Origin of the sequence: Flavobacterium azooxidireducens (assembly GCF_023195775.1) — a bacterium.
Taxonomy (GTDB): domain Bacteria; phylum Bacteroidota; class Bacteroidia; order Flavobacteriales; family Flavobacteriaceae; genus Flavobacterium; species Flavobacterium azooxidireducens.
In genome coordinates this window covers 3764042-3821712 of record NZ_CP096205.1, presented here as the reverse complement: position 1 = coordinate 3821712, position 57671 = coordinate 3764042, and the positions used below count along the sequence as shown (strand labels likewise).

At 32.8% G+C, this 57671-nt stretch carries 58 protein-coding genes and 1 tRNA gene (2 of these 59 running past the window's edge); 22 read left to right on the top strand and 37 right to left on the bottom strand.

Translation table 11 applies throughout. The annotated features are described in order from the left end of the window. The 3 genes in view from M0M57_RS16685 to ribD are tightly spaced (each overlapping or abutting the next) and all read right to left on the bottom strand, a layout consistent with a single transcriptional unit that may run on beyond the window. Positions 1–595: the 5' portion of a DMT family transporter gene (locus M0M57_RS16685; protein ID WP_248434229.1), read on the bottom strand. 266 nt of this gene lie to the left of the window's left edge; 595 of the gene's 861 nt are visible here — the first part of the coding sequence; the start codon lies at positions 593–595; the stop codon falls past the left edge of the window. Further along, on the bottom strand, positions 592–1200 hold the full coding sequence (locus M0M57_RS16680) for an HAD family hydrolase (RefSeq protein WP_248434228.1): 609 nt from the start codon (positions 1198–1200) through the stop codon (positions 592–594). The genes M0M57_RS16685 and M0M57_RS16680 overlap by 4 nt, the downstream gene beginning before the upstream one ends. Next, positions 1193–2233 carry a bifunctional diaminohydroxyphosphoribosylaminopyrimidine deaminase/5-amino-6-(5-phosphoribosylamino)uracil reductase RibD gene (gene ribD, locus M0M57_RS16675; RefSeq protein WP_407647447.1) on the bottom strand — a complete coding sequence of 347 codons (1041 nt, stop codon included), beginning with the start codon at positions 2231–2233 and terminating at the stop codon, positions 1193–1195. Before ribD ends, M0M57_RS16680 begins: the two co-directional genes overlap by 8 nt. 79 nt (positions 2234–2312) lie before the next feature. On the opposite strand from ribD, the gene M0M57_RS16670 reads away from it, so the two are divergent. Together M0M57_RS16670 and prmC are read left to right on the top strand one after the other, a co-directional pair. Beyond that, complete coding sequence (locus M0M57_RS16670) at positions 2313–2792, top strand: GNAT family N-acetyltransferase (protein ID WP_248434227.1); 480 nt, start codon at positions 2313–2315, stop codon at positions 2790–2792. A gap of 6 nt (positions 2793–2798) precedes the next feature. Beyond that, positions 2799–3713, top strand: coding sequence for a peptide chain release factor N(5)-glutamine methyltransferase (gene prmC / locus M0M57_RS16665; RefSeq protein WP_248434226.1), 915 nt, complete (start codon positions 2799–2801; stop codon positions 3711–3713). Between the two features lie 519 nt (positions 3714–4232). Here the strand turns inward: prmC and M0M57_RS16660 are convergent. Beyond that, on the bottom strand, positions 4233–5480 hold the full coding sequence (locus tag M0M57_RS16660) for an ABC transporter permease (RefSeq protein ID WP_248436773.1): 1248 nt from the start codon (positions 5478–5480) through the stop codon (positions 4233–4235). A gap of 254 nt (positions 5481–5734) precedes the next feature. Here M0M57_RS16660 and hisS point away from each other — a divergent pair, with 254 nt between their 5' ends. After that, positions 5735–7465: a histidine--tRNA ligase gene (hisS, locus tag M0M57_RS16655; RefSeq protein WP_248434225.1), complete on the top strand. Its 1731-nt coding sequence runs from the start codon at positions 5735–5737 to the stop codon at positions 7463–7465. A gap of 60 nt (positions 7466–7525) precedes the next feature. Here hisS and hisC read toward each other — a convergent pair whose 3' ends face one another. From hisC to M0M57_RS16630, 5 genes are all read right to left on the bottom strand, one after another. Further along, positions 7526–8626, bottom strand: a complete 1101-nt coding sequence (hisC, locus tag M0M57_RS16650) for a histidinol-phosphate transaminase (RefSeq protein WP_248434224.1) — start codon at positions 8624–8626, stop codon at positions 7526–7528. Between the two features lie 212 nt (positions 8627–8838). Next, a complete protein-coding gene (locus M0M57_RS16645; RefSeq protein WP_248434223.1) occupies positions 8839–10203 on the bottom strand; it encodes a T9SS type A sorting domain-containing protein in 1365 nt (454 codons plus the stop codon). A gap of 217 nt (positions 10204–10420) precedes the next feature. Continuing rightward, entirely contained in the window at positions 10421–14728 is a 4308-nt protein-coding gene (locus M0M57_RS16640; protein WP_248434222.1) for a LamG-like jellyroll fold domain-containing protein, read from the bottom strand. Positions 14729–15262: 534 nt separating this feature from the next. Continuing rightward, positions 15263–15520, bottom strand: a complete 258-nt coding sequence (locus M0M57_RS16635) for a GIY-YIG nuclease family protein (protein ID WP_248434221.1) — start codon at positions 15518–15520, stop codon at positions 15263–15265. Positions 15521–15563: 43 nt separating this feature from the next. Next, a tRNA-Met gene (locus M0M57_RS16630) sits at positions 15564–15637 on the bottom strand. 225 nt (positions 15638–15862) lie between these two features. Between M0M57_RS16630 and M0M57_RS16625 the strand changes: the two genes are divergently transcribed. Beyond that, complete coding sequence (locus M0M57_RS16625) at positions 15863–16255, top strand: START-like domain-containing protein (RefSeq protein WP_248434220.1); 393 nt, start codon at positions 15863–15865, stop codon at positions 16253–16255. 48 nt (positions 16256–16303) lie between these two features. Continuing rightward, positions 16304–17140 (top strand): aminotransferase class IV, encoded by an 837-nt coding sequence (locus M0M57_RS16620; RefSeq protein WP_248434219.1) that lies wholly within the window; start codon positions 16304–16306, stop codon positions 17138–17140. Here M0M57_RS16620 and M0M57_RS16615 read toward each other — a convergent pair. The 5 genes from M0M57_RS16615 to M0M57_RS16595 all read right to left on the bottom strand — a co-directional run bounded on the left by M0M57_RS16615 (position 17137) and on the right by M0M57_RS16595 (position 21655). After that, positions 17137–17697, bottom strand: coding sequence for a YqgE/AlgH family protein (locus tag M0M57_RS16615; RefSeq protein WP_248434218.1), 561 nt, complete (start codon positions 17695–17697; stop codon positions 17137–17139). The genes M0M57_RS16620 and M0M57_RS16615 overlap by 4 nt on opposite strands. A 121-nt stretch (positions 17698–17818) precedes the next feature. Continuing rightward, positions 17819–18091: an HU family DNA-binding protein gene (locus tag M0M57_RS16610; protein ID WP_112084759.1), complete on the bottom strand. Its 273-nt coding sequence runs from the start codon at positions 18089–18091 to the stop codon at positions 17819–17821. A 179-nt stretch (positions 18092–18270) separates the two neighbouring features. Next, positions 18271–19218, bottom strand: a complete 948-nt coding sequence (fmt, locus tag M0M57_RS16605; RefSeq protein ID WP_248434217.1) for a methionyl-tRNA formyltransferase — start codon at positions 19216–19218, stop codon at positions 18271–18273. Position 19219: 1 nt separating this feature from the next. Continuing rightward, complete coding sequence (locus M0M57_RS16600) at positions 19220–21112, bottom strand: RecQ family ATP-dependent DNA helicase (RefSeq protein WP_248434216.1); 1893 nt, start codon at positions 21110–21112, stop codon at positions 19220–19222. Between the two features lie 3 nt (positions 21113–21115). After that, positions 21116–21655 carry an AAA family ATPase gene (locus M0M57_RS16595; RefSeq protein ID WP_248434215.1) on the bottom strand — a complete coding sequence of 180 codons (540 nt, stop codon included), beginning with the start codon at positions 21653–21655 and terminating at the stop codon, positions 21116–21118. A 222-nt stretch (positions 21656–21877) separates the two neighbouring features. On the opposite strand from M0M57_RS16595, the gene M0M57_RS16590 reads away from it, so the two are divergent. Genes M0M57_RS16590 through murA form a run of 3 tightly spaced genes read left to right on the top strand, consistent with a single transcriptional unit; the run spans position 21878 to position 24207 of the window. Beyond that, positions 21878–22162 carry a DUF493 family protein gene (locus M0M57_RS16590; RefSeq protein WP_248434214.1) on the top strand — a complete coding sequence of 95 codons (285 nt, stop codon included), beginning with the start codon at positions 21878–21880 and terminating at the stop codon, positions 22160–22162. An 11-nt stretch (positions 22163–22173) separates the two neighbouring features. Then, complete coding sequence (locus M0M57_RS16585; RefSeq protein WP_248434213.1) at positions 22174–22881, top strand: DUF4290 domain-containing protein; 708 nt, start codon at positions 22174–22176, stop codon at positions 22879–22881. Positions 22882–22896: 15 nt separating this feature from the next. Then, positions 22897–24207: a UDP-N-acetylglucosamine 1-carboxyvinyltransferase gene (murA, locus tag M0M57_RS16580; RefSeq protein WP_248434212.1), complete on the top strand. Its 1311-nt coding sequence runs from the start codon at positions 22897–22899 to the stop codon at positions 24205–24207. A 72-nt stretch (positions 24208–24279) separates the two neighbouring features. Here murA and bla read toward each other — a convergent pair whose 3' ends face one another. Together bla and M0M57_RS16570 are read right to left on the bottom strand one after the other, a co-directional pair. Then, positions 24280–25200, bottom strand: a complete 921-nt coding sequence (bla, locus tag M0M57_RS16575) for a class A beta-lactamase (protein WP_248434211.1) — start codon at positions 25198–25200, stop codon at positions 24280–24282. A gap of 11 nt (positions 25201–25211) precedes the next feature. Continuing rightward, positions 25212–25877, bottom strand: coding sequence for an alpha/beta hydrolase (locus M0M57_RS16570; RefSeq protein ID WP_248434210.1), 666 nt, complete (start codon positions 25875–25877; stop codon positions 25212–25214). Positions 25878–26187: 310 nt separating this feature from the next. On the opposite strand from M0M57_RS16570, the gene M0M57_RS16565 reads away from it, so the two are divergent. Beyond that, a complete protein-coding gene (locus tag M0M57_RS16565; protein ID WP_248434209.1) occupies positions 26188–26610 on the top strand; it encodes a lipocalin family protein in 423 nt (140 codons plus the stop codon). Between the two features lie 87 nt (positions 26611–26697). On the opposite strand, the gene M0M57_RS16560 is transcribed toward M0M57_RS16565, so the two are convergent. The 7 genes from M0M57_RS16560 to M0M57_RS16530 all read right to left on the bottom strand — a co-directional run bounded on the left by M0M57_RS16560 (position 26698) and on the right by M0M57_RS16530 (position 31368). Beyond that, entirely contained in the window at positions 26698–26976 is a 279-nt protein-coding gene (locus tag M0M57_RS16560) for a hypothetical protein (protein WP_248434208.1), read from the bottom strand. Positions 26977–27072: 96 nt separating this feature from the next. Next, positions 27073–27666, bottom strand: coding sequence for a carboxypeptidase-like regulatory domain-containing protein (locus tag M0M57_RS16555; RefSeq protein ID WP_248434207.1), 594 nt, complete (start codon positions 27664–27666; stop codon positions 27073–27075). 239 nt (positions 27667–27905) lie between these two features. Next, positions 27906–29249, bottom strand: coding sequence for a cell envelope integrity protein CreD (gene creD / locus M0M57_RS16550; protein ID WP_248434206.1), 1344 nt, complete (start codon positions 29247–29249; stop codon positions 27906–27908). A 52-nt stretch (positions 29250–29301) separates the two neighbouring features. Then, positions 29302–29625 (bottom strand): hypothetical protein, encoded by a 324-nt coding sequence (locus tag M0M57_RS16545; RefSeq protein ID WP_248434205.1) that lies wholly within the window; start codon positions 29623–29625, stop codon positions 29302–29304. Continuing rightward, entirely contained in the window at positions 29618–30283 is a 666-nt protein-coding gene (locus M0M57_RS16540; RefSeq protein WP_248434204.1) for a DUF1361 domain-containing protein, read from the bottom strand. Before M0M57_RS16540 ends, M0M57_RS16545 begins: the two co-directional genes overlap by 8 nt. A 45-nt stretch (positions 30284–30328) precedes the next feature. Further along, complete coding sequence (locus tag M0M57_RS16535) at positions 30329–30625, bottom strand: winged helix-turn-helix domain-containing protein (protein ID WP_248434203.1); 297 nt, start codon at positions 30623–30625, stop codon at positions 30329–30331. A 119-nt stretch (positions 30626–30744) separates the two neighbouring features. Beyond that, positions 30745–31368, bottom strand: a complete 624-nt coding sequence (locus tag M0M57_RS16530) for a hypothetical protein (protein WP_248434202.1) — start codon at positions 31366–31368, stop codon at positions 30745–30747. 83 nt (positions 31369–31451) lie between these two features. Here M0M57_RS16530 and M0M57_RS16525 point away from each other — a divergent pair, with 83 nt between their 5' ends. Then, entirely contained in the window at positions 31452–31727 is a 276-nt protein-coding gene (locus tag M0M57_RS16525) for a hypothetical protein (protein ID WP_248434201.1), read from the top strand. A gap of 5 nt (positions 31728–31732) precedes the next feature. Then, positions 31733–32095: a DUF1801 domain-containing protein gene (locus M0M57_RS16520; RefSeq protein ID WP_248434200.1), complete on the top strand. Its 363-nt coding sequence runs from the start codon at positions 31733–31735 to the stop codon at positions 32093–32095. Between the two features lie 50 nt (positions 32096–32145). Here the strand turns inward: M0M57_RS16520 and M0M57_RS16515 are convergent, their stop codons facing one another. The 8 genes from M0M57_RS16515 to M0M57_RS16480 form a co-directional block, all read right to left on the bottom strand. After that, complete coding sequence (locus tag M0M57_RS16515) at positions 32146–32715, bottom strand: hypothetical protein (protein ID WP_248434199.1); 570 nt, start codon at positions 32713–32715, stop codon at positions 32146–32148. A gap of 300 nt (positions 32716–33015) precedes the next feature. Beyond that, positions 33016–33996 carry a hypothetical protein gene (locus M0M57_RS16510; RefSeq protein ID WP_248434198.1) on the bottom strand — a complete coding sequence of 327 codons (981 nt, stop codon included), beginning with the start codon at positions 33994–33996 and terminating at the stop codon, positions 33016–33018. A 169-nt stretch (positions 33997–34165) separates the two neighbouring features. Beyond that, entirely contained in the window at positions 34166–34771 is a 606-nt protein-coding gene (locus M0M57_RS16505) for a response regulator transcription factor (RefSeq protein WP_248434197.1), read from the bottom strand. After that, a complete protein-coding gene (locus tag M0M57_RS16500) occupies positions 34768–36495 on the bottom strand; it encodes a tetratricopeptide repeat-containing sensor histidine kinase (RefSeq protein WP_248434196.1) in 1728 nt (575 codons plus the stop codon). Before M0M57_RS16500 ends, M0M57_RS16505 begins: the two co-directional genes overlap by 4 nt. A gap of 63 nt (positions 36496–36558) precedes the next feature. Further along, positions 36559–38064: a hypothetical protein gene (locus M0M57_RS16495; RefSeq protein ID WP_248434195.1), complete on the bottom strand. Its 1506-nt coding sequence runs from the start codon at positions 38062–38064 to the stop codon at positions 36559–36561. Positions 38065–38245: 181 nt separating this feature from the next. Next, the gene (locus tag M0M57_RS16490; protein WP_248434194.1) at positions 38246–39067 is read right to left on the bottom strand and encodes a hypothetical protein; all 822 of its coding nucleotides are present in this window, start codon (positions 39065–39067) and stop codon (positions 38246–38248) included. A 45-nt stretch (positions 39068–39112) separates the two neighbouring features. Then, positions 39113–39931: a 3-deoxy-8-phosphooctulonate synthase gene (gene kdsA / locus M0M57_RS16485; protein ID WP_248434193.1), complete on the bottom strand. Its 819-nt coding sequence runs from the start codon at positions 39929–39931 to the stop codon at positions 39113–39115. Positions 39932–39981: 50 nt separating this feature from the next. Next, positions 39982–40449 (bottom strand): 2-dehydro-3-deoxyphosphooctonate aldolase, encoded by a 468-nt coding sequence (locus tag M0M57_RS16480; protein WP_248434192.1) that lies wholly within the window; start codon positions 40447–40449, stop codon positions 39982–39984. A gap of 106 nt (positions 40450–40555) precedes the next feature. Here M0M57_RS16480 and M0M57_RS16475 point away from each other — a divergent pair, with 106 nt between their 5' ends. Together M0M57_RS16475 and M0M57_RS16470 are read left to right on the top strand one after the other, a co-directional pair. Next, complete coding sequence (locus M0M57_RS16475) at positions 40556–41104, top strand: YeeE/YedE family protein (RefSeq protein ID WP_248434191.1); 549 nt, start codon at positions 40556–40558, stop codon at positions 41102–41104. 2 nt (positions 41105–41106) lie between these two features. After that, positions 41107–41520: a DUF6691 family protein gene (locus M0M57_RS16470; protein WP_248434190.1), complete on the top strand. Its 414-nt coding sequence runs from the start codon at positions 41107–41109 to the stop codon at positions 41518–41520. A gap of 53 nt (positions 41521–41573) precedes the next feature. Here the strand turns inward: M0M57_RS16470 and M0M57_RS16465 are convergent, their stop codons facing one another. Next, positions 41574–44381: a helix-turn-helix and ligand-binding sensor domain-containing protein gene (locus tag M0M57_RS16465; protein WP_248434189.1), complete on the bottom strand. Its 2808-nt coding sequence runs from the start codon at positions 44379–44381 to the stop codon at positions 41574–41576. A gap of 178 nt (positions 44382–44559) precedes the next feature. Between M0M57_RS16465 and M0M57_RS16460 the strand changes: the two genes are divergently transcribed. Further along, positions 44560–44826, top strand: a complete 267-nt coding sequence (locus M0M57_RS16460) for a heavy-metal-associated domain-containing protein (protein WP_248434188.1) — start codon at positions 44560–44562, stop codon at positions 44824–44826. Here the strand turns inward: M0M57_RS16460 and M0M57_RS16455 are convergent. The 4 genes from M0M57_RS16455 to prmA all read right to left on the bottom strand — a co-directional run bounded on the left by M0M57_RS16455 (position 44823) and on the right by prmA (position 47974). Continuing rightward, entirely contained in the window at positions 44823–45482 is a 660-nt protein-coding gene (locus tag M0M57_RS16455) for a lysoplasmalogenase (RefSeq protein WP_248434187.1), read from the bottom strand. The two genes, M0M57_RS16460 and M0M57_RS16455, sit on opposite strands and share 4 nt — an antisense overlap. Next, a complete protein-coding gene (locus M0M57_RS16450) occupies positions 45482–46759 on the bottom strand; it encodes a sterol desaturase family protein (protein ID WP_248434186.1) in 1278 nt (425 codons plus the stop codon). The genes M0M57_RS16455 and M0M57_RS16450 overlap by 1 nt, the downstream gene beginning before the upstream one ends. A gap of 3 nt (positions 46760–46762) precedes the next feature. Then, entirely contained in the window at positions 46763–47038 is a 276-nt protein-coding gene (locus M0M57_RS16445; RefSeq protein ID WP_112085378.1) for an ATP-dependent Clp protease adaptor ClpS, read from the bottom strand. A 99-nt stretch (positions 47039–47137) separates the two neighbouring features. Next, the gene (prmA, locus tag M0M57_RS16440; RefSeq protein WP_248434185.1) at positions 47138–47974 is read right to left on the bottom strand and encodes a 50S ribosomal protein L11 methyltransferase; all 837 of its coding nucleotides are present in this window, start codon (positions 47972–47974) and stop codon (positions 47138–47140) included. Positions 47975–48066: 92 nt separating this feature from the next. On the opposite strand from prmA, the gene M0M57_RS16435 reads away from it, so the two are divergent. The 7 genes from M0M57_RS16435 to fsa all read left to right on the top strand — a co-directional run bounded on the left by M0M57_RS16435 (position 48067) and on the right by fsa (position 55768). Beyond that, positions 48067–49284, top strand: coding sequence for a porin (locus M0M57_RS16435; RefSeq protein WP_248434184.1), 1218 nt, complete (start codon positions 48067–48069; stop codon positions 49282–49284). Between the two features lie 98 nt (positions 49285–49382). Continuing rightward, positions 49383–50912 carry a glutamine-hydrolyzing GMP synthase gene (gene guaA / locus M0M57_RS16430; protein WP_248434183.1) on the top strand — a complete coding sequence of 510 codons (1530 nt, stop codon included), beginning with the start codon at positions 49383–49385 and terminating at the stop codon, positions 50910–50912. Positions 50913–50930: 18 nt separating this feature from the next. Next, positions 50931–51686, top strand: a complete 756-nt coding sequence (locus M0M57_RS16425) for a LysM peptidoglycan-binding domain-containing protein (RefSeq protein WP_248434182.1) — start codon at positions 50931–50933, stop codon at positions 51684–51686. 29 nt (positions 51687–51715) lie between these two features. Beyond that, positions 51716–53617 (top strand): amino acid ABC transporter substrate-binding protein, encoded by a 1902-nt coding sequence (locus M0M57_RS16420; protein ID WP_248434181.1) that lies wholly within the window; start codon positions 51716–51718, stop codon positions 53615–53617. After that, positions 53617–54018 carry an OsmC family protein gene (locus M0M57_RS16415; protein ID WP_248434180.1) on the top strand — a complete coding sequence of 134 codons (402 nt, stop codon included), beginning with the start codon at positions 53617–53619 and terminating at the stop codon, positions 54016–54018. Before M0M57_RS16420 ends, M0M57_RS16415 begins: the two co-directional genes overlap by 1 nt. 114 nt (positions 54019–54132) lie before the next feature. Continuing rightward, positions 54133–54951: an SDR family oxidoreductase gene (locus tag M0M57_RS16410; protein ID WP_248434179.1), complete on the top strand. Its 819-nt coding sequence runs from the start codon at positions 54133–54135 to the stop codon at positions 54949–54951. Positions 54952–55111: 160 nt separating this feature from the next. Then, complete coding sequence (gene fsa, locus M0M57_RS16405; protein WP_112084545.1) at positions 55112–55768, top strand: fructose-6-phosphate aldolase; 657 nt, start codon at positions 55112–55114, stop codon at positions 55766–55768. Positions 55769–55835: 67 nt separating this feature from the next. On the opposite strand, the gene M0M57_RS16400 is transcribed toward fsa, so the two are convergent. Next, complete coding sequence (locus tag M0M57_RS16400) at positions 55836–57242, bottom strand: thioredoxin-like domain-containing protein (protein WP_248434178.1); 1407 nt, start codon at positions 57240–57242, stop codon at positions 55836–55838. Positions 57243–57398: 156 nt separating this feature from the next. On the opposite strand from M0M57_RS16400, the gene M0M57_RS16395 reads away from it, so the two are divergent. Beyond that, positions 57399–57671, top strand: the start of a protein-coding gene (locus M0M57_RS16395; protein ID WP_248434177.1) for an ABC-F family ATP-binding cassette domain-containing protein. Its footprint extends 1344 nt past the window's final position; only the first 273 of its 1617 coding nucleotides appear in the window; the start codon lies at positions 57399–57401; its stop codon lies off the right edge, out of view.

The following is a 57671-nucleotide window of genomic DNA, read 5'->3' as shown; positions in this document are numbered from 1 at the left end:
TAGTTATACCTATTACTATACTACCAACCAAAAAAGCTATTAAAAAGGTATGTGATGAAAATAATGAAATTTCATTTTCCGGTAAGTAATCATTTTGTAAAATTTTCAAACTCGTGTCAATTGCACCGGCACCAAAGAACACTAAAATTGGATAAAGTAGATTTTTTGAATCAGCAACAGCACCTTTTTCTTTTTTGGAAGTAAAATAAACCGCTACCAAAGCCATTACAATTCCGATGATTTTGGCAATTCCCAATTTTTCATTAAATAATAAAACGCCAAAACAGATTGGAATAATAACCGACATTTTTGAAGCAACCGAGGCTACTGAAAGTCCGTTTCGTTGCGAGGTTATTGCTGTGGCATAAAAAACGCTAATGAACAAAAAACCAAGTAGTAAACTACCGGGATACCATTGTTTTTCAATAATTTTTGAATAATCAAAAGCACTTTCCGTAAATAGTAAACCCATTACAAAAGCGATAAAATAGTTTACCACCAATGCTTGTAAAGTGTTGATATTGAATCGAGAAAAGAGTTTTAAAATGATAAAAAGAACAGCGTTAAAAAGAACACTTAAAACAATGTATATCACAGGGTAATTATTTTTTTGGCGAATAATTCTGTAACATCCTCTTTTCCAACCTGTAAATTCCAGACTTCAATTCCTAATGAAGCGGCAGCATCTGTATTTTCTTTTTTATCATCAACAAATAATGTTCTTTTGGGAGAAAGGTCATGTTTGTTTAACAGAAGTTTAAAAATTTCAACATTTGGTTTTCGCATACCAACTTCATACGAAAAATAAACTTTTTCAAAACAATTATAAAAATCTCTTGAAAAAGACATGCCTTCTTTGTGCTCAAAATGTTCGATGTGGATTTTATCGGTATTAGAAAGAAGAAACAAACGGTATTTTCCTTTTAAACTTTGAAGAAAATCTAATCTACGTTCCGGAAAATCGCCCAAAACAGCATTCCAGGCTTTTCTAATTTCATCAATACTAGCATTGGGAAGATGCTTTTGAAAGCCTTCAATAAATTCTAACTCGGTTGCTTTGCCAATTTCAAAACGTTTATTTATTTCATCTAAATCGGCATGCCATTCTTTTAAACCTAAATTACGAAATGCTTTTTCTACACCCGGTTTGTCCAGATTTATGAAAATATCCCCAAAATCGAAAATAATTGTATTAATCATACCGTTTAAGAATTAAAAGTTCATCGTTTAAAATAGTTGTTCGTTTCACGGTTTCGCCAAAAAGGGTTGGGGCTTTTGTTCCTTGTTGTAAAAGCAAACTTCCTTTAAAAATTCGAGCTTCATCCCACAAATTGGCATCAATAAAGGTTTGTAGTGTTTGAAGTCCACCTTCAATAATAACCGATTGAATGCTTTTTTGAAAAAGTAAATTACAAATTTTTTCAGCAAGTTGATTATCAAAGATAATAGTTTCGTGATTAAAATTTTCATCAGAAACAAAATTTTCCTTTTCTGTTATAAAAATAGTTTGTTGCTTTCCATTTTTTACTTCGTAATCGTTGGAAATTTTTCCTGAACGATCTAAAACAATTCGTAGCGGATTATTTCCAAGCCAATCTCTGCTGTTCAATTTCGGATTGTCTGCCAAAACAGTAGTTGTTCCAACCAAAATCGCTTGTTCTTCTGTTCGCCATTTGTGAACCAATTGTCTGGAATACGAATTAGTAATCCAAACCGGTTTTTGTTCATTTTTTGATTGAGGAGAAAGAAAACCATCGGCACTTTCTGCCCATTTCAAAATAATGAAAGGTCTTTTTTGGTTGTGAAATGTAAAAAACCGTCGATTAAGTTCAAGACATTTTTTTTCTAAAATACCAACGGTAACAGTTGCTCCCGATTGACGAAGTTTTTCAATTCCTTTTCCGGCAACTTTTTCATTTGGATCAACTGTTCCAACCACCACATTCGGAATTTTATGATGAATAATTAAATCACTGCACGGCGGTGTTTTTCCAAAATGACTACAGGGTTCTAAACTGACATAAATGGTTGATTTTGAAAGTAATGATTTGTCTTTTACGGAATTTATTGCATTTACTTCCGCATGTGGTTCGCCTGCTTTTTGATGCCAACCTTCGCCGATAATTTGGTTTTCAAACACAATTACGCTGCCCACCATCGGGTTAGGGTAGGTGGTTCCCAAACCGTTTTTGGCCAATTCAAGACAACGTTGCATGTATTTTTTGTGTTTCATCAGAACACAAAATTACGCTTTTTGCCCAAAAAAGTAGAAATAGTTTTACTTTTACAACTAATTAAATGAATTGATTTTTATGATTACCATCCGACCTATTCAAGAAGTTGATAATGAAATGATTGCTTCCGTAATCCGTTCTGTTTTAATTGAACACGATGTGCCAAAAGTTGGAACTGCTTATGCGGATGTTTCGTTGGATCGGATGTTTGAAACCTATTCCGCACCAAGAAGTCGTTATTTTGTGGTTGAAAATGATGGCAAAATTATTGGTGGAGCCGGCATTAGTCAGTTAGAAAATGAAGCGGAAACCATTTGCGAATTGCAAAAAATGTATTTTTTATCAGAAGCCAGAGGATTAGGACTAGGTTCTGAAATGATGGAGAAATGTTTGACATTTGCACAATCGTTTGGGTTTGAAAAATGTTATTTAGAAACCATGCCGTATATGCATGCTGCTCAAAAATTATATTTAAAATTTGGATTTCACTATATTGATGCACCGATGGGATGCACAGGTCACACTTCTTGTCCGGTTTGGATGTTGAAAGAATTATAATTGATTATGACTTTTAAAGAAATAAAATCTTCCTTTCGCAGCGAATTGTCTTCTTTTTTTGATGAGCAAGAAATCGATAGTTTCTTTTATTTGGTTTTGGAAAAATACCATCAACTGAAACGTGTCGATTTGGCATTGCAACCCAATTTGAAAGTTTCCGAATCAGAATTGGAACAATGGAAATTCGTATTGGAACAATTAAAAACCCAAAAGCCCATTCAATATATTTTGGGAGAAACTTTTTTTTGCGATATAGTTTTTAAAGTGAATGAACATACATTGATTCCAAGACCTGAAACGGAAGAATTGGTGTATTGGATTTTAGATGAATTAAAATACAAAGATCAAAATAGTACAATTGTTGATATTGGAACAGGAACCGGATGTATTCCCATTTCCTTAAAGAAGAATTTACCGGAATCGACGGTTTTTGGCATTGACGTTTCGGCAGAAGCGTTAAAAGTAGCCAACGAAAATGCTAAAACGAATGAGGTTGACGTTCATTTTATGCAAAAAAATATTTTAGAAACTTCTGATTTACAGAATCAATTTGATGTCATTGTTTCCAATCCGCCGTATGTGCGAAATCTTGAAAAAGCAGAAATTAATACGAATGTATTGGCTTTTGAACCGCATTTAGCATTGTTTGTTTCGGATGAAGATCCGTTACTTTTTTATCGAAAGATTGCTGAATTAGCTCTAAAAAATCTCAAGCCGAATGGTTTGTTGTTTTTTGAAATTAATCAGTATTTAGGAAAAGAAACTGTTTTTTTATTGACTGATTTAGGATTTAAAAACATTGAATTAAGGAAGGATATTTATGGGAATGATAGGATGGTGAAGGCTATCCTCACCCCCGACCCCTCTCCATCCGCCTTCGGACGAGACAAGAAGGAGAGGGGAGACGAGACGTTGAAATGAGTGCTAATTTATTGGCGATGAATCCTTTTTAATCTATTTTAAGTGAAACGAATCTAACTTTAGAATCAGTGAAAATCTGTTACATCTGTTGCATCCGTGTTCTATTAAGAAGGTAATTGGTAAACGGTTATGGGGAATTGGTTAGTTTTAATTGAATGTCTTTTTGAAAACGTTTACTTTAAAATGGTTTCCTTTTTAGCCCCGATTGAGACGGTAGCCCCGCCTTGGCGGGCTAAAGGCGAAAGCGGGAACATGGTTTACTGAAAAAGCCCGAGCCATTCGCTTCAAAAAATTAACGATTTATGATTAACGATTGTTGAAAAATCCTCACCCCCAACCCCTCTCCATCCGCCAAGGCGAGACAGGAAGGAGAGGGGAGACGAGACGTAGAAATGACTGCTAATTTGTTAGAAATGAATCTGTTTTAATTCATTTTAAGCGAAGCGAATGCAATTATAATCAGTGAAAATCCTTTTAATCTGTGGCATCCGTGTGCCATTTACAAGTGTTTGTTTAGAATTACTCGTATCTCAACGCCTCCACCGGATCCAATTTAGAAGCTTTAATTGCAGGATATAACCCTGAAACCAATGCCACCACAAAACTCGTAATGACTGCCGCAATGATTGCCATCCAAGGGATAACGAACGTGAATTCTAATAAAGATGCGGCGATTGAACCAAAGGTTACGCCTAATATAATTCCTACTAATCCACCTAATTGGCCAATGACAATTGTTTCTGTAAAAAACTGAAAAGCGATTGTTTTTCGTTTGGCACCCAGGGCTTTTCGCACACCAATTTCACGGGTTCTTTCGGTTACGGAGACGAGCATGATGTTCATCAAAGCAATGGAAGAACCAAAAATAGTGATGATTCCAATTACCCAAGCCGAGGCACTTAATACTGAGGTTAGTGAGAGAATTTGATTGATTAATTCGTCACTTCGAATGATTCCGAAGTTGTTTTCTTCCACCGGATTTTGTTTCCGCACTTGTCGCATTGTAATCATGGCCTGATCGATAGCGGCTTCAAGGAGTTCTTTTTTTTCGACCATCACACTCAGATTATAATTGATGTTGGGCTGTGTGAACAACGAGCGAGCGACTTGAATCGGAATCATTACCCGCAAATCCTGACTGTTTCCGAAGGTAGAACCTTCCTCTTTTAAAATACCAATTACTTTAAATTTTGCTCCGCGAATGGAAATGACTTTATCAATTGGGTTGACATCTTTTAATAATCCTTTTTCAAAATCGGAACCTACTACACAAACATAGTTGTTGTTTTCGATATCAAAACCGGTAAAATTTCTTCCGGCAGCTAATTCTAAACCTGAATTCGGTGCAAAATATTCATCTACACCCACAACGGTAATTTCCGGATCGGTTTTTTTATTTTCATATTTTACTTCGGCGGCAGAAGTTGCTACGAAGGAAAGTGATGAATTAGTAAACGGATAGTTGTATTTTTCCTGAAAATCTTTCGCTTCGGGATAGGAAATAATTGGGTTTATTTTTTCGCGTTCGCCTCTTCGGCCATTGCCAATGCGAACTTGTAATTCATATTGTCTGATAGTAAACGTATTGGCTCCCATCGAAGCAAAATTTGATGACAACGTGTTTTCCAAAGCAGAAACCACGGTTAGAATACTCACTAATGCCGTGATTCCAATCGCAATAATGATGATTGTTAATATCGTACGCAAGAGTTGAGTTTTAATTGAACCCAACGCGATTTTTATATTTTCTTTTACTAAACTGGCCATATCTTCATTTGACACGAATTTACATTTTTTGTTACAGGTTTTCTTTAAAATTCTTTTAAAAGTAAGATATTTGCATAGCTTTTCATTTTTGTCATTCTGCAAGATGACGAAGTCGAAATAAGAATCTCCCGCCGAGGCGGGCAAAAATGCAGAGTTTTTCATTTTTGTCATTCTGCAAGATGACGAAGTCGAAATAAGAATCTCCCGCCGAGGCGGGCAAAAATGCAACTTACAACATTAGAATTAATATAACAATGGCTCAAAAACCAAGCATACCCAAAGGAACCAGAGATTTTTCACCGGCAGAGGTGGCGAAACGCAATTACATCAGCTCGATTATGAAACATCATTTTGAGGTTTTTGGATTTCAGCCGATTGAAACGCCTTCGTTTGAAAATTCGGAAACGTTGATGGGAAAATATGGGGAAGAAGGTGATCGATTGATTTTTAAGATATTGGAATCTGGTGAATATTATGAAAAAGCAATTGAAACTATTTCGAATATTGATGAAAAATCAGTTATGTATATTGATTCTTTTTTCACAAGGTTTTTTGAATGTTTTAGAAATGATTGTAGAGATTATGCAAAAGATAATGATATATCTTCTTGGAAAACAGTTCGATTTTTTTTCGAAGAGTTAAGTGTAAAAAATACTTTCCACAGTTCTCGTGAATATCATTATTTACATGAATATGAAAATTTGTTAGTTGAATTTCTTAATGATAATAAAGAATATATTTTGTCACGGGTATTTGATATGGATTATTTTTTTGAAAGTGTAGAAGTATTCCAAAACTTTAATAATAATCAGAAAATAGAAATACAAAGCAGGTTTATTGATTTTATAAAGTTTAGTAAATTATCAAAAATCAAATCAAATAAATTAACCCCTTTAATCTCCGAAAAAGCCCTTCGTTACGACTTAACCGTTCCGTTTGCTCGTTACGTGGTTCAACACCAAAATGAAATTGAGTTTCCGTTTAAGCGATACCAAATTCAACCGGTTTGGAGAGCCGATCGTCCACAAAAAGGGAGATTCAGAGAGTTTTATCAATGTGACGCTGATGTGGTGGGTTCGACTTCATTGTGGCAAGAAGTGGAGTTGGTTCAATTGTATGATGCGGTTTTTACGCAATTAGGGTTAGGCGGAACAACCATCAAAATAAATAACCGAAAAATTTTGTCAGGAATTGCGGAAGTAATTGGTGCGAAAGATAAATTAATTGATTTTACGGTTGCTTTAGACAAATTAGACAAAATAGGCGAGGAAGGTGTGAAAAAAGAAATGCTTGAAAAAGGAATTTCGGAATCCGCCATCGAAAAAGTGCAACCGTTGTTTCAGTTTATCGGAACAGTTTTTGAGAAAATTGAAAAGTTGAATGATTTATTATCCACATCCGAAGAAGGAAAAAAAGGCGTAGAGGAATTAAAATTCATTTGCGAAACCATAGAAAAATTAGGATTACAATCAGCAAAAATTGATTTGGATGTTACGTTAGCCAGAGGATTAAATTACTACACCGGAGCCATTTTTGAAGTTACCGCTCCGCAAGTAGCAATGGGTTCCATTGGTGGTGGTGGTCGTTATGATGATTTGACCGGAATTTTCGGTTTAAAGAATATGAGTGGTGTCGGTATTTCGTTTGGCTTAGACCGCATTTATTTGGTGTTGGAAGAATTAGGTTTATTCCCGGACACGGTGACTGCCACCAGCAAAGCACTTTTTATCAATTACGGAAATGCAGAAAGTTTCTATGCGATGGAAGCCATTTCCAAATTACGCCGTAGCGGAATAAAAGTCGAACTATATCCCGATGCTGCCAAAATCGCTAAACAATTTCAACATGCAGACAAACGCGGAATTCCTTTTGCCGTGATTGCCGGAGAATCGGAAATGAAGGAGAATAGTTTTGGATTGAAAAATTTACAAACCGGAGAACAAGTAAAATTAGATTTTGAAGAGTTGAAGAAGGCGTTGATGTAGATTTTCAAAATTCATATAAAAAACAAACCTCGTTAGAAGTATCTGACGAGGTTTTTATATTTACCCTAACGCTTTAATAAACTCTTTCATTTCTTCCATTGTACCAATTGTAATTCTTGACCATTTTCCTTTTTCTTCATAAATCTTTGTCCCAAGAATATTGTTCTTTTTTAACTGCTCAAAAAAGTCTTTTTCATAATTTTCTAATGAAAAATAAACAAAGTTTGTATGCGACGGAATACAACGTATTTTTAACTTCTCCAATTGTTCAATCGTGTATTTTCTTGCTTCTGCATTAAGCAAAATTGTTTCGGCTACAAATTTATTGTCCTTTAACGATGCTAAAGCTGCTGAAGCAGAAAGTATGCTTACACTTCCACTTGCAGAAAAGTGTAATTGGTTCATTTCCGTTATGGTTTCCGGATGTGCTATTGCATAGCCAATGCGTGCACCTGCTAAACCATATATTTTTGAAAAGGTTCTGACAATAATTAGGTTTTTATTCTCTGTTACAAGATTGGCAAGTGAGGGTTGGTCTGTAAAATCCAGGTAAGCCTCATCAACTAACACTTTTGTTCTTTTTGTGGCTTCATTTATAAAATTTAAAAGAGCTTCACTTGCACAAAGTGTTCCCGTTGGATTATTAGGATTACAGATATAAACCAATCTCGTATCAGCGTCAATGGCATTTAACATTGCTGATAGATCGTGCTTTTTATCAGCGGTTAAAGGAATCGATATTTTTTTAAGACCTGCATTTTCAGCTGTTGCTGTCCAATAATCAAAAGTAGTTTCCGCAATAATTAAATTCCCTGTTTTTTTTGAGCAATACAAAGCAACTAAATTTAAAATTTCCGAAGAACCCGCACCCAATAATATGCTTTGATCAGTTAAAGTATGTTTTTGGGCAATTTTTCCAATTAGTTCGTCCAACAATTCCCAATTATAGCGATTGCTGACAGTGATACTATCACGCATTGCATTTCTCGCCAATACTGATGGACCATAAGGATTTTCGTTTGACCTTAACCGAATTAGGCCTACATTTTTTTCTTCAATGATGTCTTCTTTTGTTGGAATTGCAAAACCCTCAAACGGAATAATACCCAAACCAACAATACCTATACTTGTTTGCTTTAACCAATTTCTTCTATTACTCATTGTGCCATTTTAAAATTTTAATAGTACACAATAGGTAGGCTATTTTTAAATTTGTTACAGTTTTTTGTTTGGATTACAAGTAAGATTGAATTTTGAGGGGTTGAGGGAGGCGTTGCTTAGAATTCAAATGATAAAAATAAACCTCGTTAGAAGTATCTGATGATTTTTTTTGACAAGGCATTGCCTCGATTAGTATTTTTTAGCATCTTTTTTTAAATTTTGATAAATTTAGAACTGTAATATCCTTCATACACTTCTATTTTTATAAAATAAATCCCTGCTTTTAGATTCCCGACATTAATTATTTTATTAGTGTCGGTTTGTTCCAAAATAATCTTGCTTGTCACGTCACTTATAATGATCTTATTTATGGGTAAATTGAATTTACTTTGGATATTCAATATTTCATTAGTAGGATTGGGGTAAATTTTGAAGTTATCATTAAAATTTATTTCGATTATACTCAAAGGAGTGCAGGATATTTGATGCGGAAAATAATTTTGTTGAGTTGTTCCATCACCTAATTCTCCATAATTGTTAGATCCCCATGAAAACAAAAGATCGTTGTCTTTTATAGCATTAGAAAAGTTACCTCCACCTTTACCCCACATCCAATCATTATCAGATCCTATGAGAAGTGGTGTACTTTTATTAATTGTTGTGCCATCACCTAATTGACCAAAATTATTCAAACCCCATGACCAGAGCTGACCATTTGATTTAGTTGCTAAAATATGTCCTCCATTTGCAGTAGCATTTTCCCAATTATTATCTGATCCTACTTGAGCTGGATAATTCGTATGAGTTGTAGTGCCATTACCTAACTGTCCAAAATAGTTGCTTCCCCAAGTCCATAAAGTACCATCCTCTTTGATGGCTACTGTAAACCGGGTGTTACTAAGAGATACTGTTTTCCAATTGGATCCAGTACCAATTTGCGTTGGATATGGCACATTATTAAATGTCCCATTACCAATTTCACCATAATTATTTGAACCCCAACCCCACAAAGTATTATCAGTTTTAATACATATTGTTCCCCCTAATCCTGCTGAAGCTATTTTCCAATTTGTCTGGTTTCCAACCATATTAGGAGTAGAACTGTCTAAATTAGTAGCATATCCCAAAAGTCCACTAAGGTTTTGTCCCCAAGCCCAAAGGCTTCCATCTATTTTGATAGCATTCATTTGAGTAAGCCCCACACTTATTAACCTCCAGTCAGTATCATTTCCGATTTGTATTGGAACATTTTTATCTATTGTTGTTCCATCCCCTAACTGACCATAAAAGTTCCATCCCCAAGTCCATAATGTCCCATCTGATTTTATACCTGCAGATTGATATTCTGAAGCAGAAACAGATTGCCAATTGGTATCTAACCCAATTTGGACAGGAATTGTTCTGTTAGTATTTGTTCCATCACCCAATTGTCCTTTATGGTTAACCCCCCATGCCCAAAGTGTGCCATCACTTTTTATTCCAATAGTATGTCTCCATCCCGAAGCAGTTGAAGTCCAACATTGGGCACTAATCTGAAATGATACAAGAAGAATTAAAATTGTAATTTTTTTATTCATATTTATAGTTTTTATAATTTGATTATTTTTAAAGAAATTTTTTTAGTTATAATTTTTTCTAAAAAGAATTAAAAGCTAAGTTTTACTTTCATTCTTCCAAATATACTAGTTTTTTCATCAAAAATTAATATACACAAATTATTTTCAAAACCCTATAAAAATGAAAAGCCCCTCACGTCGAGGGGCCTTTCGGTGTCAAAAATCAATTATCAAAACCCTATTTAATAATGATTTTTTTGCTAATTGTTCCGGCATTTGTTTGCACACGAACAATGTAGGTGCCAGTACTCACGTTGCTCACCGGTAGCGAAATGTTGGTTTGGGTTTGGTTTTCAACATTCCAAGTGGCAAGGGTCTGACCCAGGATCGTAAAGATGCTCACTGTTTCCACAGTTACATCGGTTAAGTTATTTTTTATCGTTAGTAGATTTTGGGCATTGGTAAAGGCAACCGCAATTTCACTATCCAAGTTATGTTCACCTGTAGATAAGGTTCCGTTGTTGAACGTTAATTCAAAGCGGTCGTGAATTTCTCCTTGCGGTAATTCAATAGTAAAATGTTCGTTTTTAATCGAATGATATAATCCGGTTGTTTTGTCATGAATAAAAATATCTGTTGCTTCATCCACATTTTCGGTTCCATCCAATGTAAACTGAACATTTCCGGCAGCATACGTTTTTATTCCCAACGGATAAACTTTATTAACATCAAAATACGAAGCACCTTGAATAATCAGTTTTACACCATTATTTAAAAAGTACATGTCATTTTGTTGGTTGTCAATGTGAATAGCATCATATCCTAAATCAATATCTTCGGTTGCCAATTCATCCATAAAACCAATCAACAATTGTCTGTGGAAATTATTATACGAATTAAAACCAATTCTGATTTTGATGAATTCATCTTCAGTATATTCGTCTTCTTGGTTGTTATCTGCTCCATATTCAATATCATCATCACTAGTTGTTTGATTTTCACTTGATCTGAAAAGAACACTTGAATTGGTATTGCTTTCTTTGATGAACAAACGTTGACTGTTGTTGAAAACAAAGCTTCCACCTGTTGTATTTCCTCTCACAAAGAAACCTTGCCCAACCGGAATAAATCTTCCGGGGATTCTTGTGCTGGAACCTAATCCGCTAATTCCGGAAGGAGAAACGGGAGCTGTTCCGCCCACTAAATTACGTGTAGCATAACCACCTTGATAACCGGACAAAGTGTGTGTATTGTTGGTTGAAAAATGTTCCCAGATATACAATGTTCCGTTGATTGAACCTAAATTTTGACTAATAAATTCATTTGCATCTAAAGCCGATGGGTATGGATTTCCGGATAAATTTAAATTGTTGGCAGAAACATAACTTGTGATTTCTCCATTGTTTGGTTTACCGATAAAAGTGAAATTTTGTGTAGCAGAAGCAGCACCACTTCCTTTTAAGGTAAAGCCTTGACCCGCTAATAAAGCTCCGTTTTGACCAACAGTTGCCCAATTGGCATAGATTGGCGTTAGGTTTTGGAATTTATAAATCCAATAGCTACTCAACGTAATCGGGTTACTCGTTAACGGATTATTTGTACTGCTCATCCAAGCGATATTTGTTGGATTGTCAGGGTTTGTTCCGTCTTTCATAACTCCGGCAACAGTGTAACCATGGTTTATGGTTGAATTATTGATAGAACTCACCGGAGACGACCAATAGTTATAATTGAATTTATTGCTTTGACCTTGCTGATCGCGTTCCACATTACCAGTACTTGTAGGGGCTAATTCACTATTTACCGTTTGGATAAGTTGTGAACGGTCTTCTAAATCAATTTTCCCATCTAATTTCAGATACCAATCATTTTGAAGTTTAGTATCATTGTTCATGGTAATTTTTACGTTCGGATCAACAATTAATCCAACAGTAGTAATATTCGATGTTTCAGTAATATCGTGTTTTACTTGAATAATGGAATAGTTAGAGTCCATCATATCTAAACCTCGCACTTCATTATCAGGATGATTAACAGCAGCATTAAAATTACCTGCTTGTCTTGTTACAAATGGCATTGGAGCTTGTTGATTCACAATGTTTTTATGATTGTAAATTTTCATTCCGTTTTCGGTATCAAAGCCAGGCGTACTTAAATCATCAATGATATCATCCTTATAAACATCCATTCTGTAATATCGAAGCAAGTTGGCAAACGGTAAATCTTCTATGTTTTTAGGAACAATTGCTCCTCTCACTTGACCATTATTATTTTCAATTTCCTGATACACCATTCTTTGCACTTGTTGAGCTGTTAGATTGGTGTTGAAAATCCTCACTTCATCAATTTTTCCTTTGAAGAAGTTGGTATTTGAATTAGGGTTTTTACCTAGCGTTAATGGCGTAGTGTCTGCATTAATTGAACTATCTGTAGCATGAGTGATGACTTTATTTCCATTAACATATATTTTTAAGTAACCATCACCAAGCGTTGCTGCCACATGATACCATCTGGAGGCAACCAATGCTGTATTGTATGAAATAGTACTTCCGTTTAACACCACTTGCAGTCTTCGGCTACTATTTACTCGAATATAAAATTTGTTTTGACCCACTACTATTCCGGTTGAATTGTAAGGAGCAGTTAGGTTTATCCATGCCATAATAGACGCTTGTGATAATCCACCCAGAACAGCTGAACCTTGAGCATAATCGTTTCTGCCATCAAAATCTAAAAACAATTTTCTGTTTAAGTCTCTTGGAGAACCGAAATTTGAAGTATTAGTATCGAAACTATCAATAATTCCATCTTTATCTAAATCGGCAGAACCATCAATTTTTCCATCATTATTTGTATCTAAATGAGCATACAATCCCGATTGAATATCAAAAACACCATCAGAATTTGAGTCTAATTGAAGATAATCACTCACTCCGTTTGAATCGTTATCTTGAGCATAAGCTCTTCCAACAGTTCCGAACGAAGTTGAATTATCATATAGGTCTAAAATTCCATCGCCATCACTGTCTGCACCGTCTCCGGTTCCATCACCATTAATGTCGCCATCACCGTTAAGTAAACCTGCTTCGTCAACATCAAAAAGCGAATCGTTATCACTGTCTAAATCAAGATAATCGGAAACAGAATCGCCGTCTGTGTCCGGAATGGAATAGTTTCCACCTGAGATTAATGTTTCAATATAATCGTTTAAACCATTTTTGTTATCATCTTTCCATAGTGAAGAATTGGTTAAATCGAAAGTAGATTTTTGATTACTCATGTATTTAAAACCAGCTTCTTCAATATCCGGAATTCCGTCATTATCTGAATCTAAATCTAAATAATCAGGTATGCCGTCTTTATCTGTGTCAACACAGGCTTGGTTGATTGTTATTCTAACATCATCAATAAAATTTCCAATCGATTGACTTCCTGATGCTGTATATCCTGCTTGAAAAGTAAGAATAATTTGTGTTTGTCCTTCCGGGATAGTATATACACCTGAATATGTTCCCCATGCAGTATTTCCGTCTACCATTGTTGCAATAGGAGCTGAAGCTAATGCGGCAGATAATGTGGGGCCAAATTTCACAAAAGCTTGATCTACTCCCGATCTTCCACGGTGTTTAATAGACCAATTGATTGTTCCTCCGGCACCATTTAAACAGAAAGATTGATATAAAATTCCGGGAACATTCGCATTCAATTCGGCAAATTGATTTCCCGAAGCAGCTGTCACACCATTGAAACCGGAACTCCAAATTTCAATAAAGTTTTCGGCACTGGTTTGCCATCCGGGAACACTGTTAGTTGGCAGAATAGAGTAGCTTGAAGCGGCAATAGCAGGGTTTTCAAAATCACCGTTAGTAAAAAAGTCGGTAAAGCAGGATTCACATTCGATGGAATCTAAAATTCCGTCGTTGTCTGAATCCAAATCCGCATTATCTTCGATACCATCACCATCGGTATCTACCATTGCGGTAATTGTTATATTATCGATATAAAAAAATTCACTAGAATCAAGATTTGTAGCTCTAACTCTAATTCTAACGCTCGAATTATTATTTGGGATATTAAAAAAGTAAGGATTATTAGGTTGACCCGGAGCGGAATCGCCTGTTCCAAAAACTAAATTTTGACCGCTTCCACCGTTATTACCATCAATAAGTTGAATGGTGGTTGTATAAGTAGAGCCATTATTATATGAAAAATCAATAAATAAATCTTCATCATCATCCACACCTGTCGCAGCAAATGCAATGGAAACTTGGGCATTGGTGTAATTTGATAATGAAACATTTTCAAAAACAACGTTGCTAGAATTGTTTGAAGAGCCCGAAAATCGTAATGATCTTGTTCCGCTCATTGCAGTTGTAGTTGATACGGTAACATATGAAGAGGATGAAACAGAATAACTGAGATTATCAGAAGTACTTCCTTCAAATCCTTGGTTTTTGAGTAAAACCTGTGAAAAACTTAACATTGTAGAAAACAGGAGGACAAATAGGCATCCTTTTTTTACATTATTAAATTGAGTAGTTTTCATAATTACTAAATTTAGCTATTACTTTTTTTAATTGAATTTTTGACGAACCAAAAGTAATAATGTAATTTTAATTAATCGATGAAATGCATAAATTAATCGATGAAATGCATTAAATGTAAATTAATATATGTAAAAAACTTACAATTTGTTTTTAAATTAATATATGTTATAGAATTGTTTATACCTAATTAATATTGATTATTTTAAAACATAATCTATTGGGTATAATTTATTTTTTAATAAAGTGATTTTAAATAAAGACAAGCGAGTAAGAAATTATCATAGAGGTTTAAAAATAGAAATTTTTAAAAGGTATGAATTGTAAAAACAGATATAATAAATATTAAAAGCATTTAGATGAACTATCTGTAATAGTAATAAAATTGAAGACATAAAAAAACGGATTAAGGTTCTTAATCCGTTTAATTTCAAAGTAATAATCTTGTAGCGAGACCGAGATTTGAACTAGTGTCCGCCTGGGCGGATATGAATCCAACGCTCTAACCAACTGAGCTATCTCGCCATATTTTTAAATTAAAAGAAGTTGTTGGATTTTAAATTTTTAATAAAAATTCTTCCGTTTCCAGTTTTGAACCATTTTTCTCGATTCATAGCCTCAGTTTTAGAATTGTAGACTTCCAAATAGACTACTTTCCACGGTCTAAATTTTATTGTAAATCCTTTAGTAGCTAATTCATTATGGCTTTTAAATCTTTCAATTAATGATGAAGTAAAGCCAACATAGGTTTTATCAAATTTTTCAGAATATAATATGTAAACAATAAATTCCATATAGTAAATATAAAAAAAGTCCCTGAATTTTCAGGGACTTTTGTAGCGAGACCGAGATTTGAACTCGGGACCTTTGGGTTATGAATCCAACGCTCTAACCAACTGAGCTATCTCGCCATTTATATTTTTTTGTTGAACTCGGGTCCGCCTGGGCGGATATGAATCCAACGCTCTAACCAACTGAGCTATCTCGCCAAATTTATATATTACCACTGCGGTAATGCGGGTGCAAATATATAAATAATACTAAACCTTCCAAACATAAAATGATAAAATATTTTTATTTTAAAAAACGCTTTTTTTTTGAAGTAATATTCAATATATTGCCACAAAATACTAAGAATGGATACAAAAGTACGATACGAAATAGAGTTTCCTTTAAACTCATCACCACAGTTGCTTTATCAATATATCTCAACCCCATCAGGTTTGTCTGAGTGGTTTGCTGATAATGTGAATTCTAGAGGTGAATTTTTTACTTTCATTTGGGATGATACGATGGAAAAAGCTCGATTAGCTTCCAAAAAAACAAATGAAAGAATAAAATTTAAATGGTTGGATGATCAAGATAAAGACACCGATTATTTTTTTGAATTGAGAATAATGGAAGATGAAATCACAAAAGACGTTTCTTTAGTGGTGGTTGATTTTGCCCTTGAAGATGAATTAAGCGAATCTAAATTATTATGGGAAAATCAAATATCTGATTTAAAGCACGTTATTGGTTCGGTGTAATTTAATGGAATAAACGTATATTTGCCCTGTAAAATCAGGGCTTTTTTTATGGTTAATCTCAACGGAAATTTAGTAGAACAGGAGTCAGTATTAAGTCAGAACAGAGCTTTTCTCTACGGTGATGCTGTATTTGAAACACTTAAAGTAGTAAACGGAAAAGTTTTGTTTATGGAAGATCATTACTTTCGATTAATGGCTTCTATGCGAATTATTCGAATGCAAATTCCAATGAACTTTACGTTAGAAAATTTAGAACAACTGATTTTGGAATTGGCATCCAAAAATTCGTGTTCAGATTCTTGTCGTGTTCGTTTCACCGTTTTTAGAAATAACGGAGGGTTTTATTTACCAACTGATAGAAATGTATCTTTTTTAATCACATCATCAAGACTGGACAATAAAGCTTATACATTAAAGGAAGAATCGTATGAAGTTGAATTGTATAAAGATTTCTACATTACAAAACAATTACTTTCAACAATCAAATCTACCAATAGATTAATCAACACAGTAGGAAGTATTTTTGCTGATGAAAATGGTTATCAAAATTGTCTTTTACTCAATGAAGAAAAAAATGTAGTAGAAGCTTTGAATGGTAATTTTTTTATGATTGCCGGAAACCGATTGATTACTCCACCACTTTCTGAAGGATGCTTGAACGGAATCATGCGAAAACAAGTTTTAGCTTTAGCAAAAAAAGTAGAAGGATTAGAAGTTTCAGAAGAACAAATTTCTCCTTTTGATTTGCAAAAAGCAGACGAGCTTTTTATTACCAATATGATTCAAGGAATTCAACCCATCACAAAATACCGCAAAAAAGAATTTGCAATAAACTGGTCCAAAATTTTATTGGAAAAAGTAAATCAGTTAGCAGAAATCAATTAATTCAACATCGGATTTTCCGGTGCGTTTGACCAAATTAGGTATTCTCCACCTAATTCCATGATTTTTTCTTTCCAAAAATTGGAAGATGACTTTTGAAGAATGTTTTGTTTGTAACTGTTTTCAATTAAAATCCATGAATTAGAATTCATTTCAGTTTCCAATTGATTGGCATCCCAACCGGTGTATCCTAAGAAAAAGCGAATATTATCTTTGTTGATTTCTCCACTATTAATCAAATCACGGGTTTTTTCAAAATCACCGCCCCAATAAATTCCGTTCGAAATTTCAATGCTATCTGGAATTAAATCAGGAATGCTATGAATAAAATATAAATTATCTTGTTCAACCGGACCTCCGTTGTATATTGTAAAAGACGATTCAATTTCAGGAACCAAATCCATTAAAGTGTATTCTAACGGTTTGTTAAGAATAAATCCAACCGAACCTTCATCGTTGTGATCAGCCAATAAAATAACAGACCTATTAAATGATAAATCACCTAAAATAGATGGTTCTGCAATGAGTAAATGACCTTTTTTGAGTTTTTCTGAAATCATATCCTTGCAATTTTTAGTTAAATTTAACAAATTTATTTTTAATTATCCAAATATTTCAAGAAAAACTATAAAAAAAAGTCTCCCAAAATGGAAGACTTTTCTTTATATCAAATCAATTAGACTAGTTTACAGTACCTTCTAATTCAGCACCAGCTTTGAATTTAACAACATTCTTAGCAGCAATTTTGATAGTTTTTCCTGTTTGTGGGTTTCTACCATCTCTTGCAGCTCTTTTAGAAACTGACCATGATCCGAAACCTACTAAAGAAACTCTTCCACCTTTTTTCAAAGTAGCACCTACGTTTCCTAAAAATGATTCTAAAGCTAATTTAGCAGCTGCTTTAGTGATACCTGCGTCTGCAGCAATAGCATCGATTAATTCTGATTTGTTCATAATAATAGTTATTAATTGTTGGTTAAACATAAAGTTAATTAAAACAAATTTAATAGGATTTCCTTACTATACAAGTGTTTTCGTGAGTTTTCGTCGCATTTGTTGATAACTTGGGCTGTATTGTTGATAAAGCTATGTTATTCGTCGGTATTTTACCCTTTTTTGAGTGTTTTCAGTACCTAAAGAGCCATTGCAGTGGAAGAAAATTTCATTCCATTAAGCAATTCCTGAACAGTCATTTTCTTTTTTCCGGGGAATTGAATAGATAAAATGTGAATAAAACCATCCGATACAGCGATTTTCATTTCTTTTTTGGTAGAAACAATAGTTCCTATTGCAAGAGAATGATTTTCTTTTTCAAAAGAAGCTTCATAGATTTTTACGTTCCATTCTTGTTCTCCGTCTTGTATTAAGTTCCAAGCTACCGGATACGGACTCAAACCTCGAATTAGATTAAAAATTTCTTCTCCGGATTTTGTCCAGTCAATTTTACAATTGTCTCGGTTGAGTTTATAAGCTGTTTTTATTTCGGGTGAATCGGTTTGTAAAGTTGTTTGCACCGTTCCGTTTTCAATAGCTTTCAATGTTTCAATAACAGTTGTACTACCTAAAATCATTAATCTATCGTGTAATTGACCCACATTTTCAGTTGGTTCAATTGGCGTTTCGGCTGAATGGATAATGGCTCCGGTATCAATTTTATCATCAATAAAAAAAGTGGTTACTCCGGTTTTGGTTTCACCATTAATAATTGCCCAATTAATAGGAGCAGCTCCTCTGTAATTTGGTAGGAGGGAAGCATGTAAATTGAAAGTTCCAAATTTTGGCATTTTCCAAACTACTTCCGGCAACATTCTAAAAGCAACAACCACTTGACAATTGGCATCAAGACTTTTTAATTCGCTTAAAAAAGCTTCGTCTTTTAAATTGGTTGGTTGTAGAATTTTTACTCCTTTTTCCAAAGCATAGTCTTTTACGGCAGAAGTGTTTATTTTCTGACCTCTTCCGGCGGGTTTATCGGGAGCAGTGATTACGCCAACAACATTATAATTGTTAGATAAGATTGTGTCTAAAATTCCAACCGCAAAATCGGGTGTTCCCATAAAAACGATGCGTAATTTTTCCATGCTATGCTTTTGTGTATTTATTATTGGGAAGAATAATTATTTTTTCTTCATCCAACAGTTCTTGTAATGCAAAGATAAGTTCCTGCTCTTTACAATCAATTAATTTTTCCAGTTCACGAGAAGAATATGGTTTTTCGGAAATCTTATTCAGAATCAATTGACTAAGCTGATTTGAATTTTTGTTTTTTTCTTTTTTGGAAATGCAATAGGAGCAAATTCCGCAATTGGTTGTATTTTTTTCGCCAAAATATTCTAATATAAAACGACTTTTGCAAATTTCATTATTAGTAATGTAATGAAAAACCTCTTCGATTTGTTCCTTTTTTAAATCGTTTTGCTTTTCTAAATATTTTGAAACTCGATTAATTGTGCGTTCGTCTTCTCTAACTTCATTAAAAGTAATTATCGCATCATTATTTTTGGCAATATAATCAACAATACCTTTTTCTTTTAGACGATTTAAAACTTGCTCAACCTGATCTTCGGAACTATTGCTTTTTCGTGCAATAAGTGAAAGATTTACAGCTGTTTGGTATTCATAAATGCCTGGATACGTTCGTAAAAAAGCTAAAATGATTTCCTCTTCAGAAGGATTTAAGCTGATGTATCGAATCACTTCTTTGCTTTCAATAATGAATTGTAAATTAATTTTTTCTGAATATTCCTGCGTAAAACTGATGATTCCTTGTCGGTCTAAAAATTGCAAACCCGAATACGTTTTTATGATGGGAAAATTATATTGTGAACAAAAATGATTCAAATTAAACGGAAATTCTTCATTAATTCCTTCACCATAAGCAATTTGAAAATAATTACACAATTTAATATAAACTGTTTTCAGAAATTCTTTATCGGGCAAACCAGAAATGAATTGTCCTCTTGCTGAAATTACATCGCCAGGGCCAACCAATAACACTGCATACGATTTTTGTCCATTTCTACCGGCACGACCGGCTTCTTGATAATAGTTTTCAATGTTTTCCGGCAGTTGAATATGAATGACAGTTCGAACATTGGCTTTGTCAATTCCCATTCCAAACGCATTGGTTGCTACCATGACTTGCACTTTTTCAGACATCCACAAATCCATGTTTTTTGTCTTTTCTTTCATCGGCAAACCACCGTGATAAAAAGCGGCTTTAAAACCCATTTGCTGCAATTGATTCGATACATCAAAACAAGATTTTCGGTTTCGCACATATATAATGGATGATTCCGGATTTTTGTTCAGAATTTGTTCAATCTTATATAATTTATCTTCCGTTTCAATAACCATGTAGGCAATATTCTCTCGTGCAAATGATTTTTGAAAAACAGCCGGATTTTCTAATTTTAATTGCTCAATGATGTCTTTTTTTACTCTTTCGGTAGCCGAAGCCGTTGAAGCCAAAAAAGGAACTGCCGGAAAGAAACTTTTTAATTGTCCGATTTTTAAGTAAGACGGACGAAAATCGTGACCCCATTGCGAAACACAATGAGCTTCATCAATAGCTATTAAATTTAGTGGAAGGTTTTTTATTTTTTCTAAAACCCAATCTTGTTCTAATCGTTCGGGTGAGAGGTATAAAAATTTGTAGTTTCCGTATAAACAATTATCTAACAATGTGATAGTTTCGTCGGTAGAAATTCCTCCCGTTAAGGCCAGTGCTTTTATATCTCTTTTGGAAAGGTTTTCTACTTGATCTTTCATCAATGCAATCAAGGGAGAAATTACCAGACATATTCCGTCTTTCATTAAAGCCGGAACTTGAAAACAGATTGATTTTCCTCCGCCGGTGGGCATTAAACCAAATGAATCAGATCCGGATAGAACGGCGTTTATAATTTCTTTTTGAGGTGTTCGAAATTCATCAAATCCCCAATATTTTTTTAAAATATCTTCGGCTTTTATCATTTTTTATCGCGATATGGCATCTAAGATAAAAAGAATTCTGTTATCTTGGTGATCCATTGGAACTTCTATGAGTTCATAGCCATATTTTTCGTAGGTTTCTTTTAAATGATTGTAGATGAGTTTAGCCTGTTCAAAGTTTTCATAACGTTCTTCATCCGATTGATAAATTTCTTGCCAAGGTGGTAAAAGAAAGACTTTTGTGTATTTATTTGTACGACATTCTTCATCAAAAAAAGAAGGATAACTATCTCCGATATAATGCATATAAGCTAAAATATCAGGAATACCACGATCTAAAAAAATTAAGTTTTCTGAATGTTCTTTTGCTTGAATGTATTGTTTTTTTCTTCCTTCCAATAACAATTCGCTAAACAATAATGGTTTTTCCAAAAATAATTGCTCAATTCCCTGTTTTCGGGCATCGTTAATAATTTCTCTGGAAATTTCAGGAAAACAAGTGTAGCTTTTTTCAATTAAACCGTTAATAATTGTTGTTTTTCCTGTTCCGGGACCACCGGTAATAACTATAATTTCTTTATTCACTTGTATTCAATAAGTCGGTAAATTTAGAAAAATAGTAAGCTTAAAAACAAACTTTTGAGTATTTTTCAATCTTTTGATGCTATTTTGTTCAGAAAAATTATCGGCTATTTTTTAATTTCATAGTAATGAAGGTTTTATTCACGTTCAAATATCATTAAAATTCAATTTCAATTTTCTAAAATCTAAAATCAATACTGTATATTTGCCTATAATAAAAATGTTATGGATAAGAATACGGAAGAATTTTATGAAAGACTGAAAGAAGAATTACGAACTACTTCAAATTGGCCTTCCATTTACCTTTATAAATTTATTGTTCCAACCGACACTTCAAAAATAAAAGCGGTGGAAGAAGCGTTTAACAACATGGGTGCAGTGATTAACACCGTACAATCAAAAACCGGTAAATTTACAAGTGTTTCAGTTAATGTAAACATGGAAAGTCCGGAACATGTAGTGGCAAAATACCAAGAAGTTTCTACTGTAGAAGGTATAATTTCGCTCTAAAAAAGACAAAAATGACTCACAATGAAAAGGCACATGATATTGTGCATGTTTTAGAATATAATGCCGAGCGTCCTCATTTGATGATTCCTGAGTACGGCCGTCATTTGCAAAAATTGATTGATCAAGCTACTATTATTGAAGATAGGGAAGAGCGTAACAAAGCCGCTCGATATATCATCAAAGTTATGGGAAGTTTGAATCCACACTTGCGTGATGTGCTTGATTTTCAGCATAAATTATGGGATCAACTCTTCATCATGTCTAATTTTAAATTAGAGGTTGATAGTCCGTATCCAATTCCAACCCGTGAAGTTATCAACCTGAAACCGGAGCGATTGGGTTATCCTCAAAAATTTCCGAAGTATCGATTCTACGGAAATAACATCAAATATATGATTGATGTGGCAAACAGTTGGGAAGATAGCGAGTTGAAATCGGCTCTCATCAAAGTGATTGCCAACCACATGAAAAAATCCTATCTAAGTTGGAATAAAGATACCGTTGATGATAAGGCAATTTTTGATCATTTATTAGAACTTTCCGGCGGAAGAATTGATTTGCATCAAAGTTCAGAAGAGTTATTGAATACATCCGATTTGATGCGAACCAATAAAAAGGTTTCCAATAAAAATATGCCGCTTATTCAAAAAAATCCTTTGATTAAGAAAAATAATAAAAACATAAAGGCAAAACCGTATAAAAATAACAATCAGAAATAATCGCTAGAAACGAATATGGGAACATTCAAAATAGAAGGCGGTCATCGTCTTAAAGGAGAAATTCATCCGCAAGGAGCAAAAAACGAAGCATTACAAATTTTATGTACGGTATTGCTAACCTCTGAAAAGGTTACGATTAATAACATTCCGGATATTTTGGATGTCAATAAATTAATTACACTTTTAGGAAACTTAGGTGTAAAAATGCAAAAAAACGGACCGGGTTCCATTACGTTTCAAGCAGATGAAGTAAATGTAGGTTATCTCGAAACCGAAGCATTTAAAAAAGAAGGAGGTTCGTTACGTGGTTCTATCATGATTGTTGGTCCACTTTTGGCTCGTTTCGGAAAAGGTTATATTCCTAAACCAGGCGGCGATAAAATTGGAAGAAGACGATTAGATACACACTTTGAAGGATTCATCAATTTAGGAGCAAAATTCCGTTACAACAGAGAAGACCATTTTTATGGTGTGGAAATCGAAGGTCGTTTAAAAGGAGCTTATATGCTTTTGGATGAAGCTTCCGTTACAGGAACAGCTAATATTGTAATGGCTTCTGTTTTGGCGGAAGGAACAACAACAATTTATAATGCTGCTTGTGAACCTTATTTGCAGCAATTGTGTGGTATGCTAAATTCGATGGGAGCAAAGATAACCGGTGTTGGTTCAAATTTATTAAACATCGAAGGTGTTGAAAGTTTAGGCGGATGCACGCACAGAATTCTTCCTGATATGATTGAAATTGGAAGTTGGATTGGTTTAGCTGCGATGACCAGAAGCGAAATCACCATCAAAAATGTGAGTTGGGATAATTTAGGTGTCATTCCATCTGTTTTTAGAAAATTAGGAATCACGATCGAACGTCGTGGTGATGATATTTATATTCCTGAACATAAAGATGGTTATGAAATTAAAAAAGATATCGATGGTTCTATTCTAACCGTTGCTGATGCTCCATGGCCAGGATTTACGCCTGATTTATTGAGTATTGTTCTTGTGGTTGCTACGCAAGCAAAAGGCGAAGTATTGATTCACCAAAAAATGTTTGAAAGCCGTTTATTCTTTGTAGATAAATTAATTGACATGGGTGCAAAAATCATTCTTTGTGATCCGCACCGTGCCATTGTAATCGGACATAATTTTCAATCGCAACTAAAAGCTACAACGATGTCTTCACCGGATATTCGTGCCGGAATTTCGTTGTTAATTGCCGCTTTATCCGCAAAAGGAACAAGTACAATTCAAAACATAGAACAAATTGATAGAGGTTACGAGCGAATTGACGAACGATTAAGAGCTATTGGTGCAAGCGTTGTTAGAGTGTAATTTAATTTTAAATAATATAAAAAGAGCGATGAAAATAAAAGTCATCGCTCTTTTTTTTATATTTCCTTAAACCTATTTTCCGTTTTTTTCAATATAATAATCCCAAGTAACCTTGGCAATATCAGCAATAATTTCTTCTCCTTTACTAAATTCTTCGGTAGTGTTGTGCACAAAAACAGCAATGTAAATTTTTTGTTTATTTGGTAGTTCGATAATTCCGATGTTATTGATTGCACCTGTGATTCCTTGTTCATTTGTAAACGATGTTCCGGCACGTTGAGCAATTTTTACATTCGGTAGTTTTCCTTTTAGTCGTTTTAAGCCGTTTTCGCTGTTTACCATTGATTGATAAAGCCATTCTGTATTTGCTTTATTTACTATTTTTTCTTCTGAAAAATTTTTCAAAAGTTGTGCAAATGCAGTTGGAGTTGTTTTGTTTACAAACTGCGATTCCCAATTTTTGTGCATATCTTCTTCATTGTTTTTAATGATGAATCGATTGTCATTCACTGTTTTTTCAACACTTTTTGTTCCATCAATTAAACGGAGTAAAATGTCGGTTATGTTGTTATCGCTGTAAATCACCATCCAATTCAATGCTTCTTCCAAAGAAATAGTTATGTTTCCTTCGGGAAATTTTTCTCTAAATGGACTCCACGTATTTTGTAGCAATTCTTCTTTTTTGATGAAGATTTCTTGGCTCATCTTTAATTCACCTTTTTCAATTTTAGATAAAATAGCCAAAGCAATTGGAAATTTTACGGTACTCAACATAGGATAGTGTTTATCTCCGTTAATTTCAACTATTTCTTCATTTTCAGAATGAATTATAGAAATGCCAATATCAGCTTTTTTTGTTGAAATGATTTTCTCAATTTCGCTTTTTAAGTTTGTATTAGGTTCATTTTTTACTTCGGTTTCGGGTTTGTTTTCTTTGCAAGAACTAACAAATAAAGTGGTAATAAATATGTAAATCAGTAGTTGTTTAGTCATTTAGATAAAGTTTAATTGTTTAAATAATCCAATATTTTAGAATTAATATACTTCCGTTCTTCTTCAGTTGCATCACTATCCATATTGCTGTGGTTTATGTTGGTGAATTGAATTGTGATGTCAAATTTCTCAATTTCTTCATTAGTAGGCAAAACGCCATCGTCTGCAGGATAATCATTAGATCGAAGTGTAAAAACTTTTGGCTTTGCAGTTCTAGGAAGTTTCATTCTACGGTTATCCATCGAAATGATTTTTGCTACAAGTTCTGGATACAAATGAGCAAACAAAACCGACATATCGCCACCGTTAGAATGACCAATTAAATTTAGTTTATTATAATCAAGTGATGGATATTTTTTTTTCATTTGATTCAACGCAAAATAGATATTTTCAGCACCTCGTTCCCAATTAGGTTTTCGGGTTTCTTGCAGTTTTCCGGTCATAGCCAAAAGTTCATCGGTAGGCAATTCGTGTTGAATACTCACTACAAAATAGCCTTTTGAAGCTAGAAATTCAGTTAAATAGGCATACTTTAAATAGTCACCACCTTGATTTTCTCCATAACCATGACTAAATATTATTGGAATATGATTTGATTGTTTTATTTCTTTAGGTTGATAAATTGCAATTGGAATAGCTCTGTTTCTGTTTTTTATCAATCCATGTAACGGTATCAACTTTGTATTTCGAATTTAGATTTGGTTTTGATGAATTTTTGGGGTTGTAAACACATTGAATTAATAGAATGCTCAAAACAATAAGTAGAAGATTTTTCATTTTTGTGATATGGCTTTTATTTTTTCAAATATAGAAAATATTTAAATTCAATATAGCTAGTCTTGACTATACTGATAACTATTCAAAACTTTTTTTAAATAGTCAAAAAAATGATTCATCGAAATTCTATAAAACATCCTCATAATTGTGTAACAATCTTTAACAACCTCCAGTTTACCTTTACACCATAATCATTAAAATAAACAAATTATGAAAAATCGAAGTCTATTATTCGCCTTTGCGTTAACAATCGGATTATTTGCCACATCATGTAGTGATGACGATAACGAAGGTGAAACAATTGTCCCTCTAGCGGGAAAATGGAATTTAATGCAAGTGGGAACAGTAGTTGCTGGACAAGAAGTTTTAATTGATGCTCCTCAAAATGAAGAAGGATGTGCCGAAGATTACATGGAACTTAAAGTTAGTGATGAAGTTATTCTAGGAGATTATGATTCTACAGATGCTCCATGTGAATTAACTACCACTACAGGAGTTTACGTGCGATCGCACAATAACTTAACTACTGTTTTTGGCGATGTATCTAGAACGCAAGATATTATGAATCTTACAGTTACACAATTAAAGTTAAGAGATGCTAGTGGTGCGATTGAAGTATATGAAAGAGACTAATTCTCAAAATTAAAAGTAAATCCTTCACGTTAAAGGGTTGAATGTAGAAACGGAAACACTTTGAGTAGTTGTTTCCGTTTTTTTGTTTTATTTTTTATTTACATAATATCCTGTTTCTCCATTTTCAATATTTTTTATAATAAGTTTATAGCCAAAGCAGAAAACAATTTTTGCTTCTCCATTATTTCCTTTAATGATTTTATCATTAATTTCAATATTATTGTGATTTAACCAATCCCCAATATAAGTTCCATCAGCATATTTCCAATCTTGGTTTTGGATGTAATGGGTGGAGTTAAAACACAGAAGTGTGATCACAACTATTCCTAGTAGGATGAGCAGAATTATTGGGAACTTTTTTTTCATTTTTGAATTGAGTAGGGAAAACTTCCAAAAATTACTTATTAGTCTAAATATTTTAGAAAGATTTTCATTTAGGTTTTAGTTTTTCTAGTATTTCTTTCAATAACCAAATATTCTTCTCCAAAATGATTTTTTTATAATAACAACTTCTCCAAGTAGCATATTGTCAGAAGTTAGTTCAACTTCAATTTTTTCATGATTCTTTTTAATTTCAACTTCCTTAGTTTCCATGCCAATGTGGCTAAAAATCAAAATCAATTCTTGTGAAATTTCATTTTTTGGAATGATGAATGAAAAATGACCTTCAAAATCAGTATTTGTCTCTAGTTTTGTTCCTTTTATTTTTATTAAAACACCAGGTAAAGGAAATTTATCCTCTTTTACAGTTCCTTTTAAAATGATAGTATCATTTTGAATTGTAGGATTTTGATATGGAATTGTAGTTTCTAGTTGTATTAGTGATGAATTTGTTTTCGCATTCAAATTTGTAAATCCTAGTATCGAAGCTATCGAAAGTGCAATTCCATATTTTTTTATATTGACAGTATAATTTGGATAAGTTTTTTTTATCCTACCACAAATTTTTTCTTCAGATTTCAATAAATTTTTAATTTCAACTTTGTTCAAGGTATTTAAATCATGTACTTTTTTGTTGCAAAGTTCACAGAATTTTCCTTTTTCAACAGCTGTCATTGTTAACCAATTTTCAGAACAAGGTTTAGGAATGTGAAAATTTTGCGACATAAAAATAGATTTAACTCAAAAGTACAAAAAAAAACCATCCAGAAATCAACCTCACTAAGCCAAACTTAATGAACCTTTCCCGAAGCTTCGGGACTAAATGGTTTTTCTCGCAAAGACGCAAAGTCGCAAAACAAAACCTTTGCGTCTCTGCGTCTCTGCGAGAAAATTAAAATACCTTACGAGAAACCCTAATTCCCCGCTCCCCAATCAATCTTCCTAGAAAAATACATCACAGCAGCCAAAATCAGGAACAATCCGATACTACCCACCAACAATGCATAATCTTCCATTTGAATAATCACAAAAATAAATGTGTATAAAAATGTGAGCGAAATCCCAATAAAAGCCGGAAACTTTTTATTCTTTAAAATTGAAATTGAATAAAGCGAAATCAGCACAATTACCGAAGCTCCTGCAACCACATAAGCCAACGTGAAACTACTGTGTTCTGTAATCGAAATAAGCAACGTATAAAACATAATCAACGCCAAACCAATCATCGAATATTGAAAAATATGAATATTGATTTTACTAATGCTTTGGATGAGAAAAAAGATTAAAAACGTTAATCCAATTACCAAAAATCCATACTTCGAAGCTCGTTCGTTTTGTTGATATTCATCCACAGTCGTAATAAAATCGACACCAAAAGCATGCGGTCTCACATTTGGTAAAGTTTCAAATGATTGCTGCGGGAAAGGTCGGTTGAGGTGCAACACTTCCCATTCGGCTTCAAAACCTTTTGACGTGATTTTTTTGTTTTTGTCATTAGGTAAAAAATTCCCGGAGAAACTCGGCGACGGCCAATTGGAACTCATTTTTGCCGAAGTCGTTTTCCCAATCGGAGCAAAATGAATCATCTTACTACCGTTATAATTGATGTTGAAAGTAAAGTTTTGTTTTCTATTTTGTTGAAGCGATTGCAAATTCACTAAACCGGTTTCTAATGTTGACATCGAATCATTCTGCTTGTTTTGCGTTGGTTCAAATCGATAAACCGAATCACCTAACTTTAAATTCACCTGACTTTTGATGCTTTTTAAATTCGTTGTCCGAATCAAAATCGTGGCTTTGTCCCACATAATATTTTCATCCGCAATCGAATTGATTTTGAAGTTCGGAAAAACATAACTTCCTGAAAAATCCATTTGAGCATTAAACACATTCGACTTATACAAACTGCGTTGTAATGGTTTAACCATTGTGACATCTGTGGTGTTTTTTAGTTCTTCCGGAAAGAAATAGGCTAAACGAATTTCAGTGGAAATGGTTTTCACATGCTGATTGGTTTTGGCTTCGTATTGAAGGCTTTCGGTATGTACTTTGTACGGAATTTTCAAAATCGGACCATAAAAATAAATGTCTTCGCCCCATTTTTCGGAAGTTTCGGAAACGACTTCTTTTTGACGAATGGATCGTTCTTCAATAAGACTTTTCACAAATTGAAGCGGAATCAATAAAATGAGCGTTAAAAAGCCAACCATGATGATTTTAGCGGTGTTGGACTGAAAGAAATTGGTTTGTTTTTCCATGATTTTTGATTTTTAGATTGTTGGATTAATAGATTATTAGATTGTTAGATTATTAGAAATGAAATAGATTAATGCGATTAATAGTTATATAAAAATACCCAGCGGCAATAGGAAGATTAGCCAATACGATGAGGATTTTAATGGCAAAATATTCCCGATGATTTCGGAAGAAGATAAAGTGATGGATTAGGTTGAGCAATACAAGACTATTGATTAATAAAGCGGTCATTACATAGTAAATTCCAATAATAATTATGAAATCTACAGTTGGAAATAGTTGATGTGTTAAAAATAAAACCGTACCAATAGCAAATGAAAAAATAGCAATTTGAGTTGATAATTGACCGTTTACCGCAGCATACGTTTTTTTAGTCATGATGTATATTTTTAGAAATTAAAGCAGAAGAAACGGAGTATAAAACCAGTAAGAAAGTACCAAAGCCAAGTGTAAAATTTTGAACATCTCTCATAAACAGACAGTCAACACAGGATGAAAACAAATCAATTGGATTTGAGAGTAAATCCCAACTGTTGAAACGTAAAAACCGTCCGAGGTAAATACCAAAAGCAGTTAAATAAAGAATGCAAAACAGCATTATCTTACTTTGAGTTTTGGAATAATGGAGTTGAATTATTTTTTCGATGGTTCGGATGGAGAATAATCCCAAAGCAAATCCGGTAATCGAAAATGAGGAAACCAACACCAAATCGAACCAAAAAGGTACGTCCGGAAATTTGTTGAGGTGTACAAAATCGGTCAATAAATAAAAGGAATTAGGTAAAAAAAGCAACCAAACCAAAAGCGTTCCGATTCTTAGAAATCTCCTTTCTTGGAAAGTGACTGAAGTGAAAAGAAAGAATGAAATTAAGTAAGGGATGAAAGCAAGGAATAAATTCCAAATTAGAAAGAAAAAGAAAACACTTTGTGTCACTTTGGCTCTAATTAATAGTAGCAATAGACTGAAAAGAGTTAACGTAGCAAATACAATCACCTCATTTTTTCTGATAGTTTGATAATAGGTAAGTTTTTTCATTTATAAAGTACTTTGTTTTTCAAAGTTAAAATATAAAAAAATAGATTAATTTTTTTTGATTAATTTTTCAAGTGCTTCAATGTGTTCTTGAAAGGCTTTTTTTCCAAGTTTTGTGGCTTTGTAGCTAGTGTTGGGTTTTTTACCTATGAATTGCTTTTCAATGGCGATGTATTCTTCAGATTCTAAGGCTTTGGCATGCGAGGCAAGATTGCCATCGGTGACACCCAACAATTCTTTCAGCGTAGTAAAATCGGCACTTTCATTCACCATCAAAATCGACATAATACCCAGTCGGATACGATGGTCAAAGGCTTTGTTTATATTTTGGATGATGTTTTTCATTTTGCAAAGGAAAGGAATTACTATTTTTTATTGGAACACAGATGAATAAAATTTGAAAAATTATTATATTGAAAAGAATCTAATTATCTAAAAATCGGATAATCAAACAATCAAAAAATCTATCCTCTTTCGTATTTGAAATACATAATACTACCATATAGTATATGACAAACACCAAAACCTAATGCCCAAAATAGTAATCCGTAGCCCAAAAACCAAGTCGAAAGTAAACCTAAAATAATAAAAGTTAGTCCCAAATAACGAACGCCTCCCAACGTATATTTACTCGCATTCACACAGGCTAATCCGTAAAAGATTAAGGTAAGCGGTGCAACTAAACCTAACATTTCTTTTTCGATCAAAAAAATAATAAAGAAACCTCCGGTAGCTAATGGAATTAAAAAATTGATTACTAATCGTCTTGCAGTACTATTCCAAATAGTTTCGTTATTCGATTTTGCTTTTTGAATACTTAATAAGATTCCGGTAAGCAAAGAAAGAAAAGCGACAGATGCAGCAATCACTAGTAATCGGATAACAGCTTCTTCTGAAATTACTAAATTCTTATAGGCTCCCATTGTAGAAGTATCAAAGTAAATCGTTTTATAAGCTAAGTATGCTCCAATTAATGCATAGGTTCCGGCTAATATTCCTGATAGTCCGCTCAGCGATAAAAAGCGTGATGAACGGTTCATCAAATTTTTGATTTCAGAAAGGTCGTTGAGGTATTTCTCGTTTTCCATTTTTAAAGTACTTTGAGATGCAAAGTAAGTAAAACTTTTTTTGCTGTGCAATTTTTTTTTACTTTTATTCAAAATTTAAAAAAATGTTGAAAAAAATTCTAGGAATTCTTTTGTTTTTAATTGGGATAATTCTTTTGCTTTCAATACTTTCTTCAGTATTAAAAATGATTTTAATCGAGGAAAAAGATATAATTGGTCAAGATGAATCCTATGTAATTAGCTATTATTCTGGAAAAATTACACTTATTCTTTTATTTTGTTTTATAAATTTTCTTTGTTTTAAATATGGTTATCGTTTGATGCGAGGAAATAAAAAAACACCAGAAAATGAAGGTATTGAAACCATTGGTAAAAATTAATTTTGATGAAACCAGCAGAAGAATATATTTTAAATCAACCCGAATTATACAAAGAGATACTTCTGAATTTGCAAGTAATAATTGAAAAGGAATTACCAGAAGCTATACTTTTATTCAAATGGAAAATTCCATATTACTACGTAAACGGAAAACCATTTTGTTTTTTAAATGCAAGTCACAAAGGAAAATATGTTGATTTAGCTTTTAATAAAGGCTATCAACTTCAACAACATAAGGAACTGTTGGTGGGTGAAAAACGAAATACGTTTAAATCTTTACGTTATTTTTCACTTGAAGAAATTGATAATGATGTTTTAATTGATTTGATAAACGAACAAAGGCTGCATTATATAAAACAGCCTTTGTAATTCAATGACAGTAAACTGAAAATTAGCTACTCATTTTAATTTTTTTACTACTAATTAGCTTCAATAGTATACTGAAATTTATTTCCGACAGAATAATTTTTAATTGTAACACTTAATACTCTGTTTTTAGCTTTTTCAATTATGAATTTTTTTGTTTCCGGATCATCAGAATTATTAAATGTATAATTGTCATCAGTACGAGTATTTCCTTGTCTTCCTTCACTACAAACAGAAATTCCGGTTTTAGCTTTTCCGTCAATTTTTTTAATAGTAATTGTTACCGTTTCTTTGTTACTTGGTGGTAAAGTAAAAACTCTAGTTGTTTGTCCGAGCACAGTTCCGTTGGCTTTTTCACCAAAGTTTAAACTTCTTGGTCCAATAGTAGCCCAACTGTTTCCGGCAACCATTTGATTCCAATTTGTGATTGATTTTGCAGCAAATGAAACAAATTGACTTCCAGGAACATCTCCAGGAAGTTTGTCCGAAACTTTGTCCCAAGATTGCCACATTTTTGATACAATTTCAGCAGCACTGTTGCAACCGGGTGCTTGAGCAAATGATACATTTCCACATAACAAAATTGCTGTGGCGAATACGAGAGTTTTAAATGCGTTTTTCATAATAAAATGATTTAATGGTTATTAATGAATCAAATTTATGGTTCTTTAAATGTTTGTAAATCATTCTTTTGGGTGATTTTGATCTTTTTTGTAGTCTTTAACTCCTGAAATTTTTAGTTAGAATTTTAATAAATATTTATCCAACTTTCAAGTTGCCTAATAGAATTTAGATGAAGTGTAATTTTATGATTTGAATAATCTTAAATAGAGTAGGGTTACAATCACAAATTAATCAGCAAGCTTTAATCATCAAAACGTTTAACACTTTGATTTTTATTGTTTAAAAAGTTACAATATTTTTTATAATCCTAAATAGATAAACATATTTGCACTAAGTCTTGGTAAATTTGATGTTGTAAGAACTTGTTGTGTAACACCACCATTTATTGAAGTTGTTAGTAAAGAATGAAAATGGTCACTAACGGTATTTGTTGCTGTTGATGGAATATCAATGGTATGCGTGTGGTCTCCACCCGAATTAATAGAAAGTGCTCTTGGGTTTCCGTTAAAACCAGCGTTAACTCGGCCATTATATCCGGCTAATCCAGGTGCAGTAGTCACTGAGGAAGCACCACCGCCATCTGAAAACGTAGCTCTAACTAAGCCATAATAATCATCTGTTGCGTTACGATTAGCGTTGTGGGTATGTGTATGACTACCATTACTACTAGTTGAAACTGGAGCTGGATCAACAGTATGTGAATGACCTCCGCCGAAATTTGTAAATCCAGTAAGGGTAACATTTGGTAGTTGATTTTGTGTAATGTTTGTTGCAGTAGATGTTGTACCAACTGTGCCACCTTGTACGACTATTTTATTTGAAGCATCAGGAAGATTAAGCGTAGTGCCACCGAATAAGCTAAAAACATTTGTTTGTTGAGTTACTGATAGCGAAGCGACTAGCCTTCCATCTAACAAAATCCATCCATTATGGTCTGTTGTTTTGACACTGCTTTTTATATCTCCAATTTCATTTAAACTGCTATAAGATAGTTTTTTCCAACTCAATCCATCAAAAAAATAGTAACCTATTTCATTAATATGAGTTGTTTTTACGGATATAGGAGAAGGAATTGATGTAACATAAACAATCACCCCTGTTTGATTAATGCCATAAATAGCATCTTTATCTCTTAATTCATTTCCGGAAATATTTGGTGCTTTTATGCCATCGATTTCAGTAGAAATTCCTGGTTTACCTTCAACATCAAGTGTAGATTTTGGTGCAGTTGTGTTTATTCCAACTTGACCATAAACAGAAATTGAACAAATACATATCATGAAAATGAGTATAAATTGCCTTGCCATACTACCTACAAATTAATTGAGTTTAAAATAAAATTCCTTTTATCAAAAGTTTGAAAATCATACTTTTAAATCAATTACAAATTTGTCTGTTTTACAGATGGTTTAACTACTACTTTTGGGTGATTTTTGATGAAAAAATAAACTAACCGATAATTTTGTTAATTAATTCTGTTCTCGATTTTACATCAAGTTTAGAAAAAATATTTTTCAAATGTGTTTTTATCGTATTCATACTTACAAAAAGTGTTTCGGAAATTTCTAAATTTGATTTGCCTTTACAAATTTCTAAAACAACTTCATATTCTCTTTGAGAAAGCTCAACAAGAGAGAATTTGTTTATATGTTTAAGGCTGGCAAACTCATGTTTTTTTAATCGAGCAGCTATGTCAAGCCCTAATTCAATTTGTATGATAATGTCTCGGTTTCTAAATGGTTTGGTTAAATAACCTGCGGGTTTAGTCAGTTTTACATGAGACAATGTTTTTGCATCCGAAAAGGATGTAATGTAGCTAAACGGAATAAAATATTCTTGAGACAGACGTTTGCCAATTTCTAATCCGTCATTGCTATCTCCTAATTGAATGTCTAACAAAACATAATCTACTTTTTTTTCTTCCAAAATAGAAATTGCATCTTCAAACGTATAAGCGATTCCTGCAACACTTAACTTGTTTTCCAAACATGTTTGTTTGATGTCTTCTGCAATTAAGGGTTCGTCCTCAATAATTAAAATAGCAATAGAGGTCATAAGGTTGGAATTAAAAGTTTGATTCTAGTGCCATTATCATTTTGAATAGATAGTTTGCTCTTTAATTTTTCACTAAAAATTGTAATTAATTTCATACCAATAGAGTCAGATTCTTTCTCTCGCCAATTGTTGGCAATACCTTGACCATTATCGGCAACTTCCAATTCAATTTCATTGTCTTTGGCATATTTGAGTTTAATGCTTATTTGTGCATCCGATTCTTCATTAAAGGCGTGTTTCATTGCATTTGAAATGAGTTCGTTTACAATGAGTCCGATAGGTATTAGTTTATCAATATCAACATCAATTTTATCTAATTCTGTTATTAAATTTACTTTTGAATAGTTAAGTTGATAATTATCAAATAGTTGATGGCTTAATTTAAAAAGATAATCATCTAACGAAATCGTGTTGAGGTTAGAATGAGGATATAAGTTTTTATGAATTAATGACATCGCCATTAGTCTATCTGAACCTTCTTCTAATATTTTTTTAGAATCAGGATCAGTTACTTTTCGAACGTGCATATTTAATAAGCTTGAAACAACTTGTAAATTATTTTTTACCCGATGATGAATTTCTCGAAGTAATGTTTCTTTTTCATCGAGCGATTCTTGTAGTTTCTTTCGACTTTTTAATAATTTTAATCGGGTAATAATAAACAGTAGAAGTAATAATATAATGAGCACAATAAAAAAAATCAAACCATAAATAATTTTGTTTTTTTGATTGATGATTGTTTTTTGTTGTGCAATTTTTTCCTCTTTGAGTTTGGTTTTAAATTGAGTTTCTAAAGTAGCAAATTCAGTTTGTTTAGTTTCATTAAAAACGGTGTCTTTGTAGGCTAAACATTTTTCATAATAAAAATATGCACTATCTGCAATATTACTCTGTTTGTATGTTTGTGCAAAGAGTTCATAATTTATGAGCGTCCATTTATTATTAAAGTTTTCTTTTGTGATTTTCAAGCTTTTATGAAGGTAATGTAAAGCGTCTTGATTTTTATTTTTTTTTGCTAATGCGTGTCCCATTTTTTGATAGGTCAAAGCCAAATCTTCTTTTGTATCTGTTTGGCTACCTCTTGCTAAAGAGAGTTCTAATTGTTTGATAGCATCATCAATTCGATTGGTTTCAACATAAATTGTTCCGAGATTTCTATTACAATAAGAAGCATAATCCAATTGATTATTTTTTAAATAGCTTTTTTCTAATTTTAGAAATTGTTGTTCGGCAATTAAAAAATTTTCTAAATCATAATTTATTGCGGCCAAATTAAATAAAACATTTGTTTGCCAGTCTATGTCTTTTAATTCAATAAAAAGCTGATAGGCTATTTCATAATATTCTTTTGCTTTTTCATATTCTTGCATTTGAAATAAGCATCCGCCAAGATTGTTTAGAACAACACCTTGTTGCCATTTATCACCCCATTCTTTGGCTTTTTCATACGATTTTAAATAATTTGAGATAGCTTCATTGTAATTAGATTTGGAGTAGAAAAAAGTAGCATTTGCATTAAAATATTTAGATAGTAACTCTGATTGATTTTTTTCTAAAGCATATTCTTCCATCCATTTTAAAACTACTTTAGCTTTTTTTGTATCGTTCCAAACTAATCCAAAAAATTCTTTGTTTTTATTGTTAAAGTTATCATTTTGAGCATATAGAAGTGTTGTGTAGGAGTATAACACAAAAAAAATAAAGCAGAATAATATTCTTTTCAAAATCATAAAAGTTTAATTTCTCTTATTGTTAAAAGTAATAAAAATAGTTACATCTTTTTGATATTATCTAAACATAACACCACTCAATTTATAATTTGTGTCGGTTCCGTTAAAATCAATCACAATATCTGTTCCTTTGATACTTTTGATTATAACTTCTGTTATTTGTCCGTTTTGTAATTTAACAAAGGCTTTATCTCCTACTTCCGGCATAAACGGAATCACTTTTCGCACTTTGCTTTTTGCATTTCCTTGAAAATATTGAATGTCATAATAGTTGTTTGCATAACCTAAATAAAAGGACGGATACCAATAACCATCACTGTCATAATAAGCCAGAACCCAGTCATTTTTTGTGATTTTTTGATTGGCATTTTTTTCTCCTCGTTGAACGGTAGTTAAATTTCCATTTCCACAAGCTGTAGCTTCGGTTTTCTGAGCTTTTTCTAAAGTAGAAATAATGTAAATAGTTATACCGCCCAATTTCCAATTGTTGTTTTCAGTTCCAAGCTCCAGACGCGTATAGGCTGTTTTGTCTTTGTTCCAATAATCGATGGAACCATTTCCATTTTCTTTAATTTCTGGTTTTTCACAATACTGATTTTTATAAATAAAATCGCCGGAAACAGTATTTTTCAAAATTTTATCTATAAGCTCTTGTCCATCTCTTGTAGGAACATTTTTGTCTGTTTTAGAAAAATAAAACGATGCCAATAATTGATAAAGCATACTTTCAATTTTGGCTTTATCTGCACTCAAGAATTGACTATGAACAAAATTCATTACTTCATAGTTATCTTTCATTGCAGGTAAGTCTATTGGCTGCATTGCATTTATTTTTTTCTCTGCTAATTTACTTTGCAGCAGCATTTCAAACGTTTTTAATTTTGCTCGTTCTACTGCACTATATTTTTTTTCAGAAAGTATAATTTTATTGTTTTCAATTGAAGCAGTTCCTTTGTCAATTCTGTTCCAAGAACCATTTTCATCACGATACATTCTAATTTTTATTGCTTCTTTGATTGTTTTGGCATCTCCAATGTCGTTAATTAATTTTTCATAAGTAACCCATGTGTCAAATTCAAGCCTATCAAAACTTGGCCAACTGTATTTGGTGTTTTCATTAATTTCAAAAGCACTCGGTAACCCAATAATTTCATTACGTTCTGCTAAACGAAAGATTTCTAGCACTTGATCATCCAAAAATTTTAAAAGTTCTTCTTTATTTGGTTTTGGCATGCCTATAATTTCTTCGGAACCTGGATTATATTTAGAAAAGGTATGATTTGTTCCGTTTACGTTATAGCGAACACCTCCATATAGCATGACTTTTACTTTGGGATAATTTTTGTTTGTAGATGGTAATTCAATCGAAACATCTCTTCTATAAACACTAATATATTCATTGTTTTCCCATTCTTTTCCTGTTGTTCCATTACTTCGTAAAATAATGTTGGTAGCACTTGGAAATTTAGCCTTTAGATCGGCTTTAACTTTTGCATCAGTAGGTTGGGCTATCAAGGCTTGGCCTAAAATAATTACTAAAATTACTAAAAATGATTTTTTCATGACGATTAAATTTTGACTTAAACAAAGTAAAGTTGTAATCGGTTAAAAAATATCACCCTTTTGTGTGAAATTTGTTTTGTTTTTAAATTAGAGATTATTACTAGAATTTTATTTTGATTAAAAAAAAAATGCTTTCGTTTAGGAAAGCATTTCTAAAGTTTAAACCACTTCATAGTAAAATTTAAATTCTAAAAATTCCACCAACGACCAAAATCTTCTGAAAAAACCAAAAATCTTGTTCGGCTCTATCTGCTTTATCATTAGTGGTTCTAATGTCGTTCATGTTGATGTAGCCGCCTTTTAATTCACCTTGAATAAAGAAATACTTTAAAAAAGTAATATTCAATCCTGCTTTGGCAGAAAGTCCAAAACCGGAAACATGAAATTCGTCATGGCGTTTTTTATCAAAAAGTTTTGTATTTGTTTTTGGGTATAAAAATCCTCCGCCAACACCTTCCGTTAAATTAATTTGAAGCAAATCGGTATTGTTAATGCTAAACCAATTTGAGATATCATCCACCCTTGCAACTTCAGTATTTACGTAGTTTAAACCATCGGTGTGTTCAAAGGTTAAAAAATCTTCTGTCAACAAAAGTTGTCCGTTTGGCAGGGTTTCTCCAAAATTTCCTTGATTTGGATATGAACCTGAAAAATTAACAGCTCTGTCTTGATACATTACGTATTTCATGTGGTCAAAACCTACTGAAATGTTGTATTTATCGGTAATAAAATAACCAATTCTCAAATTAGTTTGCGGAATGGTCATCCTGCATGGATTTATATAATCAACATGCCAACCTTTAGGTTTGTCGTGAGCAGAAACATCATATAAAGTAAAATCATAATCAGCTCCTTTGAAACGGATGTCTGATTTTGAAAAAGTTTCTCGATTTCCTCCCCAATAAAGATAAAATTTTCCTTTGTTGTGGGCTGTGTATTTTTCAGGAGTTGCCGTAACGTCTTGGGCTGATATGTGTTGAAAAAAGGCACAAAAAAAGAGCACAATCAATAGCGATTTATTTTTCACTGGATTGCTGGATGATATGGATTAGAATTGATTGATGGTTTTTCTTACGGCGACTAATTTAGTCATTAAATTTTCAAAATAATCTAAATGAAGCATGTTGGCTCCATCACTTTTGGCATTGGCCGGATCAAAATGAGTTTCGATGAAAATTCCATCCACACCGGTTACAATTCCGGCTTTGGCAATGGTTTCAATCATATCTGGACGACCACCTGTAACTCCCGACATTTGATTCGGTTGTTGTAAAGAATGCGTTACATCTAAAACAGTTGTTGCAAATTGTTTCATAGTTGGAATTCCTCTGAAATCAACAATCATATCTTGGTAGCCAAACATGGTTCCACGATCGGTGACCATTACATTTTCATTTTGGCAATCCAATACTTTTTGAACGGCGTGTTTCATGCTTTCCGGACTCATAAATTGTCCTTTTTTCAGGTTTACGGTTTTTCCGGTATTTGCTGCAGCCACCACTAAATCCGTTTGACGAACTAAAAAGGCCGGAATTTGTAAAACATCAACATATTCGGCAGCCATGGCAGCATCTTCGTTGGTGTGAATGTCTGTTACGGTTGGAATTCCGAAAGTTTGTGAAACTTTTTGTAAGATTTTTAAAGCTTTTTCATCACCAATTCCTGAAAAACTGTCAATTCTGGAACGGTTTGCTTTTTTAAAAGAACCTTTGAATACGTATGGGATTTCTAAATTATCAGTAATTTGAACCAAACGTTCTGCGATTCGCAATGCCATTTCTTCGCCTTCAATGGCACAAGGTCCGGCTAAAACAAAGAAGTTTCCACTGTTTGTATGTTTTATTTGAGGTATTTTCGTAATATCCATAATTGATTTTTAAAATGCGAAAGTACAAATAATTTGATTTGATTCTAGAACTAAGGTTGTTCATCTTTTTTGGCAGTCAAGCCTTTTGGAACCATCAATTTTCCTTTTTCATAAATATTGAAATAAAGGAGCAATGGTTTTTTACTTCCCATCCAATGAACTTGATAAACATCTAAAAATCCGGCTCCAATTTCACTTCTTTTGGTTGGAAAAGGACAACAGCTTTCTAATTTTTTATAAAATAATTTTTCGCCATTCGGCCCGGCCAACGCTTTTAGAAAACGTTCTTGGTTGATGGTATCGTTTGAAATTGTTCTATAAAAAATATTAATTGGATAATCAGGATCATAACCATATTTAGAATTATCGCTTACTTCTGTTAATACAAACGAATTATCTTTTTTCAGCATTGGAGTGGGAGCAGAATCATCAATATTTTTGATAGTATTCTTGATTCCGCCACACGAAACCATGCAAAGAACTGTAAAAAGCAGGAATAAAAAGGTATGTTTTTTCATTTGAATGATTACAAATTTTAGTCAAAGGTAAAAGTTTTTTTGGATAACAATTATAATTTGATTTGTTATAACGCGATTCATATTCTATTTTTGTAAAAAAAATGATATGGAGTTATTTTCGCAAACTTGGCATTGGTCTATTTCCGGTTTTTTAATTGGAATAGTCATGTTGCTTTTGATTTATTTTGGAAAGACATTCGGAATGTCATCAAACCTTCGCTCACTTTGTGCAATGACCGGAATTGGCAAGAAAGTATCTTTTTTTGATTGGGATTGGAAGAGTCAACGATGGAATTTAGTTGTAGCTCTCGGAACGATGATTGGCGGCTTTATCGCTGTTCATTTTTTGCACGATGCTTCTAATGTTACTATCAATCCAAAAACAATTGAGCAATTAAAATTAATGGGAATTGATGAACCAAACGGAAAATTATTACCTAATTCACTATTTGAAAATTCATCTCCAAAAATGATTTTTATATTAATTTTAGGTGGAATTTTAATCGGTTTTGGAAGTCGCTACGCCGGCGGATGTACTTCAGGTCATGCGATTTCAGGTTTGAGTAATCTTCAAGTTCCTTCGCTAAAAGCGGTACTCGGATTTTTTATAGGCGGATTAATCATGGCTCATCTTCTTTTACCTTTAATTTTTTAATCATGAATTTAGTAAAATATTTAGTAGTTGGCATTCTATTCGGAATTGTATTAACCAAAACCGAAGCCGTTTCTTGGTACAGAATTTATGAGATGTTTCATTTTCAATCGTTTCACATGTATGGCATCATTGGAACAGCGATTGTAACCGGAATAATCGGCATTCAAATTATCAAACGAAAAAAATTAAAAGATATCGATGGCATGCCCATTGAAATTTTAGATAAAGAAAAAGGAAATACACGTTATTGGCTTGGCGGAATTTTGTTTGGCTTAGGATGGGCGTTAGTTGGAGCTTGTCCGGGACCAATTTTCATTCTAATTGGAGCTGGTTTTTATAACGTTGCTTTTGTGCTGTTAGGAGCTATTTTTGGCACTTTTTTGTATGGATTATTCAAAGATAAATTACCACATTAAAAAAAAGCGTTTAGTCAAATTTAATTAAACGCTTTCTAGAATTTTTTTAAATTTTAAATCGAAAGAATATATTCTACAAGTCCTTGTTCGTGCGACAAATCCATTTTTTTACGTAAACGGTATCGCTTAATTTCGACACTTCGCACTGAAATGTTAAGCAAAGGAGCAATTTCTTTAGAAGAAAGGTTTAGTCTTAAAAACGCACAAAGCCTTAAATCATTAGGTGTTAAGCTTTGATGGGCAATTTTAATTTTCTTCAAAAAGTCTTTGTCGGCATTGTTAAAAGCATCTACAAAAACATTCCAACTGTCTTCTTCGTTTATGTTTTTATTAATGTTGGTGATTAATGATTTTATACTTTTGTTTGGTAATGTTTCAGTGGTGTTTTTCAAATCTTCTTTAATCATCGAAAGCAATTCATTTTTCTTAATTAAGTTCATCGTAGAGGCTGCCAATTCTCTGTTTTTGCTTTCAAAATCTTGTTCTAATTGTTGATTTTTAATTCGCATTAATTCCTGTTCGGTTTCAAGTTCTTTTATTTCCAAAAGGCGATTATTTTCTTCAATTAGTTTTTCTTGTTGTTTAAAGTAGTGATTTTGATATGTTAAGTTGATAAAATAGGCCAATACTATCAATAGTAAAATATAAATAATTAAAGCCAAATTGGTTAAATACCAAGGTTTTAAAATAGTAAAACTGTATTTTTCTGAATTTTCACTAATTGAGTTTCCAATTTTTGAGCGAACAACAAAAGTATATTTTCCGGGACGAAGATTTTTAAAATTCACAGTTGGTTTTGAACTCCATTCGCTCCATTCATTTTGAAATCCTTCTAGTTTATATTGAAATTCGGCAAGTATATATTTGTTGTATTTTGGTACTGTAAAAGAAAATGTAATGTTGTTATTATTCGAATCAAAACTTCCACTTTCACTAATTGATTCAAAGGTTAATGACTCATTATGTTTGTTGGTGGTAATGTTTGTAATATATAAATGATTGTTATTGAACAATAAATCATCAATGTTGATAGTATAATATCCGTCTGTTGTTCCAACCAAATACAACGATTCAGAAAGTTGCGAAATATTTTCATAACCCAACATCGAATTGGTTAGCGAAGAAGGAATCGGAATAACATTGTGTTTTAATGTTGTACTCAATTTTCCGTAGGAGAAATAATTGATATAATTTTTTGAAAAAAACCAAAGTCGATTTGATTTATCAGTCATTAGTTTTCCGGATAAATATTCATCTTTTTCAAATACGGAACTTAGTTTTGCACTTTTTTCAAATTTTTTACTTTTATTATTGAAAGCGAAAATGCCATCTTTTGAAGCATAATAGATCGTTTTATTAAAATTTGCTATACTGGCATTTTTTCCTTTTTTCGGATTTTCATGAGCTTCAAATAACGTTACTTTTGAATAACTCGGATCAGTTTTAATTCGGAAAATACCTTTGTATTCATGGCTGATTATAATTTCATCAGGATTTGAGAATTCAAAATATTTTGAAGAATAGTCAAAACCTTTAATTTTATTTTTGAATTGCCATGTATTATTTATTTTTTCCAAAACCGAAATTCCATAATAATTTCCTTGTAAAAGCAGATTTTTATTGGATGGACTAGGTTCAAATTTCCATGTTCCTGAACCACTAAAAATAGATTTAGCAGATTGATTTTCAATTAAAAATGTTCCTGAATCATGACCGCAAAATAAGTTGTTGTCATACAAAAAAAGCGACCAAACTTGACCCTTTGTTCCCGAAATAAATTTGAAAGTATTATTGCCATCCTTATTTTTATAAAATAAACCCTGATTGGTTCCAACATACAATTTGTCATTATGAATTATAGAAGCATAAACAGTTCCTAAAATTCCGGTATCGTCATAAAAACTTCTGATTGGCGAAGTTAAATTGATGCAATTGATGCCATTGTCTAACCCTAACCAAACATTTTTATCCACATCTTCAAAAAGAGAAAGTGCCGTATTGTTGCTAATTCCTTTGTTTTGTGTGATATGATAAATTGTTTTTCCTTCTGAATTTATTATAAAAATTCCGTTGGAAACCGTGCCAATTAAATAACTGTCGTCTGAAAATTTTTGAGCACAATAAACACTGCTGTTACTTAACTCGGCATCGGAATCAGTAATCCATTTGAAGAGTTTATTTTCTTTAAATTCATAAAAACCATCATATTGTGTTAATAAAAGCAATGAATTATTTCTTTTGTAAATGGATACAATTTTATTGTTAATAAAGAAAGAATCTTTAGAAATGAGCTTACTCGCACCATTTTCAATTTCATAAAATCCATCGTTAACTGTTTGAAAATAAATTGATTTTGCTACCGAATATGCTTTGAAAATTCCTGATTCCGGTTTAATGAATTTAAATGTTTTAGATTTAGTATCATAAATAAAAATTTGATTCAACGATTGAAAAATTACCCAATGATCAAATTGCAAAATATTCCAAAATTGTTCATCATCCAGAATTTTTGATTTTACTTTTTCACTTAACGAGTTATATTCGAGTAATCCGTTTGGTTTGCGTTCCCAATAACCAAATTCCATGTAGCAACCAGTGTAGATTCTTTCATCAATTACTTTTACTGACCGTAGAATTGATTCGTTGGGAGAGGGGTAAAGCAACCATTCAGAACCATTATACTCTAACAAACCATCATTATTGGCAAAATACATGATGTTTTGTTTATTTTGTGCAATCATCCAGTTTTGATTACCGGCTTTGTAGGTACTTGGTGGATATTTAATAATGGGGGGTAATTCTTGTGAAAGACCTATAAAAGCTATAGAAAAAATATAGCACTTTAAAATCCAATTAAGCATGAACAGTTGGCTCTTTTTTAAATCAAAAAATTGGTGAAGCATAAGGAAATTAGTCGTTTGAAAGCATAAAAATACAACTTTCTGCCATTAAAAATAAATAAAACTAAATTCTTGTGTGACTTTTGTCACATTTATTCATTATTCAAAGAACTAACTTTGTATGATAAACTCTTTAATAATGAAAGCATCACTTAAAATTCAAAACCTAAAATGCCATGGTTGTGCCAACACTATCACTAAAAAACTTACTCTATTAGAAAATATTTCTGATGTAGAAGTAAATAATGATGAGCAAATAGTTTCTTTTCGTTATGAAAATGAAGCTGATTTAGTAGTCGTAAAAGCAACATTACATAGCTTAGGTTATCCTGAAGTTGGCGAAACTAATTCATTGAGTGAAAAAGCTAAATCGTATGTGAGTTGTGCGATTGGAAGAATGAGTTAGACTTTGTTATTTATCAAAACACTTTTTACAATAAAAAATTGAGCTGCTAGATAAGTACTCATTATCAAAAATGAACTCATTGGAATTGGTGTGTAGAATTTGTTAAAGGCTAAAATACTATCTGAAATAACAAATAATACAGCACCAATTAACACCAAAAGATTGGCTGGTTTTTTCCATTCAAAATAGGCTTTGATACTCATTAAAAGCATTGTGGAAATCACAAATGCATAAATGGTAACCGGAATTTTCATTTCGTTTAACGATGACCACAATATACTTAAAATTCCCAAAAGATAAATTACTACAATCGGACTAAATTGCAAATAAATTTTATTTTTATTGATTTTATTTTGTTTTTGAAATAGGAAAATATAAATCAAATGAGCGATTAAAAAAGCTACTAATCCAAAAATAAAAAAGAGTGAATGTTTATCTGAAAACAGTAATAAAACATCACCAATCCATGAAAAAAATAGGGCAAAAAGAAGTATTTCTTGTGTTGGAAATTTGTCAGAAATAGCAACAATACTAATTAAAAACGGAATCAACATTGGCTTTAACCACCAAGCCATATCTTCTTTTCCTGATAGCAATAGAAGTAAGTATAAAAAACAAATTACGATAAAACTCCGAGTAAATCTTTCTATTTTCATTAAGAATTGATTGGTTTTGATGGATTTTTTAAACCTGTAAATTCATAACTAGAAAAATAATAGGAAAACCCGAAAGAAACTAAAAAATAAAATCCAAGTACATAATTACTAAACAGAATAACTGAATTTAATCCAAACCAATCACCGTAAAAAAACACAATTCCAAAACCAAAAAGCAATCGATATAATTCAAAAAAGTAAGCATTTGGATTCGTATCCATCAATTCAGTGAGACTATAAATGGTGATAAAAATAAACAAACCATACACAAAAATGGTTGGCAACCCAATAGTTCCGATATTCGCAAACAAATAACTCACAAATCCCAAGGTTATAAAAAGCTGAACAATTGAATAATAGGTTAAAAATTTTGAATGTTTTGGGTTGTATTTTTCAAAAGCATACACATCTTCAATTTTATGAACCGGGTATTTTTCTTCAAAACCTTCCGGTCTCCAGCCTGTTGGTTTAAACCAGATTGTGAATTTATCCTTCCAATTTTCGGCACGCCAAGCATCTTGCATCAATAACCACAAATGCTGAAAATTAATTTTGATTGGATTCCACGTTTGAGCAGGTCTCGTAATTCCATAAACAGCTGGTACTTCGTTTAGTTCTTCTTGAAAAGTGCCAAACCATTTATCCCAAAAAATAAAAATTTGTCCGTGATTTTTGTCTAAATATTCTTTGTTAATCGCATGATGAACTCTATGATGCGAAGGCGTAACAATGATTTTCTCTAAAAACCCCATTTTGCCAATGTGTTTGGTATGATACCAAAATTGCAAAAACAAATGCAGCGGAAGTACAATTGCAATAACTGTTGCCGGAACGCCTAAAAATGCAGCCGGAATTAATAAAAAAGTAAACAAATTTACGAAAGAAGAAATGGATTGCCGCAAAGCACAACTTAAATTAAATTCTTCGCTGCTGTGATGAATCGCATGTTTATTCCAAAAAATATTGATTTGATGCGACCAGCGATGCGTCCAATAACCATAAAAGTCAATAACAAAAAAAGCAATTATATAGGTGAGAATAGTATTTTCAATCGTAAAAACAGCCACTTTTGAAACCATCCAATCATAGGTCAAAATCGAAATGCTGATTCCTAATACATCTTTTACAGCATTGGTAATTCCGGAACTCAAACTCGAAACGGTATCCATTAACGGAGCCGTGTCGTTTCCTCTAAAATAGCCATACGCTTTTTCAATTACAATCAGTAACAGAAATGCCGGCATGGCAATAATGAGTATTTTTCCGTATTGTTCCAAATTTTATATAATTTCGGCACTCAAACCGGCTTCCAACAATTGTGTACATTGTGGTTTTAGTTCATCAAAATCTCCGGTTTTTACAGTGCATTTTCCTTTGTAGTGAACTAAAATTGCACATTGTTCGGCTTGTTCGCTGGTGTGACTGCAAACGCGAATTAACGTGTCAATCACGTGATCAAATGTGTTGACATCATCATTAAAAAGCACAATTTCGTTGTTAATCCCAACGGCTTCTTCGACTAAAACTTCTTCTTGAATTTTCTCTATCGTACTCATTTTTTTAAATTTAAACGATTTTTAGATTATTCGATTTTTAGATTTTTCGAATAATCAGACAATCTAATAATCTAAAAATCCAACAATCTAAAAATCCTACTATCCCATCTTATACCTCAAACTCACCCAATTATTCCGTTCAATTGTTTTCTCCAATTTTAAACCTAACTTTTGACAACATTCATCAATGGCAGGAATATCTTCGCTATAAAATCCACTCAAAAATAATAAACCATTTTGATTTAAGCAATTAACATAGCGATTCATATCATTCAAAAGAATATTTCGGTTGATATTGGCAATAATCACATCATATTTTTGATCAACTAATAACGAAGCATCTCCTTCATAAACGGTGATATGCTTGCAATTATTTCGTTCGGCATTTTCAATCGAATTCAAATAACACCAATTATCAATGTCAATAGCATCAATTGGTTTGGCACCTTTCAATTCGGCTAAGATGGCTAAAATGGCGGTTCCGCAGCCCATATCCAACGTTTTTTTACCAACCAAATCGGTTTCTAATAAGTGTTGAATAACCATGTGCGTTGTTTCATGATGACCGGTTCCAAAGCTCATTTTGGGTTCGATCACAATATCATATTCAGCATCGGTTTTTGGATGAAACGGTGCTCGAACATAGCACGTTCTATCGACATCGATCGCATTAAAATTCTTCTCCCATTCTTCGTTCCAGTTCACTTGTTCAATTTCTTCTACATGAAAAGAAATCGTAAATTCAGGAGAAGTTAAGATGAAAATATCATCCAAAATATCCTCCGTCCAAAGGTTTTTTTGAACATAAGCCGTTACACCGAATTCGGTTTCAATGAAGCTTTCAAAAGGTTTTTCGCCCAATTCGGCCACTAAAATTTCGCAACCTAATTCTTTCGGTTCAACCGTAAAATGATATCCTAAATATATATTCGACATTTTGTTTTTTTTGCAAAGGTAACAATCCCGCTACAATAGTTTTACATTACAAAAATTAAATTACTTTTGCCGAGCAAACACAACTACTACAAATGAAAACGAAATTTCTACTTCTATTTTTGTTAATATCTTCATTTTCAATAGCTCAAGATATTCAATTTAGCACCAAAGACAACGATTTAAAATTAGCAACATTACCTTATTATAATTATGGTAGAGGTTTGGGGCTGACTTCTCCTGATAGTATTTTTCAACTTAATATTCGATTTAGAATGCAAAATCGATTAGGATATTTGAATAATGAAGACCAAGATGATGCTTTTGAAGGGCAAGTTCGACGTTTGCGTTTGCGTTTTGATGGTTATGTAGGTAATCCAAAATTTTTATATGCAATTCAATTGTCCTTTGCTCCGGGCGATGTAGGAGAAATAGAAGCAGGCGAAAACATCAATATTATTCGTGATGCGGTTATGTTTTATCGACCTAACAAACATTGGAGTTTTGCTTTCGGACAAACAAAATTACCGGGAAATCGTCAACGTGTCAATTCATCGGGAGCTTTGCAATTAACTGATCGTTCCATCAATAATGCTCGTTTTAATATTGATCGTGATTTTGGATTTCAAACGTATTTTTTGAATGAGAAGAAAGATAAGTTTTCGTATAATTTAAAATCTGCCATTAGTACCGGAAATGGCCGAAATGTCACCAAAAGTCCTGATGATGGGTTTGCGTTAACCGGAAGAATGGAACTTTTCCCGCTAGGTGCTTTTTCCAAAGACGGAACCAACTTTGAAGGCGATATTGCACGTGAACAAAAACCTAAATTATTGTTAGCCGGAACGTTTCAACGGAATGTAAAAGCTCGTCAAACTCAAGGACAATTAGGGTCTGATTTGTTTGAAAAAAGAACAATGGAATCTGTTTTTGTAGATGCGATGTTAAAATATAACGGTTGGGCTTTGATGAGTTCGTATATGAATAGAACTTCTGAAAATCCATTCACATTTAATCCGGAGGATGCAACCGATTTTAATTATGTTTATGTAGGAGAGGGGTTTGATTATCAGTTAAGCTACATTTTTTCTACGAATTACGAAGTAATCGGGCGGTTTTCCACTCAAAAAGTGAATGAAGATATTAGAGAATTTACGCCACATACCAAACAATATAGTATTGGTTTAACCAAATATTTCTGGGAACACGCATTCAAAATTCAATCCGAATTCACATTAGATGATTTAACTTATTTTGACGGAAGCAGTAAAACCAATTGGTACATTCGCTTTCAAGTTGAAATCGGAATCTAAAAATACCTTTTTTACACAAATAAATTGATCGGTTAATTTTTTTGAAATTTAACCGCTTATCTGTTTTTCACTTTCCAAGAATATACCTATTTTTGCCCATGCAACACAACGTACTTATTTTAGATTTTGGTTCGCAATACACACAACTTATTGCGAGAAGAGTTCGAGAATTAAACATATTCTGCGAAATTTTTCCTTATAACAAAGTTCCCGAAGATTTGTCCAGCTTTAAAGCTACAATTCTTTCCGGTAGTCCTTTTTCTGTTCGAGCAGATGATGCTCCTCATCCCGATTTATCACAAATTAGAGGCAAAATGCCTTTGCTAGCCGTTTGTTATGGTGCTCAATATTTAGCCCATTTTGATGGTGGCGAAGTAGCTCCATCCAACACTCGCGAATACGGTAGAGCCAATTTGAGTTTTGTTGACGACCACGATCCGTTTTTCGAAGAAGTGGCTCTCAATAGTCAAGTTTGGATGAGCCATAGCGACACCATCAAAAAATTACCAACTAATGGTGTAAAATTAGCCAGTACAAAGGATGTAGAAAATGCCGCTTACCGTATTGAAGGTGAAAAAACCTACGCCATTCAATTTCATCCGGAAGTCTATCATTCATCCGATGGAAAACAAATGTTGGAAAACTTTTTGGTTCGTATAGCCGAAGTGCCACAGAATTTTACACCAAATGCTTTTGTAGAAGAAATTGTAGCCGAATTACAAGAAAAAATCAAAGGAGATAAAGTAGTTTTAGGTCTTTCGGGAGGTGTAGATTCAACCGTGGCAGCTGTTTTATTAAAAAAGGCCATTGGCGAAAATCTATATTGTATTTTTGTTAATAATGGTTTATTGCGTAAAAACGAGTTTCAAAATGTATTAGATCAATACAAAGGAATGGGTTTGAATGTAAAAGGTGTTGATGCCGCTGATCGATTTTTAGATCAATTAGGCGGAATAGAAGAACCGGAAGCCAAACGCAAAGCCATCGGACGAGTTTTTATCGAAGTTTTTGATGACGAAGCTCACCGAATAGAAGACGTGAAATGGTTAGCCCAAGGAACAATTTATCCGGATGTGATTGAATCTATTTCGGTAAAGGGACCATCAGCGACCATAAAATCGCATCATAACGTAGGAGGTTTACCGGATTTTATGAAACTAAAAATCGTGGAACCGTTGCGAATGTTGTTTAAAGATGAAGTGCGTAGAGTAGGAGCGTCCCTAGGAATTGACCCTGAATTATTGGGAAGACATCCGTTTCCGGGACCGGGATTATCCATCCGAATTTTAGGAGATATAACAAAAGAAAAAGTTCGTATATTGCAAGAAGTTGATGCTATCTTTATCGAAGGTCTAAAATCACACGGACTTTATGATCAAGTATGGCAAGCGGGTGCCATTTTACTTCCGGTAAATAGCGTAGGAGTAATGGGCGATGAGCGTACCTATGAAAAAGTAGTGGCGTTAAGAGCAGTGGAATCTACTGATGGAATGACCGCGGACTGGGTTCATTTACCGTATGATTTTTTGATGAAAATTTCAAACGAAATCATCAATAAGGTAAAAGGAGTTAATCGTGTGGTATATGATATCAGTTCCAAACCGCCGGCAACGATTGAGTGGGAATAATTTATAAGATTAATAAAGATGAAGAAGTTTTTGTTTGGAGTAATGATATTGCTAAGCCCCCAAATCACTTTTTCACAAACCGTAGTCAAACCCGGAATGGATCCTGTGAAACACACAGTAGTTTCGGGTGAAACTGTTTTAGATATTTCAAAAAAATATGTAGTCGATCCGGCCGAAATTTACAGAGCCAATCGATTTGCTATTGATGGTGTTAAAGAAGGAATGGTGTTGGAGTTTTACGCTCCTCAAAAATCACCTGTAATTGATATTCCGGATGAAAAATACATCACTAAAACAGATTCAAAAGAACCGGAAATAAAGCTTAAGAAGACGGTTGAAGAGCCAAAAGAAGTTCAAAAATCAGAAGCTAAAGTTACAAAAGTTACCAATCGATTGGATCACAAAGTGAAAGCTGGTGAAACACTTTATGGTTTATCAAAACTTTATAATGTTTCGGTTGATGAATTAAAAAATGCAAATGCTATTTTGATGAAAAATAATTTGCAAGCCGGACAAACATTAAAAATTCCAGATGGCACAATTGTTGGTAATAACAAAAATGATAATGCTGTTCAACAAAAAAAAGAAGTTCAATTAGCAACTATCAAACCAAATGCCGGAGAAATTTTTAAACATACTGTTGCCCCAAAAGAAACCTTATACGGATTATCAAAAAAGTATAATGTTTCCATTGACGCTATTTTGAGTCAGAATGAAAGAGTATTAAAAAATGGATTACAAGCCGGACAAGTATTAACAATTAAAGCCAATTAACTGCGTTTAAAATGTATCAACCTACAAGAATGAAATTAGTATTTAAAACGGTAATTATCTTTTTAAGTGTCACCAATTTTTTGATGGCTCAGCCTTCTAATTATAAAAAGCATACAGTTGCCAAAGGAGAAACAATTACTCAAATTGCTCAAAAGTATAAAGTTACACCTTACGATATTTATCGATTGAATCCCGATGCTCAAAACGGAATTCAGGAAAATACAACATTACTTATTCCTACTTCAGCTGTTACCAAAGAGCAAAACGGAAATTCAAAAACGCATGAAGTTCAGCCTAAAGAAACGCTTTTCGGAATTGCAAAACAATATAATACTTCGGTTGAAGAATTAGAACGTTTAAATCCTGAAGTTAAAAAGGAAGGCCTAAAAATAGGACAAACCATTCAAATTAATGGAAAAAAAGAAGAAGCTAAACAAGAAGTAATTTCAAACGGGCAAGCAGTTTATCATGAAGTTCAGCCCAAAGAAACGATGTATGGTATTTCCAAACAATATAATATCTCGGTTGAAGAACTGGAATTATTGAATCCTGAAGCGAAATCAGGTTTAATAATCGGACAAAAATTAATCATTAAAAAAGGGAAATCAGTTGAAACTACCACTTCAACTCCTGCAAAGAAAATTGAAGTTCCAAATAACGGAAAGTACTTAACTTATGAAGTAAAACCAAAAGAAACTTTATTTGGATTAGCCAAAATGTTTCGTTTGAGTCAAGATGAATTAATCGCTTTGAATCCGGAATTAAAAGATGGTGTTAGAGATGGAATGATGATTAAAGTTCCGGCAAATGTATCAGTGAACACAGGAACTGTTCGTTTAGTAAAAGATTTAAGCAAATCGATATCCGTTAAAGAGAAAAAAGAAATTGTATTGTTATTTCCTTTTAATGTTTCCAATATCGAAAGTGATACCACTTTATCTACTCAAGCTAGATTAAAACGTGACGGATTCTTAAATATGACGTTGGATTTTTATTCTGGAGCTTTAATGGCAATTGATTCGGCTAAGCGATTGGGACTTAATTTCAATGTGAAAATATTTGATTCTCAAGAAACGAAAAGCTCTTCCAATGTGCTTCCGATTATTCGAAATAACAATGTTGATAAAGCTCATGCCGTTATCGGACCGTTTTATCCTCAATATGTTGAAAAAGCCGCAGAACTTTTAAATCCACATAACGTGCCTGTTATTTCTCCTTTGCGGGAAACATCAAAATCGTATAGCAATTTGTATCAATCGATGCCATCCGCTGATTTTGTAAAAAATGTAATGTTTGATTACATTCGATCAAAAAACGGAAATATGATTGCTTTGATTGATAGAAAAAAAGCTGCAACCAAAAAGTTTATTGAAGAAAATCATAAAGACATTTATATCGCTCCATTAGGAGAAAAAGGCGGTGTAATTGGTGATAGCATCACCCCAAAGCTTTCTAAAAATAAAGTAAATTATTTTATTTTAGAAACAGCCGCAACCGGAATGATTTTTAATGCTGTAGCTCAATGTAGCAAAGCAAAAAGTGAAGGATATAAAGCAGAATTAGTGGTTTTAGACATCAATCCAACCTTTGAAACAGATGAAGTTTTTCCGCGAATATTGAAACAAAATATTATTTTTCCTTCGTTGGCTAAATTTCAAGATACTTCAGAATCGTTAGGATTTGCAACCAGTTATAAAAAGAAAAATAACGTTTATCCAAACCAATATGCTATCCGTGGTTTTGATTTAGTTTTTGATACGATGTTGCGACTTTCACAAGAAGAAGATTTTGAAACTACTATTCAAAATACAGCAAGCGAGGGTATCGAAAACAAATTTGATTACGAGAAAAAATTAGCCTCCGGTTATTCCAACAAAGGCGTTTATATTATGCGTTATGATGAAGATTTAACCGCAAAACCAGTAGAATAATGACTTCAAAAGTAACCTATATTGGCGAATTGAGAACAACTTCAGTTCACATTCAATCCGGAACAGAAATTTTGTCGGATGCTCCAAAAGATAACCACGGAAAAGGAGAAGCTTTTTCTCCAACTGATTTAGTTGCCAATTCATTAGCCACTTGTATGATTTCTATTATGGGAATAAAATCACGAGATTTGAATGTCGATTTAACAGGTTCAACTGTAGAAGTTACTAAAATCATGCAACCCGAACCTCGAAAAATTTCTAAAATTATCACTGTTTTAAATATGAATTTTGAAGCCGATGATAAAACCAAAACTATACTAGAAAGAGCTGCGATGACTTGTCCTGTGATGCTAAGTTTGCATCCGGATATTGAAAAGGAAGTGACTTTTAACTGGAAATAGTTGTCTGTTGTCAGTTATCGGTTAACAGACAACGGACAACAGATAACAGACAACGGACAACGGACAACGGACAGCGGATAACTTTTGCACTATCTTTACTTTTTAAACCCAATCATGTCAAAAATAATTCTCATCACTGGCGGTTCCAGCGGAATTGGTAAATCAATCGGCACTTTTTTACATCAAAAAGGCTATGTTGTTTACGGAACAAGTAGAAATCCAAATCAAGTAAAAGATTCCGTTTTTCCTTTGTTGCAATTGGATGTTAGGGATGTGAATAGTATTAAAAATGCCATTTCCGAATTAATTCAAAAAGAAGGCAAATTGGATGTGGTCATCAACAATGCCGGAGTCGGAATTACAGGTCCGCTCGAAGAAATTCCCACCCAAGAAATCAAAAACAATTTTGAAACCAATTTTTTTGGACCGATTGAAGTGATAAAAGCCGTTTTGCCACAAATGAGAAGTCAAAAATCGGGTTTAATTATCAATATTACTTCCATTGCCGGTTATATGGGATTGCCGTATCGAAGTGTTTACTCCGCTTCAAAAGGTGCATTAGAAATCATCACCGAAGCCATTCGAATGGAAGTAAAATCCTTCGGAATTCAATTAACCAATGTAGCTCCCGGCGATTTTGCTACCAATATTGCTTCCGGTCGTTATCACGCTCCGTTAAATGATGATTCGGCGTATAAAATTCCATACGAAAATACGTTAAAAATGATGGATGAACATGTCGATTCAGGTAGTAATCCAAACGAAATGGCTTTTGCAATTTATAAAATTATTGAAACTAATAAACCAAATGTTCATTATAAAGTGGGAAGTTTTCTCCAACGTTTTTCAGTTGTTTTAAAACGAATTTTGCCTGATAGGGTTTATGAAAGAATGTTGATGAAGCATTACCAGATCAATGACAAAAAGCAATAACAATGACAAAAAGCAAATTCAAAAATCAAATTCAAAAATCAAATTCAAAAGTCAATAACAAAAATCAATTAGGAGTTCATTCCAATTGATTTTTGATATTGACATTGTAATTGTTATTGATTTTCGTAATTTTGCATTCGAATTTAAACACAACTCACATATGAAATTTTTTATTGACACCGCCAACCTCGATCAAATCAAAGAAGCTCAGGCTTTAGGTGTTTTAGATGGCGTAACTACAAATCCGTCTTTGATGGCTAAAGAAGGCATTAGCGGAAAAAATAATGTGTTGAAACATTATGTAGACATTTGTAACATTGTAACCGGTGATGTAAGTGCCGAAGTAATCGCAACCGATTATGACGGAATGATTAAAGAAGGTGAAGAGTTATCGGAATTACACGATCAAATCGTTGTAAAATTACCAATGACTAAAGAAGGTATCAAAGCATGTAAATATTTCTCAGATAGAGGAGTTAAAACAAATGTAACCTTAGTTTTTTCTGCCGGACAAGCTTTATTAGCAGCAAAAGCAGGAGCAACTTATGTTTCACCATTTATCGGAAGATTAGATGATGTTTCTACTGATGGTTTAGCTTTAATCGAAGAAATTCGTGATATTTATGACAACTATGGTTATGATACACAAATTTTGGCTGCTTCAGTTCGTCACACGATGCACATTGTAAACTGTGCAAAAATTGGTGCCGATGTAATGACCGGACCATTATCTGCTATTTTAGGATTATTGAAACATCCGTTAACTGATATTGGATTGGCTCAGTTTTTAGCTGACCATGCGAAAGCAAATCAATAGTTTTTTAAACATAAAAAAAATCCCGTCACTTGAAAAAATGACGGGATTTTTTGTTTTTATAATTTTCTTATTTCAACTGTTCACCAAATTTCACATCAAACAAGTTGACAAAACCATTGTGAATTTTTCCTGATTCGTTTAAGATGATAGTACGGTGTAATTTTGTTATTACCCATTTATCTTTTAATTCTTCAAAATTATCGGCTCTAAACTCATTGATCGTTCCAAATCTGTGATTTTCTAATACTTTTTTCCATTTGATTTGATCTTCATCAATATTAATGGCTACAAATTGATAATCAGGGTTGTTTTTGTGAAAATCTAATGCTTTTCTGTGAACAGCCAATAAATGCGATTCTGCATTTTCTGTCCAAAAGAAAACAACGGTTTTTCGATTTAAAATTGTTTGACTATTGATTTTATTACCATTCAAATCAACCAAAGTAACAGCCGGTAAATCATTCCCAAGTGCAAGATTTTGAATAGATGAACCGATTTTGTTAATTTCGTTTTGTTTGCTTTTATCAGTAGATAATTCGTTGTAACGAGCTAAGAATTTTTGATTGTTAACAATATTTTGATCTTCTAACAAATAAGAAAAAGCAATATTGTTTAGAATTTTATTTTTTATTTTTTCGTTCTTAAAAAGCGTGTCGGCAATGTTTAATTTATGAATGTGTTGCTCTAAATCTTCATCTTCCAAATTAGTTGAATTAGGTTGACTAAACGACACATTTCCCAAAAAATTAGTTAAGTATCGAACGAACGGAGAATAACTTACTAATGATTTATTGTTAAAGTCAACTTCATTTCTGAAATTATAATAATTAGTAGGTAATTTATCATTTACATTTTCACCCGTTCTCATTTTGTGAGCCATCGGATAAATTTCTTTTTTTGAGTAATGATGAAAGCTCAACATTGTTTTTGCATACAAATCAAAGTCATCATTCCATTTTATTTTTTCTTTTTTGGAATTATAAAACTCTACTTTACTGTCATAGGATGAATCACAATTTGAGATGAACTTCTCTACATCATAATCAAAAACATCAAACATTTTGTTTCTATCGTCTTCATTTTTAAGATAAAGCTCCATTAAAAAGTTGTTCTTTTCATCGCCACGACCACAAAAAACAATAGATTCGTCAAATTCTACAGGATTAATGCGAACCATCAAACTATCATTTTTGTCAAAATAAACATATTGATATTCAGGCTCGTGTTTAAAAGTATATAAACCGGGAGCTAATGAATCAAACTTGTGAATAAATCGGTTATTTTTATCCAAAAAAATAGTATCAACAACTTCATCATCTTTTAGAAATAAGACAAAGTTAGTTTTGGGATTGATTACTTCACCACCAAAATAAGCTGTATAATTATCATTGCCAAATTCTTTTTGACATCCAATAACTACAAATAGTAAGGCGATAGGTAATGAGGAAAGTATTTTTTTTGAATAGGCAATCATTATGTGGTATTAGTTTATAACAAAAGTATTTTTTCTAATGTTTATATCTTGTTAACAGACAGTTAAATTAAACCTATATTTATTCTAAATAACTGTGGCTCAAAAGTGCTTTATTTTTTCTACTTTTGCAACGCTTTTTAAAAATATAGAAAACACATGTTGACAGTTTCAAATTTATCGGTTCAGTTTGGCAAAAGAATTTTGTTTGACGAAGTGAATGTAACCTTCACACAAGGCAATTGCTACGGAATTATCGGAGCAAATGGTGCCGGAAAATCCACGTTCATGAAAATTATTTCTGGCGAAATGGATCCAACTTCCGGTAGAATTATTTTGGAACCCGGAAAAAGAATGTCGGTTTTAAACCAAAATCACAATATGTTTGATGAACATACGGTTTTGGAAACGGTTTTGATGGGAAACAAAGTG

Bases quoted from the DNA above. Each gene is read 5' to 3' on its own strand.
- M0M57_RS16680 (WP_248434228.1), bottom strand. From the start codon at position 1,200: ATGATTAATACAATTATTTTCGATTTTGGGGATATTTTCATAAATCTG.
- ribD (WP_407647447.1), bottom strand. From the start codon at position 2,233: ATGAAACACAAAAAATACATGCAACGTTGTCTTGAATTGGCCAAAAAC.
- M0M57_RS16670 (WP_248434227.1), top strand. From the start codon at position 2,313: ATGATTACCATCCGACCTATTCAAGAAGTTGATAATGAAATGATTGCT.
- prmC (WP_248434226.1), top strand. From the start codon at position 2,799: ATGACTTTTAAAGAAATAAAATCTTCCTTTCGCAGCGAATTGTCTTCT.
- M0M57_RS16660 (WP_248436773.1), bottom strand. From the start codon at position 5,480: ATGGCCAGTTTAGTAAAAGAAAATATAAAAATCGCGTTGGGTTCAATT.
- hisS (WP_248434225.1), top strand. From the start codon at position 5,735: ATGGCTCAAAAACCAAGCATACCCAAAGGAACCAGAGATTTTTCACCG.
- hisC (WP_248434224.1), bottom strand. From the start codon at position 8,626: ATGAGTAATAGAAGAAATTGGTTAAAGCAAACAAGTATAGGTATTGTT.
- M0M57_RS16645 (WP_248434223.1), bottom strand. From the start codon at position 10,203: ATGAATAAAAAAATTACAATTTTAATTCTTCTTGTATCATTTCAGATT.
- M0M57_RS16640 (WP_248434222.1), bottom strand. From the start codon at position 14,728: ATGAAAACTACTCAATTTAATAATGTAAAAAAAGGATGCCTATTTGTC.
- M0M57_RS16635 (WP_248434221.1), bottom strand. From the start codon at position 15,520: ATGGAATTTATTGTTTACATATTATATTCTGAAAAATTTGATAAAACC.
- M0M57_RS16625 (WP_248434220.1), top strand. From the start codon at position 15,863: ATGGATACAAAAGTACGATACGAAATAGAGTTTCCTTTAAACTCATCA.
- M0M57_RS16620 (WP_248434219.1), top strand. From the start codon at position 16,304: ATGGTTAATCTCAACGGAAATTTAGTAGAACAGGAGTCAGTATTAAGT.
- M0M57_RS16615 (WP_248434218.1), bottom strand. From the start codon at position 17,697: ATGATTTCAGAAAAACTCAAAAAAGGTCATTTACTCATTGCAGAACCA.
- M0M57_RS16610 (WP_112084759.1), bottom strand. From the start codon at position 18,091: ATGAACAAATCAGAATTAATCGATGCTATTGCTGCAGACGCAGGTATC.
- fmt (WP_248434217.1), bottom strand. From the start codon at position 19,218: ATGGAAAAATTACGCATCGTTTTTATGGGAACACCCGATTTTGCGGTT.
- M0M57_RS16600 (WP_248434216.1), bottom strand. From the start codon at position 21,112: ATGATAAAAGCCGAAGATATTTTAAAAAAATATTGGGGATTTGATGAA.
- M0M57_RS16590 (WP_248434214.1), top strand. From the start codon at position 21,878: ATGGATAAGAATACGGAAGAATTTTATGAAAGACTGAAAGAAGAATTA.
- M0M57_RS16585 (WP_248434213.1), top strand. From the start codon at position 22,174: ATGACTCACAATGAAAAGGCACATGATATTGTGCATGTTTTAGAATAT.
- murA (WP_248434212.1), top strand. From the start codon at position 22,897: ATGGGAACATTCAAAATAGAAGGCGGTCATCGTCTTAAAGGAGAAATT.
- bla (WP_248434211.1), bottom strand. From the start codon at position 25,200: ATGACTAAACAACTACTGATTTACATATTTATTACCACTTTATTTGTT.
- M0M57_RS16565 (WP_248434209.1), top strand. From the start codon at position 26,188: ATGAAAAATCGAAGTCTATTATTCGCCTTTGCGTTAACAATCGGATTA.
- M0M57_RS16560 (WP_248434208.1), bottom strand. From the start codon at position 26,976: ATGAAAAAAAAGTTCCCAATAATTCTGCTCATCCTACTAGGAATAGTT.
- M0M57_RS16555 (WP_248434207.1), bottom strand. From the start codon at position 27,666: ATGACAGCTGTTGAAAAAGGAAAATTCTGTGAACTTTGCAACAAAAAA.
- creD (WP_248434206.1), bottom strand. From the start codon at position 29,249: ATGGAAAAACAAACCAATTTCTTTCAGTCCAACACCGCTAAAATCATC.
- M0M57_RS16545 (WP_248434205.1), bottom strand. From the start codon at position 29,625: ATGACTAAAAAAACGTATGCTGCGGTAAACGGTCAATTATCAACTCAA.
- M0M57_RS16540 (WP_248434204.1), bottom strand. From the start codon at position 30,283: ATGAAAAAACTTACCTATTATCAAACTATCAGAAAAAATGAGGTGATT.
- M0M57_RS16535 (WP_248434203.1), bottom strand. From the start codon at position 30,625: ATGAAAAACATCATCCAAAATATAAACAAAGCCTTTGACCATCGTATC.
- M0M57_RS16530 (WP_248434202.1), bottom strand. From the start codon at position 31,368: ATGGAAAACGAGAAATACCTCAACGACCTTTCTGAAATCAAAAATTTG.
- M0M57_RS16525 (WP_248434201.1), top strand. From the start codon at position 31,452: ATGTTGAAAAAAATTCTAGGAATTCTTTTGTTTTTAATTGGGATAATT.
- M0M57_RS16520 (WP_248434200.1), top strand. From the start codon at position 31,733: ATGAAACCAGCAGAAGAATATATTTTAAATCAACCCGAATTATACAAA.
- M0M57_RS16515 (WP_248434199.1), bottom strand. From the start codon at position 32,715: ATGAAAAACGCATTTAAAACTCTCGTATTCGCCACAGCAATTTTGTTA.
- M0M57_RS16510 (WP_248434198.1), bottom strand. From the start codon at position 33,996: ATGATATGTATTTGTTCAATTTCTGTTTATGGTCAAGTTGGAATAAAC.
- M0M57_RS16505 (WP_248434197.1), bottom strand. From the start codon at position 34,771: ATGACCTCTATTGCTATTTTAATTATTGAGGACGAACCCTTAATTGCA.
- M0M57_RS16495 (WP_248434195.1), bottom strand. From the start codon at position 38,064: ATGAAAAAATCATTTTTAGTAATTTTAGTAATTATTTTAGGCCAAGCC.
- kdsA (WP_248434193.1), bottom strand. From the start codon at position 39,931: ATGGATATTACGAAAATACCTCAAATAAAACATACAAACAGTGGAAAC.
- M0M57_RS16480 (WP_248434192.1), bottom strand. From the start codon at position 40,449: ATGAAAAAACATACCTTTTTATTCCTGCTTTTTACAGTTCTTTGCATG.
- M0M57_RS16475 (WP_248434191.1), top strand. From the start codon at position 40,556: ATGGAGTTATTTTCGCAAACTTGGCATTGGTCTATTTCCGGTTTTTTA.
- M0M57_RS16470 (WP_248434190.1), top strand. From the start codon at position 41,107: ATGAATTTAGTAAAATATTTAGTAGTTGGCATTCTATTCGGAATTGTA.
- M0M57_RS16465 (WP_248434189.1), bottom strand. From the start codon at position 44,381: ATGCTTAATTGGATTTTAAAGTGCTATATTTTTTCTATAGCTTTTATA.
- M0M57_RS16460 (WP_248434188.1), top strand. From the start codon at position 44,560: ATGAAAGCATCACTTAAAATTCAAAACCTAAAATGCCATGGTTGTGCC.
- M0M57_RS16455 (WP_248434187.1), bottom strand. From the start codon at position 45,482: ATGAAAATAGAAAGATTTACTCGGAGTTTTATCGTAATTTGTTTTTTA.
- M0M57_RS16445 (WP_112085378.1), bottom strand. From the start codon at position 47,038: ATGAGTACGATAGAGAAAATTCAAGAAGAAGTTTTAGTCGAAGAAGCC.
- prmA (WP_248434185.1), bottom strand. From the start codon at position 47,974: ATGTCGAATATATATTTAGGATATCATTTTACGGTTGAACCGAAAGAA.
- M0M57_RS16435 (WP_248434184.1), top strand. From the start codon at position 48,067: ATGAAAACGAAATTTCTACTTCTATTTTTGTTAATATCTTCATTTTCA.
- guaA (WP_248434183.1), top strand. From the start codon at position 49,383: ATGCAACACAACGTACTTATTTTAGATTTTGGTTCGCAATACACACAA.
- M0M57_RS16425 (WP_248434182.1), top strand. From the start codon at position 50,931: ATGAAGAAGTTTTTGTTTGGAGTAATGATATTGCTAAGCCCCCAAATC.
- M0M57_RS16420 (WP_248434181.1), top strand. From the start codon at position 51,716: ATGAAATTAGTATTTAAAACGGTAATTATCTTTTTAAGTGTCACCAAT.
- M0M57_RS16415 (WP_248434180.1), top strand. From the start codon at position 53,617: ATGACTTCAAAAGTAACCTATATTGGCGAATTGAGAACAACTTCAGTT.
- M0M57_RS16410 (WP_248434179.1), top strand. From the start codon at position 54,133: ATGTCAAAAATAATTCTCATCACTGGCGGTTCCAGCGGAATTGGTAAA.
- fsa (WP_112084545.1), top strand. From the start codon at position 55,112: ATGAAATTTTTTATTGACACCGCCAACCTCGATCAAATCAAAGAAGCT.
- M0M57_RS16400 (WP_248434178.1), bottom strand. From the start codon at position 57,242: ATGATTGCCTATTCAAAAAAAATACTTTCCTCATTACCTATCGCCTTA.